The sequence below is a fragment of the Thermodesulfobacteriota bacterium genome (assembly GCA_034189135.1).
Lineage (GTDB): Bacteria > Desulfobacterota > Desulfobacteria > Desulfobacterales > JAUWMJ01 > JAUWMJ01.
The window spans coordinates 1-57,115 of sequence record JAXHVO010000138.1 but is presented as its reverse complement, the minus strand read 5'-3'; the positions used below and the strand labels follow the sequence as shown (position 1 = coordinate 57,115).

At 43.3% G+C, this 57,115-nt stretch carries 51 protein-coding genes and 1 tRNA gene; 12 read left to right on the top strand and 40 right to left on the bottom strand.

From position 1 onward, the window contains the following. Positions 1-560: hypothetical protein (locus tag SWH54_20295; GenBank protein MDY6793612.1), on the top strand; the 560-nt coding region annotated here is incomplete at its 5' end. A gap of 259 nt (positions 561-819) precedes the next feature. Here the strand turns inward: SWH54_20295 and dut are convergent. The 25 genes from dut to SWH54_20170 form a co-directional block, all read right to left on the bottom strand. Then, positions 820-1,275 carry a dUTP diphosphatase gene (gene dut / locus SWH54_20290; GenBank protein ID MDY6793611.1) on the bottom strand — a complete coding sequence of 152 codons (456 nt, stop codon included), beginning with the start codon at positions 1,273-1,275 and terminating at the stop codon, positions 820-822. A 225-nt stretch (positions 1,276-1,500) separates the two neighbouring features. Beyond that, positions 1,501-2,766: a pitrilysin family protein gene (locus SWH54_20285; GenBank protein ID MDY6793610.1), complete on the bottom strand. Its 1,266-nt coding sequence runs from the start codon at positions 2,764-2,766 to the stop codon at positions 1,501-1,503. Between the two features lie 213 nt (positions 2,767-2,979). Beyond that, positions 2,980-5,064, bottom strand: coding sequence for a polyribonucleotide nucleotidyltransferase (gene pnp / locus SWH54_20280; protein ID MDY6793609.1), 2,085 nt, complete (start codon positions 5,062-5,064; stop codon positions 2,980-2,982). 159 nt (positions 5,065-5,223) lie between these two features. Further along, on the bottom strand, positions 5,224-5,493 hold the full coding sequence (gene rpsO / locus SWH54_20275) for a 30S ribosomal protein S15 (GenBank protein MDY6793608.1): 270 nt from the start codon (positions 5,491-5,493) through the stop codon (positions 5,224-5,226). Between the two features lie 38 nt (positions 5,494-5,531). Beyond that, positions 5,532-6,491, bottom strand: a complete 960-nt coding sequence (truB, locus tag SWH54_20270) for a tRNA pseudouridine(55) synthase TruB (protein MDY6793607.1) — start codon at positions 6,489-6,491, stop codon at positions 5,532-5,534. A gap of 85 nt (positions 6,492-6,576) precedes the next feature. Further along, positions 6,577-7,548 carry a bifunctional oligoribonuclease/PAP phosphatase NrnA gene (locus tag SWH54_20265; protein MDY6793606.1) on the bottom strand — a complete coding sequence of 324 codons (972 nt, stop codon included), beginning with the start codon at positions 7,546-7,548 and terminating at the stop codon, positions 6,577-6,579. Continuing rightward, positions 7,514-7,894 carry a 30S ribosome-binding factor RbfA gene (rbfA, locus tag SWH54_20260; GenBank protein ID MDY6793605.1) on the bottom strand — a complete coding sequence of 127 codons (381 nt, stop codon included), beginning with the start codon at positions 7,892-7,894 and terminating at the stop codon, positions 7,514-7,516. Before rbfA ends, SWH54_20265 begins: the two co-directional genes overlap by 35 nt. Positions 7,895-7,896: 2 nt before the next feature. After that, the gene (locus SWH54_20255) at positions 7,897-8,187 is read right to left on the bottom strand and encodes a DUF503 domain-containing protein (protein ID MDY6793604.1); all 291 of its coding nucleotides are present in this window, start codon (positions 8,185-8,187) and stop codon (positions 7,897-7,899) included. An 80-nt stretch (positions 8,188-8,267) separates the two neighbouring features. Next, positions 8,268-10,865 carry a translation initiation factor IF-2 gene (infB, locus tag SWH54_20250; GenBank protein MDY6793603.1) on the bottom strand — a complete coding sequence of 866 codons (2,598 nt, stop codon included), beginning with the start codon at positions 10,863-10,865 and terminating at the stop codon, positions 8,268-8,270. A gap of 279 nt (positions 10,866-11,144) precedes the next feature. After that, the gene (gene nusA, locus SWH54_20245; protein MDY6793602.1) at positions 11,145-12,467 is read right to left on the bottom strand and encodes a transcription termination factor NusA; all 1,323 of its coding nucleotides are present in this window, start codon (positions 12,465-12,467) and stop codon (positions 11,145-11,147) included. After that, complete coding sequence (rimP, locus tag SWH54_20240) at positions 12,458-12,997, bottom strand: ribosome maturation factor RimP (protein ID MDY6793601.1); 540 nt, start codon at positions 12,995-12,997, stop codon at positions 12,458-12,460. Before rimP ends, nusA begins: the two co-directional genes overlap by 10 nt. 237 nt (positions 12,998-13,234) lie before the next feature. Further along, positions 13,235-13,310, bottom strand: a tRNA-Gly gene (locus tag SWH54_20235). Between the two features lie 80 nt (positions 13,311-13,390). Further along, positions 13,391-13,735, bottom strand: a complete 345-nt coding sequence (locus tag SWH54_20230) for a MerR family transcriptional regulator (protein MDY6793600.1) — start codon at positions 13,733-13,735, stop codon at positions 13,391-13,393. Positions 13,736-13,985: 250 nt separating this feature from the next. Beyond that, complete coding sequence (gene pheT, locus SWH54_20225; GenBank protein MDY6793599.1) at positions 13,986-16,400, bottom strand: phenylalanine--tRNA ligase subunit beta; 2,415 nt, start codon at positions 16,398-16,400, stop codon at positions 13,986-13,988. 1 nt (position 16,401) lies between these two features. Further along, the gene (pheS, locus tag SWH54_20220; protein MDY6793598.1) at positions 16,402-17,409 is read right to left on the bottom strand and encodes a phenylalanine--tRNA ligase subunit alpha; all 1,008 of its coding nucleotides are present in this window, start codon (positions 17,407-17,409) and stop codon (positions 16,402-16,404) included. 257 nt (positions 17,410-17,666) lie between these two features. Continuing rightward, positions 17,667-18,020 carry a 50S ribosomal protein L20 gene (rplT, locus tag SWH54_20215; protein MDY6793597.1) on the bottom strand — a complete coding sequence of 118 codons (354 nt, stop codon included), beginning with the start codon at positions 18,018-18,020 and terminating at the stop codon, positions 17,667-17,669. Positions 18,021-18,157: 137 nt separating this feature from the next. Beyond that, positions 18,158-18,355, bottom strand: coding sequence for a 50S ribosomal protein L35 (gene rpmI, locus SWH54_20210; protein ID MDY6793596.1), 198 nt, complete (start codon positions 18,353-18,355; stop codon positions 18,158-18,160). A 121-nt stretch (positions 18,356-18,476) separates the two neighbouring features. Continuing rightward, a complete protein-coding gene (gene infC, locus SWH54_20205; GenBank protein MDY6793595.1) occupies positions 18,477-18,983 on the bottom strand; it encodes a translation initiation factor IF-3 in 507 nt (168 codons plus the stop codon). Positions 18,984-19,162: 179 nt separating this feature from the next. Next, positions 19,163-19,660: a nucleoside deaminase gene (locus SWH54_20200; GenBank protein ID MDY6793594.1), complete on the bottom strand. Its 498-nt coding sequence runs from the start codon at positions 19,658-19,660 to the stop codon at positions 19,163-19,165. Positions 19,661-19,664: 4 nt separating this feature from the next. Continuing rightward, a complete protein-coding gene (locus tag SWH54_20195) occupies positions 19,665-21,008 on the bottom strand; it encodes an ATP-binding protein (GenBank protein ID MDY6793593.1) in 1,344 nt (447 codons plus the stop codon). A gap of 144 nt (positions 21,009-21,152) precedes the next feature. Beyond that, complete coding sequence (locus tag SWH54_20190) at positions 21,153-23,834, bottom strand: phospholipase D-like domain-containing anti-phage protein (protein ID MDY6793592.1); 2,682 nt, start codon at positions 23,832-23,834, stop codon at positions 21,153-21,155. 5 nt (positions 23,835-23,839) lie between these two features. Continuing rightward, positions 23,840-26,845 (bottom strand): anti-phage-associated DUF1156 domain-containing protein, encoded by a 3,006-nt coding sequence (locus tag SWH54_20185; protein MDY6793591.1) that lies wholly within the window; start codon positions 26,843-26,845, stop codon positions 23,840-23,842. After that, positions 26,835-27,470, bottom strand: a complete 636-nt coding sequence (locus tag SWH54_20180; protein ID MDY6793590.1) for a DUF3780 domain-containing protein — start codon at positions 27,468-27,470, stop codon at positions 26,835-26,837. Before SWH54_20180 ends, SWH54_20185 begins: the two co-directional genes overlap by 11 nt. Then, positions 27,439-30,525: a DUF499 domain-containing protein gene (locus tag SWH54_20175; GenBank protein MDY6793589.1), complete on the bottom strand. Its 3,087-nt coding sequence runs from the start codon at positions 30,523-30,525 to the stop codon at positions 27,439-27,441. Before SWH54_20175 ends, SWH54_20180 begins: the two co-directional genes overlap by 32 nt. Before the next feature lie 2 nt (positions 30,526-30,527). After that, a complete protein-coding gene (locus SWH54_20170) occupies positions 30,528-30,803 on the bottom strand; it encodes a hypothetical protein (protein MDY6793588.1) in 276 nt (91 codons plus the stop codon). 342 nt (positions 30,804-31,145) lie between these two features. On the opposite strand from SWH54_20170, the gene SWH54_20165 reads away from it, so the two are divergent. Next, positions 31,146-32,249 (top strand): FecR domain-containing protein, encoded by a 1,104-nt coding sequence (locus SWH54_20165; GenBank protein MDY6793587.1) that lies wholly within the window; start codon positions 31,146-31,148, stop codon positions 32,247-32,249. Positions 32,250-32,471: 222 nt separating this feature from the next. Here SWH54_20165 and SWH54_20160 read toward each other — a convergent pair whose 3' ends face one another. Next, a complete protein-coding gene (locus tag SWH54_20160; GenBank protein MDY6793586.1) occupies positions 32,472-33,002 on the bottom strand; it encodes a type I restriction enzyme HsdR N-terminal domain-containing protein in 531 nt (176 codons plus the stop codon). 52 nt (positions 33,003-33,054) lie between these two features. Here SWH54_20160 and SWH54_20155 point away from each other — a divergent pair, with 52 nt between their 5' ends. After that, complete coding sequence (locus tag SWH54_20155; GenBank protein ID MDY6793585.1) at positions 33,055-34,110, top strand: deoxyguanosinetriphosphate triphosphohydrolase; 1,056 nt, start codon at positions 33,055-33,057, stop codon at positions 34,108-34,110. 33 nt (positions 34,111-34,143) lie between these two features. Beyond that, positions 34,144-34,710 carry a hypothetical protein gene (locus SWH54_20150; GenBank protein MDY6793584.1) on the top strand — a complete coding sequence of 189 codons (567 nt, stop codon included), beginning with the start codon at positions 34,144-34,146 and terminating at the stop codon, positions 34,708-34,710. A 54-nt stretch (positions 34,711-34,764) separates the two neighbouring features. On the opposite strand, the gene SWH54_20145 is transcribed toward SWH54_20150, so the two are convergent. After that, positions 34,765-36,141 carry an NAD(P)H-dependent oxidoreductase gene (locus SWH54_20145; GenBank protein MDY6793583.1) on the bottom strand — a complete coding sequence of 459 codons (1,377 nt, stop codon included), beginning with the start codon at positions 36,139-36,141 and terminating at the stop codon, positions 34,765-34,767. Positions 36,142-36,448: 307 nt separating this feature from the next. Between SWH54_20145 and SWH54_20140 the strand changes: the two genes are divergently transcribed. Beyond that, complete coding sequence (locus tag SWH54_20140; GenBank protein ID MDY6793582.1) at positions 36,449-37,267, top strand: MBL fold metallo-hydrolase; 819 nt, start codon at positions 36,449-36,451, stop codon at positions 37,265-37,267. 417 nt (positions 37,268-37,684) lie between these two features. On the opposite strand, the gene SWH54_20135 is transcribed toward SWH54_20140, so the two are convergent. The 3 genes from SWH54_20135 to SWH54_20125 form a co-directional block, all read right to left on the bottom strand. Beyond that, positions 37,685-38,749, bottom strand: coding sequence for a galactose-1-phosphate uridylyltransferase (locus tag SWH54_20135; protein MDY6793581.1), 1,065 nt, complete (start codon positions 38,747-38,749; stop codon positions 37,685-37,687). 123 nt (positions 38,750-38,872) lie between these two features. Beyond that, the gene (gene dapA / locus SWH54_20130) at positions 38,873-39,907 is read right to left on the bottom strand and encodes a 4-hydroxy-tetrahydrodipicolinate synthase (GenBank protein MDY6793580.1); all 1,035 of its coding nucleotides are present in this window, start codon (positions 39,905-39,907) and stop codon (positions 38,873-38,875) included. Between the two features lie 437 nt (positions 39,908-40,344). Then, the gene (locus tag SWH54_20125) at positions 40,345-40,677 is read right to left on the bottom strand and encodes a hypothetical protein (protein ID MDY6793579.1); all 333 of its coding nucleotides are present in this window, start codon (positions 40,675-40,677) and stop codon (positions 40,345-40,347) included. A gap of 242 nt (positions 40,678-40,919) precedes the next feature. Between SWH54_20125 and SWH54_20120 the strand changes: the two genes are divergently transcribed. Beyond that, positions 40,920-41,546, top strand: coding sequence for a tetratricopeptide repeat protein (locus SWH54_20120; protein ID MDY6793578.1), 627 nt, complete (start codon positions 40,920-40,922; stop codon positions 41,544-41,546). A gap of 365 nt (positions 41,547-41,911) precedes the next feature. Here the strand turns inward: SWH54_20120 and SWH54_20115 are convergent, their stop codons facing one another. Further along, positions 41,912-42,058 carry a hypothetical protein gene (locus SWH54_20115; protein MDY6793577.1) on the bottom strand — a complete coding sequence of 49 codons (147 nt, stop codon included), beginning with the start codon at positions 42,056-42,058 and terminating at the stop codon, positions 41,912-41,914. 71 nt (positions 42,059-42,129) lie between these two features. Here SWH54_20115 and SWH54_20110 point away from each other — a divergent pair, with 71 nt between their 5' ends. Together SWH54_20110 and SWH54_20105 are read left to right on the top strand one after the other, a co-directional pair. Beyond that, entirely contained in the window at positions 42,130-43,233 is a 1,104-nt protein-coding gene (locus SWH54_20110) for a hypothetical protein (protein MDY6793576.1), read from the top strand. A 132-nt stretch (positions 43,234-43,365) separates the two neighbouring features. Next, entirely contained in the window at positions 43,366-43,521 is a 156-nt protein-coding gene (locus tag SWH54_20105; protein ID MDY6793575.1) for a hypothetical protein, read from the top strand. A gap of 31 nt (positions 43,522-43,552) precedes the next feature. On the opposite strand, the gene SWH54_20100 is transcribed toward SWH54_20105, so the two are convergent. Next, complete coding sequence (locus tag SWH54_20100; GenBank protein MDY6793574.1) at positions 43,553-44,248, bottom strand: transglutaminase-like domain-containing protein; 696 nt, start codon at positions 44,246-44,248, stop codon at positions 43,553-43,555. Between the two features lie 260 nt (positions 44,249-44,508). On the opposite strand from SWH54_20100, the gene SWH54_20095 reads away from it, so the two are divergent. Beyond that, entirely contained in the window at positions 44,509-44,922 is a 414-nt protein-coding gene (locus SWH54_20095) for a hypothetical protein (GenBank protein ID MDY6793573.1), read from the top strand. Between the two features lie 146 nt (positions 44,923-45,068). Beyond that, entirely contained in the window at positions 45,069-47,495 is a 2,427-nt protein-coding gene (locus SWH54_20090; protein ID MDY6793572.1) for a penicillin acylase family protein, read from the top strand. A gap of 28 nt (positions 47,496-47,523) precedes the next feature. Here the strand turns inward: SWH54_20090 and SWH54_20085 are convergent, their stop codons facing one another. Next, positions 47,524-48,141 (bottom strand): DUF2284 domain-containing protein, encoded by a 618-nt coding sequence (locus SWH54_20085; protein MDY6793571.1) that lies wholly within the window; start codon positions 48,139-48,141, stop codon positions 47,524-47,526. A gap of 171 nt (positions 48,142-48,312) precedes the next feature. Further along, positions 48,313-48,927, bottom strand: coding sequence for a DUF3786 domain-containing protein (locus SWH54_20080; GenBank protein ID MDY6793570.1), 615 nt, complete (start codon positions 48,925-48,927; stop codon positions 48,313-48,315). Between the two features lie 419 nt (positions 48,928-49,346). On the opposite strand from SWH54_20080, the gene SWH54_20075 reads away from it, so the two are divergent. Beyond that, complete coding sequence (locus SWH54_20075; protein ID MDY6793569.1) at positions 49,347-49,919, top strand: hypothetical protein; 573 nt, start codon at positions 49,347-49,349, stop codon at positions 49,917-49,919. Between the two features lie 36 nt (positions 49,920-49,955). Here the strand turns inward: SWH54_20075 and SWH54_20070 are convergent, their stop codons facing one another. Further along, entirely contained in the window at positions 49,956-50,843 is an 888-nt protein-coding gene (locus tag SWH54_20070; GenBank protein ID MDY6793568.1) for a FlgO family outer membrane protein, read from the bottom strand. Between the two features lie 500 nt (positions 50,844-51,343). Here SWH54_20070 and SWH54_20065 point away from each other — a divergent pair, with 500 nt between their 5' ends. After that, a complete protein-coding gene (locus tag SWH54_20065) occupies positions 51,344-53,680 on the top strand; it encodes an ATP-dependent DNA helicase (protein ID MDY6793567.1) in 2,337 nt (778 codons plus the stop codon). A 302-nt stretch (positions 53,681-53,982) separates the two neighbouring features. Here the strand turns inward: SWH54_20065 and SWH54_20060 are convergent, their stop codons facing one another. From SWH54_20060 to SWH54_20040, 5 genes are all read right to left on the bottom strand, one after another. Next, positions 53,983-54,291: a hypothetical protein gene (locus tag SWH54_20060; protein ID MDY6793566.1), complete on the bottom strand. Its 309-nt coding sequence runs from the start codon at positions 54,289-54,291 to the stop codon at positions 53,983-53,985. Positions 54,292-54,410: 119 nt separating this feature from the next. Further along, the gene (locus SWH54_20055; protein ID MDY6793565.1) at positions 54,411-54,881 is read right to left on the bottom strand and encodes a hypothetical protein; all 471 of its coding nucleotides are present in this window, start codon (positions 54,879-54,881) and stop codon (positions 54,411-54,413) included. A gap of 445 nt (positions 54,882-55,326) precedes the next feature. Further along, positions 55,327-55,476: a hypothetical protein gene (locus SWH54_20050; protein ID MDY6793564.1), complete on the bottom strand. Its 150-nt coding sequence runs from the start codon at positions 55,474-55,476 to the stop codon at positions 55,327-55,329. Between the two features lie 28 nt (positions 55,477-55,504). Then, positions 55,505-56,128: a class II aldolase/adducin family protein gene (locus SWH54_20045; protein ID MDY6793563.1), complete on the bottom strand. Its 624-nt coding sequence runs from the start codon at positions 56,126-56,128 to the stop codon at positions 55,505-55,507. 178 nt (positions 56,129-56,306) lie between these two features. Further along, positions 56,307-56,990: a DNA alkylation repair protein gene (locus SWH54_20040; protein ID MDY6793562.1), complete on the bottom strand. Its 684-nt coding sequence runs from the start codon at positions 56,988-56,990 to the stop codon at positions 56,307-56,309. Between the last annotated feature and the right edge of the window lie 125 nt (positions 56,991-57,115).

Below are 57,115 nucleotides of genomic sequence, written 5' to 3'. Positions count from 1 at the left end.
CTGCCCCTGATTTTAAATTTTCCGGTACGGACATCATTTCTGTAGGGGTACAGGACCAGCGTGAACCTATCATTTCCCAAAGAAACAAACCGCAGTTGTCCGGTATCATTCGTGGCGGCTGGGGAAATCCATTTTATGTGACCACAACCAGCGGTCGTCCTCTGGCTGAAGATATGTGCGAAGCACTCAGCAATGCGTTGAATAAAAAAGGCTATCAAGCTATCCGCGTAAGCCTTGCGCCGAACGATGATTATAATAATGTCTTGAAAAAATTTTCAGAAAAAGGAGCACCCCAAGCGGTTTTTCTTAGTTTTAAAGAATGGAAACCAGATCTGGGCGCAGGGGGAAATCTCGGCTTAAATTACGATTTTAAATTGCAAGTAATGAATCGTTCAGGTAACGTCCGTGCCGAAAAGTATTTATCCGGACATGATCACCTCGGTAAAATCAAAGGAATGGGATTTTTAAAAGTATATGAAAAAAAAGTCTCCGACGCTTTCCGGCAGAAACTAGAAGAAATGTTCAATTCACCCGATATGGTTGAAGCCATGAAAAAATAAGAGACTTTGCTATAGCTATGTTTTTGAGACCTTTGCAAAACGGCACTTTTTATCCGATTTCTGCGTCAGACTTAAATTTTAATCCTCGAAATATTCCATTTATTCCTGTGGTTAATCCGCCTTAGGCGGATCGTCTTCCTTGAACTCGAATAAAAATCACCATTTTTCAAAGGTCTCTTTTTATAATAGGCGGAAGATAAAATTTTTCCGCCCATTTTTATCTATAAGTGATCGGGTAAAAAGCTGTTTCCCCTTGGTTTCATCCGGTGTGCCCGAAACCGCCTGTATTGCGTTCGGTCTCATCAAGCTTTTCCACGACTTTAAGTCCGGCCTGGTATACCTTTTGGATGACCATCTGGGCCACTCTGTCTCCCCGCCTGAACAGGTATGGCTCTTTGCCCAGGTTGATCACCGCTAGTTTCACCTCTCCCCTGTAGTCCGCATCTATAGTCCCTGGTGAATTTATAAGCCCGATACCATGTTTTACGGCCAAACCGCTTCTAGGACGTATCTGGGCTTCAAATCCTTGGGGAATGGCCATGGCAAATCCGGTGGGAAGCAGTGCGATTTCCCCGGCTTCAAGAACCATATCATTTTCTATGGCTACACAGATATCCATTCCAGCTGACTGGGGGGTCATATAACGTGGCAAGGGTATATCTGCATCCTGTTTTGGCCTGAGGAGAAGAAATTTAACTAACGGAGTGGAATCCATGAAATCACATTACAAGGACATTTATCGAAAACCATAATACGTCTTTTTTAACTTGTTTGTTTGCCTATCACTTAAGTGTTCCGAGTTACGAGTTGCGTGTTGCGAGTTGTTAATAGGAAATAATCCTTTTCATAACCCGTATCTCGCAACCCGTAACACGCAACAATATCGCATGGCACAAAATAAAATTGTTGCTAAATAAAGCTGGTAAGTTGCGTTGTAGGATTAAAAGCTTAAAATATCTTCAAAGGACTCTTTATCGACAGTCGGTCCAAGAAGGGTCAAAGACATATGCCCGGGTTGAAACAGCACTTTTGCCAGTTCGAGGACATTATCTGCGGTCACCCGTTCTACTTTCTCCACCATTGTTTCCAGTGGAATATGCCGGTTAAAATTTATTTCACTCAGTGCCAGGCGCACCATCTGGTTGTCAATACTTTCAGCTGCAAGAAAAAGATTTCCTTTAATGTATTGTTTGGCTTCTTCCAGTTCGGATTCACCTATCCGGACTTCCTTGAGCTGAGTCATTATTTTTAAGATCAGCTCGATGGATTCCTTTGCTTTCCCGGGATCTACGCCAACATAGGCACCTGCCATGCCGGTATCTACATAAGACGACATGAAAGAATACACAGAGTAAGCCAGGCCTCTCTGTTCCCGTAAATTCTGGAACAGCCTCGAACTCATATTTCCCCCAAAAACGGCATTTAAAATAGAAAATGCAAACCTGCGGGGATCAGTAATAGATATCCCTTTTGCTCCCAGACAGATATGCCCCTGTTCCGAATCCCTGTGGTTCAGATTGACGGCAGAATGTGCCAAGGGAGTCATCCGTTCAGGGAACGAATCACCCGGTTTGACAGATTCAAAGTTGGGGCCTACCAGGTCAACCGCTTTTTTATGGGAAAGGTTTCCTGCAATGGAAATGACAATTCGGTCCGGTTGATAGAAGCGCTTAAAAAAATGTCTAATATCATCTGCACTGAAACCAAGTATGTTTTCTTTGGTTCCAAGAATAGAGCGTCCCAGGGGATTGTCCCCCCAGAAAGCGGTATTTGAAAGGACATGGACATATTCTTCCGGATTATCCTCAACCATTCCGATTTCCTGTAAAATAACAGGCCGCTCTTTTTCCAGCTCTTTTTCATCAAAAACAGAGTTTAAAAAAATATCGGAAAGAATATCAACAACGGTTTCCAAGTGGCTGTCCATGACTCTTGCATGGTAACAGGTGTTTTCATAACCGGTAAAGGCATTGGTACTGCAACCCAGAGCATCGAACTGCTTGGCAATCTGAAAAGCCGTCCGCTTTTGGGTCCCTTTAAAAATCATGTGTTCGATTAAATGGGAAAGCCCGTTTTCCTTCAGCGATTCATCCCTGGCCCCAACATCTACCCATACGCCCATCGACACGCTGTGGGCATGGGGCATTTTTTTCGTCAGAATGCGGACACCGTTTTTTAAAGTTGTTTTATTTACGGTTTTTTTCATTCTTTTTTATTCAATTTTAAAATCCACACCCTTTGGGTGTGGATTCTTTACTTTTTTCTGCTGACTTTGTGCCTTCTGCCTTTTATCTCTAATCAACTTTGGTCTGGTAAAAAGTAATACCGATGGCTAAGTAAAAAGTTCCATATACCCCCGCTAAAAATCAGGGGGATAAAAAGGCTACAACGCAGTAGATGGAATTTTTTTACGACGCCATCAACTTTCCTCTTCAAGCGCTGCTTTAAGGCTCAGGCGAATCTTTCCATCCCGGTTGACCTCTAGGACTTTAACCTTTATTTTTTCTCCTTCTTTTACAATATCGGTCACTTTTGCCACTCGATGATCGGCAAGCTGGGAGATATGAACCAGCCCGTCCGTGCCGGGCATGATCTGCACAAACGCGCCAAAATCCATGATTTTGACCACCGTCCCTTGATAGATTCGTCCGACTTCGGGTACGGCAATAATTTCGTTTATCATCTCTTTTGCAGCCTCTCCATCCTTTTTTGAAACAGCGGCAATTTTTACCAGACCCGAATCATCTATTTCAACCTGCGTATTTGTTTCACTTTGAATGGAGCGGATGGTTTTCCCCCCTGGGCCGATCACTTCGCGGATTTTGTCGGGAACAACATTAATGGTAATGATGGTGGGTGCGTGAGGTGAAATTTTGTTACGAGGCTCTTTCAAAGCCTCAAGCATCCTGTCGAGAATGAACAGTCTGCCGACGCGAGCCTGTTCCAAGGCTTTTTCCATTATTTCTCGTGACAGTTCTAGGATTTTTATATCCATCTGAAGCGCAGTGATACCGTCTTTTGTCCCGGCAACCTTAAAATCCATATCCCCGGTATGATCTTCATCTCCAAGAATATCGGAGAGAATCACCACCTGGTCTTCCTCTTTAACGAGGCCCATGGCAATGCCTGCAACAGGGGCTTTGATAGGAACCCCTCCATCCATAAGTGCCAGTATTCCTGAGCACACAGTGCCCATGGATGAAGAACCATTGGATTCTAAAACCTCGGAGACAATACGGATGGTATAGTCAAATTCTTCTTTGGAAGGTAGTACTTTTTCAATGGCTCTTGTTGACAGCCCGCCATGGCCGATATCCCTGCGGCTGGGACCGCCGATTCTTTTAACCTCTCCAACCGAAAAAGGCGGAAAATTGTAATGCAGCATAAATGGCCTTAATTCTTCCCCGCTCAACGTTTCCACTCGCTGCTCATCCCGGCCTGATCCAAGAGTAAGCACACCCAGCACCTGGGTTTCTCCCCGGGTAAAAAGTGCACTGCCATGAGGTCGGGGCAAAACGCCAGCTTCACATGTAATCGGTCTTATTTCATCGAACTTTCTGTTATCGATACGACGTCCTTCTTTTAAGATAAGTATGCGGCAAATATTCTTCTGGATGTCATTAAGGATTTCGTATACCTCCGTTCTCCTATCTGCATAGTCTTCACCAAGATTTTCAAAAATTTTCGCTTTAACTGCACGAAGAGAAGCCGAACGCTGGATTTTTTCCGGAATCAGAACAGCTTCACGCATAGAAGACATCGCTTTGGTTTCAATCATGTCTACCAGGGCTGGATCTTTTTCCGGGAGGGCAAAAGGACGTTTTGCTTTTCCGGCAGCGTCTTTTAATTTTTGCTGAAGCTCAATAACAGGCTGCATGGCGCGGTGACCGAATAAAACAGCTTCAAGCATGTCGGATTCACTGACAACATCTCCGCCACCTTCAACCATGACCACCCCTGTTTTGGAACCGGCAACAATGATGTTAATATCGGAACTTTCATAATCACTGATCGCCGGATTGACCACAAGGTTACCATTGATACGACCCACACGGGCGCAGGCGATGGGGCCTGCGAATGGAATATCTGATATTTCCAAAGCTGCGGATGCCCCGATCATAGCAAGTATATCCGGATCATTTTCCTGATCCATTGAAAGAACAGTTGCAATGACTTGAGTTTCATAGCGATATCCTTTGGGAAACAGGGGACGGATCGGCCGGTCGATCAAACGGGAGGTAAGTGTTTCCTTTTCACTGGGTCGTCCTATTTCACGCCTGAAATAATTACCGGGTATCCTGCCGGCAGCATAAATCTTTTCTACGTATTCAACGGTAAGGGGAAGAAAATCGGTCGACCGTTCCTCATGGGCGGATACGACTGAAACCAGCACCATTGTTTCTCCATATTGAACCATCACCGAACCGGAAGCCTGTTTTGCAACCTTTCCTGTTTGGATAGTAAGGGATTTCCCTCCGAAATCCGTTTTAAATAAATTTTCCATGTTTTCTCCTAAAAATAAAGTGACTTTAAAAGGATCACTGTGTAAAAAGCCACTTAATTTTACGCCAGCTGTTTTGTAATCTCCCGGTTATTGAAATCAGAACTACTCTAAAAATAACATCCAAACCATCAGATCCGAAGAGATAAAGGGTGGTCAGATCTATCGCTTAAGACCCAGGGTTTCGATGATAGCTCGGTACCGGTTCACATCCTTGAATTTCACATAATTTAATAGTCTGCGGCGTCTGCCTACCAGCATCAGCAAACCTCTTCTGGAATGATGGTCTTTTTTATGAATCTTCAGATGCTCGGTAAGATAGGAGATACGGTTGGTCAAAAGTCCAATCTGGACTTCCGGTGAACCTGTATCCTCTTCGTGCAGCCTAAATTTTTCAATCAGCTTTTTTTTACTTTCTGTTGTAAATACCACTTTTTGTTTGCCTCCTGTTATTGGGATGAATTTATATGCTATGTATGAAAAACACAGTTATATTTAAAGCTGTTTTTTCCTTTATCAAGGGTTAATACAGCAATAAGTTTATTTTCGCGGTTAACAATCTTGAACAAACCCTCCTGGCCGGTCTGATTTTTCTTTAAATCAGGGAAAACATCCTTTCTAGTGATGATACTGCCATGAAAAATTTTTTGGGTCAAATTATCATTTGCCATAAAACCGGTCATATCCTTCAATGCGTCCGTCATGGTTATCAGACGCCGGGAAAGTTTCCCGCATTTTGCCAGTTTTTTCAACTCAGGTATGGTTACCGCATCGCTGATTGAAAATTGACTGCTTTCGGTTCGCCGCAGTTCTTTCAGATGAGCCCCACAACCAAGAGATGTTCCTATGTCCGCGCAAAGGGTCCTGACATAGGTTCCTGAAGAGCAGAGAACCTCAAATCTCACAAACGGCAAGTTAATGTCAAGGATGTCTATGTATGAAATAAAGACACTTCTTGACGGTTTTTGCACGGGTCTTCCCTTTCTGGCCAATTTGTAAAGGGGCACACCCTTGTGTTTCAATGCCGAAAAAACCGGCGGAAGCTGTTCAATTTTTCCCTCAAACCGTTTAAATACCGACCGAATCAAATTTTCGGAAAAATCAACCTTATTGCATGTTGCTATAATGTTCCCGGTCGAATCCTGTGTATCAGTTTCAACGCCCAGATGAACCAGGGCGGTGTATTTCTTGTTGCCTGGCAAAAAAAACGTTGCCAGTTTGGTCGCATGATTGATACAGCATGCCAATACACCTGTGGCAAAAGGATCCAGCGTCCCCGTGTGCCCAACTTTATTGGCCGACAAAGCTTTTTTTACAATAGCAACTACTTTTGCCGATGAAATACCGGCGGGCTTATCAACAACCAATACGCCGTTTAATTCCTTCCGGTTTTTTGAAGCTGGATCTCTGATGCCGGATAACCTGCTCATAAATCATTTGCCAAGTAAAACCTGATCCCCTTGAGTGCGCTGTCGGGTCTGTTTTTGAAAGAAAACCACTATAAGCAATTTAGGCTTAATTTTTTTCTGACAAGTTTGCAATATCAGATTTTATTTTATCCAGGCCTGCTTGTACGTCGAATCCTGCTGCAGTTGCATGCCCGCCTCCACCAAAAGAAGCGGCAATGGCGGAAACGTCCACAGTTCCATCAGATCTGAGGCTGATGTGAAATTGGCCGGAACCTTTTAAATGGTGTCCGCCGTTTTGTTTCTCATGAATAAGTGCTGCTATTTTTACATCTTCTATTCGTCTGGCGTAATTGATAAGACCATCAATATCTTCAGCGCTTGTACGCGTTTTGCTTAGCATTTCCTGGGTAACGGTCATTATCGACAGTTTCCCATTATGCAGAATTTCAATTGAATCTAGCGCAAGATTCAAAAGTTTAATTCGGCCAAGAGAGTACCTGCCATACACATGCTGGGCAACATCAGAAGGGTCAACTCCTTTTTCAACCATTTCCCGACATATGGCAAAAGCCGCCTGGGTTGTATTGGAAAAACGAAATGAACCTGTGTCGGTTAATATCCCTGTGTATATCGAGGTAGCCATGCTCTTATCAATGGCAACATCCATCTTTTTTATCAGCTGGTAAATTATTTCCGCAGTTGAACTGGCAGATGGATCAATGAAGTGGAAATGACCAAAATGGCTATTGGAAATATGGTGGTCCATATTGATAATTGCCGGTATATTCTTTACCATGGAAGCGGCTGTGCCGATACGTGCTAAATCACTGCAATCAAGGATAACGGCGGTATCAAATTCATTGGCCGAATTAAGCTGATTTCCAATCATTTCAACACGGGGCAGGAAACGATATACGGCAGGAATCGAACTTTCGTTGTACAAAGTTATTTTCTTATCTGCTGCGTTTAGCAAAAGCCCCATAGCGATGGTGGAACCGACCGCATCACCGTCAGGGTTTGCATGAGATGCCAGCAAAACATGATTACTGCTTTGCAGTTGATTGATTATCCGATCCATTTTCCTTTTGTATTGACTTTAGAATTTTGTTTATATGATCTCCGTAATCGAAAGAGTCGTCATAAAAAAATTCAAGTTCAGGCATATAACGCAGCCCGAGCTTACCGGCAAGAGATCTTTTCACAAATCCCCTGGCACTTTTAAATCCCTGGGCAACTTCTTCGACACTTTTTTCTCCACCGGATATGGCATAGTAGATCCGCGCAACTCTTAAATCCCGCGACATTTTGACATTGGTAATGGTGGTCATTTTAAGACGGGGATCTTTTATCCCTTTTTGGAGTATCTCCGACAGAACTTGCTGTATCAGGCCGCTTACCCTGTCAGAACGCTCATAATTTATCATGGTTAACTTTTAAAATTGTTTATACTGATGATTTCCATTTCAGTATCAATGATTTCGCCAAGTCCAAATTCTTCCGCCATATTAAAAACCTTGTCTATCTTTGAGTTTACCACTTTTCGGTTGTTTCCCACCAGGGAAAAACCTATTTGAGATCTTTGATAAATATCATTGAAACCGACCTCAGCCACGGAAGCGTTAAACTTATTTTGCAACCGGCGGATAATCGATTTAATAATTTTTCTTTTGCCTTTCAAGGAGTGACATTCATGTAACCTGAATGTAATAATTCCCATTCCCACTACCATTGAACACGCACCATATTTTTAGCTACACAGCTATTTGGGTTGAAGACTGAGCAGTGATCCATTTTTTGCTATAATTCGGGTTTAATTTCTTCCAAATAATAGCATTCTATGACGTCACCCACCTTGATGTCGTTGTAGTTTTCAATTCCTATGCCACATTCATACCCACTCTGAACTTCTTTCACATCATCTTTAAAACGCCTAAGTGAAGAATTCTTGCCTTCAAACAAGACAACGCCGTCCCGGACAAGGCGCAACAGTTGCCCGCGTTCGATTTTTCCGTCGGTCACATGACAGCCGGCAATGGAACCAACTTTGGGAACATGGAATACTTCACGAACCTCGGCCAGGCCAAGAACCTTTTCTTCAAAAGTCGAAGACATCATCCCCACAATGGCACTTTTAATATCGTTAATCACATCATAAATAATATTATAAAAACGTATATCGACATTTTCTTCGCCGGCAAAGGCTTGAACCTTGGGACTTGGCCGAACGTTAAATCCGATAATTATCGCATCCGAAACCGCCGCCAGAGAAATATCCGATTCCGTAATGGTGCCTGTAGCGGAATGAATGACACTAATTTTTACTTCTTCATTGGAAAGTTTGGTCAAAGAATCCGAGATCGCTTCAATGGAACCATGGACATCCGCTTTGATTATTATATTCAAGTCTTTCAGTTCACCTTCCTGAATCTTTTCATATAGCTTTTCAAGACTTAATCGACTTGTTTTGGCAAGTTCTTTAGAGCGCTGTCGCTGTACCCGATGAATACTGACCTGTTTGGCACTTTTTTCATCTGAAAGGGCAATCAATTCATCTCCGGCCATCGGCACGCCGGTAAGACCGATCACTTCAACAGGTATGGACGGACCGGCCGATTCCACTTGACGTCCTCTGTCATTCAACAGGGCACGAACTTTTCCATAATGAATTCCACACACAACAGGATCTCCGGCATGAAGGGTCCCGTCCTGTATAAGCACTGTCGCAACTGCGCCCCTGCCGGGATCTATCTTTGACTCAACAACATACCCTTTAGCCGGCTTTTCCGGATTGGCTTTTAATTCAAGCACTTCGGATTGCAAAAGTATCATCTCCAGCAGTTCATCAATGCCGGTGTTTTGCTTTGCAGAAACCCTGGCAAAAATGGTGTCTCCTCCCCAATCTTCGGCAGTAAGCCCTTCTTCTGAAAGCTCGCGATAGACTTTCTCAGTATCCGCATTTGCCTTATCGATTTTATTCACTGCCACAATAATTGGTACCCCTGCAGCTTTGGAGTGATTAATCGCTTCAATGGTTTGCGGCATAACCCCGTCATCTGCAGCAACAACCAGAACGACGATATCCGTCATTTTAGCGCCTCTTCCCCGCATGGCAGTAAAAGCTTCATGTCCCGGAGTATCCAGAAAGACGATTCGGCCGTTATCAGTCATAACGTTATAGGCACCGATATGTTGCGTAATCCCCCCTGCTTCAGCAGCCGTAACTCTGGTTTTTCGTATCACGTCCAGAAGAGATGTTTTACCATGATCAACATGGCCCATAATGGTTACTACCGGCGCCCTTTCGACCATTTTATCAGGATCATCTTTTTCCACCTTTAACACAATTTCTTCTTCAAAAGCGGCACGTTCGACTTCATAATCAAACTCTGAGGCAACCAGAACGGCCGTATCAAAATCAATGGTTTGATTGACAGTTGCCATAACGCCCATGGTCATCAAGGCTTTAATCATTTCACCGGCCTTAATTCCCATACGTTTGGCCAAATCGGAAAGAATAATGGTTTCATCGATTTTTATTCTTCGTTTAATGGCTTTGGCGGTCGTAATCTGCGTTTTCTGTCCGGTTCCAACCGCTTTTCCTTTAGCTGTTTTTCGGTCTTTTCGACCACGACGTTTCTTGGAATACAGATCTTTGGCTTCAACAACCGCTTTTTTTCTAAAAGAGATCTTTTTTTCAAAAAATTTTCGATCTCCATCTTTTTCGCCGGTCTTTTTCTTTCGTTTCTTTCCCTTTACTTCCTTGGGAGGCAAATCCGTTTTCAAGGGCATTACTTTTGGCACAGCCTTGACGGATGGAGTGGATGTTTTAACTTTTGGTTCCGGTTTTTTATCTTTGGCTTTTATCTTTCGAGGCGTTTTTTCAACAGGGGTTGTTGGCAATTTAATGATTTTTGCCGCAACTTCCTTCTTAACCTTTTTCTTTTTGGGAGTAACTTTTTTTATAGTAGACGGTTTTTCAACCTTTTCTTTGACATCTTTTTTCGGCACAGCCTTATCGGCAGCCTTTTTCTCAACCTTTTTAATCTTAGCACTTGCCTTTGAAGTTTTGCTTTCTTCGACTGTTTTATCTGAAGCAGGCTTGTCTTCAGGTTTTTTTTCGGTCAACACTTCTTCCGCCTGAACCTTGGGTTCGGGAACCGCTTTCTTGGAAACAGATCTTTTGCGCCGCCTGATCACAGTTGGTTTAATGCGTACTTCTTCGATCGCATCCGGCTTTTTACTGAAAAGCTCAGATTGAATCATGCCTACAGTTTCATCATCCAGAACACTCATATGGCTCTTCACACTGATACCTATCTCCTTTATCTTTTCCAGGAGAACAGTGTTTGTCATGTTGAATTCTCTGGCAAGTTCATATATTCTGGTTTTTGCCATCTATCCCCCTATTGGCTTAGGACTCATTTATAAATAACTTTAAGCCAGGTATAGTTACCCCCATAAATATGTTCCGTTTTGAATGAGGAAATTGTTGGAGCGTATTGGTCGTCCTGTTCTTTCTTTACCATCGCTTATATACGAGTTTTTCATCGTTTAAAACGGAATATATTTATTAGAAACAAACAGTCGTTTTTCCATTTTAGCCCGGTTTGACCGGGGAATCGCCTATGGGACTGTTACCATACTTAACAAATAAGATATGATGTCGCTCAGTTCCTAGGTTTCCTTATCATTGGGTTTGTTTTCGGTTATATCTTCCGATTTATCTTCGGATACATCTTCTGTTTCATCTTTTTCTGCAGCCATTTTAACCAGCTCCGTTGCTGCGGATATTAATTTTTCGGCTTTCCCCTCACCAATACCCCTGATTTGGGTCAAATCTTCTACACTGGCATTGCTGATTTCTTCAGCAGAAAACAGTCCTTTTTCATACAGGGCATCAGCCATGCTAACGCCTATTCCGGGCAAAGCCACCAGAGACTCATATCCACTTTTCATGGCTTCGCTGTATAGTGTCTCGCTCTTAACGTCAAGGTGCCACCCTGACAGCTTGGAAGCCAGTCGCACATTCTGTCCTTTCTTTCCGATGGCGATTGACAGGAATTCATCCGGAACAATGACTTCCATGGAGCGATTATCTTCATCAATAATCACTCTCGATATTTCAGCAGGCGCCAAAGCATTACATACAAATTTCGCCGGATCAACATGCCAGGATATGATATCTATCTTTTCACCTCTGAGCTCTTGAACCACGTTTTGGACACGGCTGCCCTTCATGCCGACACAAGCTCCTACAGGATCGATGTCCGAGCTGGTTGAGGCGACCGCAAATTTTGCCCGAACACCCGGTTCGCGCGCTGCTCCCATGATGTTGACAATACCTTCGTTGATTTCAGGAACTTCTGTTTTGAACAGATTAATGAGAAAGTTCGGGTGAGTTCTTGACAGGACAATCTGTGGACCACGCGTATCCTCCAAAACGTCCAGTATATATGCCCTTATGCGATCACCTCGTCTGTAGCTTTCTCTTGGCACCTGTTCCCGCGCCGGAAGAATACCCTCTGTTTGGCCAATATTAACAATAATGTCACCACGATCAATGCGCTGGACAATTCCGTTTATAATTTCACCCTTTCGAGTGACAAAGCTTGAATAGATGGCAACTTTTTCCGCATCCTTAATTTTCTGGATAATCACCTGTTTGGCTGACTGGGCAGCGATTCGACCAAAAGTGCTGGTGTCCATTTTTGTTCCGAGACTGTCGCCAATCTCACACTCCGCATCAAGTTTACGTCCCTCTTCAAGGCCAATCTGGAGGTCAGGTTCAGTTATTTCCTCTACGACTTCTTTAAACTGGAAAACCTCTATTTCACCAACCTCTTCATTATACTGTACTTCAATATCAATTTGATTTCCGTATTTTTTCCTGGCCGCAGATTTTAAGGCTTCTTCAAGTGCCTGGATCAGGATATCACGGTCGATACCTTTATCTCGACTTACCTGGTCAACGACATGTTTTATATCTGTTATAAACATCGATTTTCTCCGTAATTCACCAGCCGCGCTCTTGCAATTTCCCCCAATGGAATGGCGACATTTTTGTTATCAACCATCAGTTTTACTTTTTCATCTGATATACCAAGCAGAATTCCTTTAAAATTTTTTTGCCCGTCAAAAGGGTGAGATGTCTTTATCCTGGCAAGGTTTCCCTTGAATCTGTCGAAGTCATTTTTTTTCCACAGCGGGCGGTCAGGCCCGGGGGATGAAACTTCCAACCTGTATGCCCCGGCGCCTTCAAGATTTACATCCAGGATATCGCCTAGCTGACGACTGATGTAAGTGCAATCATCTATCGTCACCCCTTGTGGTTTGTCTATATAAAGCCTGAGTATCATCCCTGCTGCCTCCGGCTGATACTCAACATAAACAAGTTCGATTCCCTCACTTTCGCATAATGGTTCAGCCAGATCTTTTACAGTGGCTGCTATTTTTATCCTGTTTTCCACAGGAAACGCATTTCCCCTGGAGCCAAGCTTTTTATTTTTGCTTTTTTTATATTTTTTCACCGGGCTTTTCTCTTGCCCCTAAAAATAAAAAAACGGGCTGTCGCCCGTTCTTTTCATTCAGATATATCCTTTGCAGTAGAGCTATAAGATTTAACTGTTCATGTAATTACCCATAGGAAAAAGTTAACTCCAAACCAAACATACATAAAAGCTCTACCCATATACTGGCCCGTGTAAATGAAAAGGCGGACTTCGAAACACTTTTGAAAAAATGTCCCCTTCAACGGTCTCTGCTTATGGAGCGGGCAACGAGATTCGAACTCGCGACACCAAGCTTGGGAAGCTTGTACTCTACCAACTGAGCTATGCCCGCTTACCAAAGCTGAATAACTATGACAAAAAATACACCTTGTCAATATTTTTCAGAAATAAATCCGAATATTACTTATTTTTTCATTTACCCAGCATGCGACGGAGGCTTTCAAGCTCCAAACGTATTTCTTTTAATGTATCAGAGAGCGACGATTTGTCTTTGGCCGTGGGATCGATCTTTAAATGCTGTACCGCCCCTTTAATGGTAAATTTTTTTTCGTGCAAAAGGCTTTTAATGGTTAAAACCGTCTTGACATCATTTTTCCGGTATAATCTTTGACCTGATGAGGTACGCTTGGGTTTGATCTTGGTGAATTGAGTTTCCCAGAATCTCAGTACGTATGTCGGAAGCCCGGTGATGGCGCTCACTTCTCCGATTTTGAAGTATAATTTATCGGGTATTTGGGGCCTGGGTTGATTTTCCATCTGCATGCTCACATCGAGTCGGCAACTGGATTATTTGTTTTATCAAGCAAATACCCGAACCCAAAGGATCGGGTCAGAGGCAAACGGCTAGGCCGGATTGATTGGCCCATGTTGCGGGTTACGGGTCGCGAGTTGCTAATGGGAAATAATTCCTGTTTTATAACCCGTAACTCGCATCCCGAAACTTATGGTGTTTACGATATAAACCCTTTCAGGGATAATCCAAGACAAGCCCTTTGGACTCTGATATTTATTCAGGCAGACCCGCATCAAATTCTTTAATAAGTCTGTCTGTCATTGCTTTATGTATATGGCCGACATCCTCATCTTCAAGTGTTTTTTTATTGGATCTGTAAGTCACTCTAATAGAAACGCTTTTTTTTCCCGGCGGAATCGGATCGCCGGCAAAAACATCAAAAAGATGCATGCTTTCAACCAGTTGTTCTTGAATGTTTTGAATACATTCGAGTATGGCCCCTGATTCCGTATTTTGGTTAACGATAACGGTGATATCCCGGGAAACAGCCGGAAATTTTGGAATCGGTTTTGACTGTCGGGTGTCAGGCAAAAGCGCATTGAGGCGGTCGAGGCTAAGTTCAAAAATATATACTGCCTGCTTCAGGTTAAAATTACCAAGAACGAGAGGGTGAATCTCTCCCACCAATCCCAAATGTTCCTTGGCGGAGAAAATTTCTGCGGTATATCCCGGTTTTGTATAAACGCATAAATCGTTCGCCAAACCGGAGAATCGGATGGAATCGATACTCAGGCCTTTTAGCAGCCCTTCAACTGCCCCTTTTAGGTCAAAAAAATCACAGGGGGTTTCTTTTGCATACCACGAATCATCCAGCCGTACACCCGTCCAGAGGCCTGCCAGCATTTCTGTTTCTTCCGGTAGGCTGTCCTCGTCTTTTTTAATATATATTTTCCCCATTTCAAACAGCTTGAGATTCTTTTGCTGTTTTGAAATGTTGCGATATGCGGTTTCAAGAAGACCTGGAACCAAGGATGTCCTCATTACCGTCTGATCTTCAGTAAGGGGGTTTATAATATCAACCGTGTTTCTTCTATAATCGTCGGTTGGTAGATTAAGACGGTCACAGGACAGGCTGTTTATAAAACTATAGTTGATTGTTTCGCAAAAACCGAAACCGGTCATCAGTTGCAGGATACGTCTTCGGGTATCGAGCTGTTTCATCGGTTTTCGCGCCTTGGCAGGTATACTCGGAAAGGTGGTCGGTATATTGTTATACCCTGAAAGACGTGCCACCTCTTCCATAAGGTCTTCCGGCCGTTCAATGTCCACCCGGAAAGAAGGCGGAACCACCGTCAAGGTGTCTGCGTCATTTTTTTTAACTGAAAGCCCAATGGATTCCAGCAGTTCCTTGATATCATCCCTGCTCAGTTGGGTGCCGAGGAGCCGGTTGGTTTTGCTTATTTTTAAGCGAATTGTCTTTGGCGGAATTTTTTTTGGATATTCATCAATGATTCCTTTAACTAATTTGCCGCCGCCGATTTCTACCATTAGCCGGGCAGCCCTGTTCAACGCTGGAACAGTCCCCTCCGGGTCCACCCCACGTTCAAAACGATGGGAAGCTTCCGTGTTAAGCCCCAGCTTTTTTGAAGTTTTCCTAATACTGATAGGATCAAAATACGCACTTTCAATAAGGACTTTGGTGGTTGTCTCTTCAATTTCTGAATTGAGTCCGCCCATGACACCGCCGACAGCAACCGGTTTCTCGCCATCACAGATCATCAGCATGTCTGCGGTCAGCTTCCGTTCATTCATATCAAGGGTGGTAAACAATTCACCTTCATTTGCCCGGCGCACCACGATTCTGTTTTCAGCCAGACGATCATAGTCAAAAGCATGAAGGGGCTGGCCGGTCTCCATTAAGACAAAATTGGTAATATCTACAATGTTGTTTATCGGTTTCAAACCAACAGACAGCAGGCGGTCGGCAAGCCAGAAAGGAGAGGGACCAACAGTAATATCGGTTAGCAGCCGGGCGGCATATCGCGGACAGTGATCCGGATCTTTAATGGTAACGGAGGCCAACCCGGAAATATCATCTGTCGGGTCATCAAGGCTCATATCCGGGTATTTAATCTTTGTTTTTTGAATCCCGCAAATTTCCCGTGCGATTCCGATCATACTGAGACAATCGGGCCTGTTCGGAGTCAGATCCACTTCAATCACCGCGTCCGAAAGTTTAAGCGCCTTTGACAATTTTTCTCCGACAGGTAAAGAGGGGCTTAAGATCATTATCCCGCTTTTGTCTTTTCCCAGTTCCAACTCGGCTTCACTGCAAATCATACCTTCGGATTCCACCTTACGGATGATGCTTTTTTCAAGGGTAAATCCGTTGGGAAAGACGGTGCCCGGCAGAGCCACAGGCGCGAGTATATCATGGGAAACATTGGGAGCACCGCATACCACAGCAAGTGTTTGACGGCCCACGTCCACCTTAACAAGTTTCAATTTATCCGCATTCGGGTGAGGTTCGATTTCAACAATCCGGCCGACAACCACTTTGTCCAGGTAGCCAAACCGGTCGGTCACCGCCTCAACTTCCAGCCCGGCCATGGTAAGGGCATTGGCAAGGGAATGCACATCCATGTTAATGGGGGTATAATCGTTCAACCAGCCTATACTTGCTTTCATACTAAAACTGCCTTAAGAACCTTAAATCATTGTCAAAGTATTTTCTGATGTCGTCAATACCGTATTTCAGCATGGCAATACGATCAATACCCATGCCAAAGGCAAACCCGGTAAACCGGGAGGGGTCGTATCCGACATTTTCAAAAAGCGCAGGGTGAACCATGCCGGCGCCAAGCACTTCGAGCCACCCTGTTTGGGAACAAACCCTGCACCCTTTCCCTCTGCACATGACACATAAAATATCTACTTCAGCACTCGGTTCCGTAAAAGGGAAAAAACTGGGACGGAATCTGAGGCTGATCCGATCGTCAAACATCCGGTGCACAAAGGTGGTAAGTGTTCCTTTTAAATCTCCGAAAGAAACGTTTTGATCTACCAGCAGACCTTCAACCTGGTGAAACATGGGGGTATGCGTCAGATCGGAATCGCACCGGTAAACCTTACCCGGTGCGATAATTCTCACCGGAGGAGTCCGGTTTTCCATTGTTCTGATTTGCACAGGGGAGGTATGCGTTCTAAGAACGACATCATCCGAAATGTAGAACGTATCCTGCATATCCCTTGCCGGATGATTCTTTGGAATATTCAAGGCTTCAAAATTATAATAATCTGCTTCAACTTCCGGCCCTTCAACAATATCAAATCCCAAATTGGTAAAAATATCACATATCAGCCGGGTGATCTGCGTGATGGGATGCATAGAGCCCGCAAACGGTGTCCTCCCGGGAAGGGAGACATCAATATAGTCGTCGGTATCAACAGCACGCTTGTCCAAGCGTTTTAAGGCCTGTTTGAATAGTTTATCCAGCGTTTTTTTTGTCTCATTGGCCTTTTTTCCAGCTTCAGGCCTCTTTTCGGGTGGTAACTTGGATATATTCCTTAGAAAGGAAGTAATCGCCCCCTTTCGGCCCAGATATCGGACCGAAAGCGCACGAACAACTTCAGCCTCCGCAGCGGCTTCAAGCTCATGTATGGCTTCCTGATGAATTTGTTCTATTGTTTTTTGCACTTTTTTTCTACCCGATCACCCCAATCAAAATCAAAAATATTTTTTGTCACCTACACCGGATATATTGGTACTTTCCTGGCAACCCGGTACCTCAGTGGCAGAAATAAGCCACCCGAAGACCAGATGCCATAAAAACACCCAAAACCGGTCACGAACGTTGAAATTAGAAATTGGGAATTTGCCTTCATGCTTTGTAGCCGTGAAGTGTATCACCGCCAACTATGAACGGTTACAAAATAACATCCCAAGTTGAAGTGCTACACCTGCTGTGATGCCAGGCTGGCTATTTTTGAAAACCCGGAAGGGTCGGACACGGCCAGTTCGGCAAGAACTTTTCGGTCAAGCCTGACGTTAGCAAGCTTTAACCCGTGTATAAATTTGCTGTAAGACAAATTATTCATACGCGCGGCAGCATTAATTCGAGCGATCCAGAGTCTTCGGAAATCCCGCTTACGCGTTCTGCGGTCTCGATATGCATACATAAGTGCCTTATCTACTGCATCTGCGGCGGTACGAAATAATTTACTGCGTCCCCCGCGAAATCCTTTGGCCAATTTTAAAACCTTTTTTCGGCGTTTTCTTGCTTTAAAACCTCTTTTCACACGCATTATATTTCTCCTTATCCCGTTTAAAACGGATAATATACTTACCATTGGTAAAAAGTATTCATCGTGCCTTGAATAATGACGAAATGATACTCAGCTTCCCGCTGAAATGGATCAGGAACCTTTGTATAAGGCCGTCAAGGCTAACCATTTGGGAGCAACAGCTTCAGTTCTTTTTGATTGGATTTATCTATAATCTGACCTTGCCGCAAAGAACGTTTCCGTTTGGTCGTCTTTTTGGTTAATATATGGCTCCCATGGGATTTTGAAAAAACGAACTTACCGGTCCCGGTTTTTTTAAAACGCTTTGCCGCTGCTCGATTTGTTTTAATTTTCGGCATGTTATCTCCTTTGTAAAAAAATAGATGGCGTGAGCAAACTTAATCTACGCCCACGCCACTTTTTATTTATTCTTTTGAAAAAATATGAAGATGGCTCAAATATCGACTCTTATAATCAGCACTATTTGGGTGCTAAAACCATAATTAAAGTCCGCCCCTCAAATTTTGGGCTTTGCTCAACTACAGCGATATCATCTGTTTTTTCCACGATCTGATCAAGGACCTTCCTGCCCAGCTCGGAAAGCGTGATTTCTCGGCCTCTGAAAATGACAGTGACCTTTACCTTGTCTTTTTTTTCGATAAATTTTTTTATGTGCCCAATTTTAACCATTAAATCATGTTCGCCGGTCTTTGGGCGTACTTTTATTTCTTTGAGTTGAAATGTGGTCTGTTTCTTTTTTGCTTCCTGTTTCTTTTTAGTCTGTTCATACTTGTAGCGGCCATAATCCATTATCTTGCAAACAGGTGGATCTGCATTGGGTGAGATTTCAACCAGGTCAAGACCATGGTCAGCAGCGGCTGCAAGCGCCCTGTATGTCGGGATAACCCCGACTTGATTGCCTTCGGGATCAATGACTCTTACCTCTTTTGCTCTGATGTTTTGATTTACTTTTATCCTGTTTGAAATGGCCGCTCTATTTGTTCTTCTGTGTATAGCTATACTTTTACCCCCTTTTGTATATAGGTTCGCTGGTTTTGCAACAACAGGTTTTAACCAATTCCCTACCTAATTTGGATAGTGGCATATATATAACAAGAATATGAAAAGCAAGAAAAAAAAGCAAGAAAAAAATTGTATGAACACAATTACTGGCCGAGGGTAAATGTCTCTAAAAGGCTGCCTTGCCAATAATGAGTTTCAGGGTTTGAGAAATAAATCTTAAAAAGTTGTAAGCTCTCGTTTCGTAATATGTGCGGGATTATTGATATACGGGTATTTTTATACAATGGGGGAAGTACCGACAGGTCACAGTTTGTCCCGCCCCCCATTACATCTTCATAGGCATAAACGATTTCACCAATGCCGCTTAAGATAAGGGCGCCATAGCACATCAGACATGGCTCCAGGTTGCAAAAAACCGACACTTTGCTTTTTTCAATATTTTTTTTATCGGCAAGTTGCTGCAATGCAATTATTTCAGCATGATCTGTTTCGTTAATATCCCTTCCTTTCGAATGAATTCGTGAACCTGAAGCCAACACCTTGTTTTGATACACCATCACACATCCCACCGGAAATTCGCCCTTTAATAACGCTTTTTCCGCCAGGATCAGCGCTTTTTTCATGAAATATTCATAATTCATGAAATTACAGCACCTCCCAGTAACCGCCTTTATCCGGGCCAACACGCATAATTTTACCATTCGCTTTAAGTTTTGATATCTGTTTTTTTACCCCCCGTTCTGTAATTCCAATTTGTTTAGCAATTTCAGGGATGGTTATGTTTTTATCCTCTTGCATGCACAGTACTATTTTCAGTGAACTTTTCAGTGAACTTTTCAGTGAACTTTTCTGGCTGGTTTCCGATGAGAACTTATCCTGCGAATCGGGAATGGTTCCCTTAAACAACAGCATAAGTCCGGATGGCTCATAATTGAAAATCGGGGGATGGGCGTTATGTTGTTTACACTCATTAAGTATTTTTTCTATTCCGCGTCCCCAGGCTTCAATCAGACCGGTTCGAAAAAATGCATTGGCAATCAATGGATTATAAGGCTGAGACGGGTGTTTTTCCAGCAATCGCTCAACTGTCCAGTTCTCGGGAAGACGTCCATTGTTCCAAAAATAGATTTTATCTTCATAAACACTGATTTGAATAGGAACACCACTGCTGTAATCTTTGTGGATAATCGCATTAAGGAGTGCTTCTCGCAGTGCATTTCTTGGGAAGAGATATTTCTCCACCCTTTGAATCCCCTCATAACTGATATACGCTTTCAAGTATTTTGTTAGCAGCAAATCTAACGTCTTTTCCGCCTGTATAAAAAGATTTCCATGAATCTCATCCTGGTAGAGCAAATCATCATCAGTTCTAAAAAATCCGATTTTAACATAAGCGCCTGTCACAAAGCGCTCCGGTGTTTTATGAAACAGTAAAGCTGCTGCGCGTTTTATATGCTCCCCCTCTTTGAGCATCAGGTTCTCAATGATGTTTTCTTCCGTGTCTTTCATTACGGATTCTTCCATCCGTCCGCTTTTCATCGCCATTGAACGAAAGCGGTTAAAAGCGTTACTGTCAAAATCACCAGGATCGATATTCGGCAACGGCACACCGTCCCAATTGAGTCCCTGCTTGCTCAGAAGGAACCGGTCAAGCGCCGCGCCTTTCAATTCCTGCTTGGTGCTGCCGCTGCGAAAATGGTACTGCCCTTTATGGTTGACAGGCGTTGGATAGGCGTCCACCTTGATTTCAAGAAATTCTTTTTCATTTTGTATGTGCAAATTTACTTCGGTAATAATCCCCAAAATATCACGTACTTTATTAGGTATGTCTTCAAGAAGCTTTTTAGTATTTTTAACACCGACCACATTACCGGAGTCATCTTTTCCAATAAAAAGAGTACCTCCCCGGGCATTGGCAAAACCGCAGATCCATTTGAGGTATTCGTCTCTCCAGGTTTTTTTGTATTCTATGTTTTGACTTTCTGCCATTGTTAATATTATTCTCTCTTTCTAAGATATTCTCCCTGTCCTTTTTGTATTTGACTCAGGATTTCATAAAATTGGTTTTGCAGTTCTTTAGCCATAATTAATTCCCGCTGCTCTTTTTACTCAAAGTGCATACTATATAGGCATTCACCATGCTTTATACAAAACATCATCAATGTCATGCTGATTTACAACTTTTTTGCAGGTTTCAAAATCAAAGTCCTGAATTTGATCGTATTTAATTTCAAAAGAACTGCGCGTTTCTACTTTATTTATTCTTCGTTTGGCTTCTTCCAGATCGTTCACTGCAACATCAACCCAGACATCTTCCAGAATATCGGGTATTTGACCAAATATGTCATATAATCCTTGAAGACGTTCACTTAATATTTCATGTACCCGATCTTCTACTGAATCTTTATAGCGCATATTATATACCTTTACTGAATCCAGAACCTGGCCGATTCTTTGTATTCGGCCTTTTCTTTGTTCCAGTTTTGTTGGATTCCATGGTAAGTCAAGGTTGATTAAGGTTCCCAACCTTTGGAGATTCAGGCCTTCGCTTGCACTATCCGTTCCAAAAAGAAGTTTTATTTCGCCTGATGTTACAGCCCCTTTCAAATATTCCTTTTTGCATCGGGCAAAGTGCTTATTCAGCCAATATCCTGATTTGTCAGCACCGGCATACAAACCGATTTTCAATTCCCGGTGTTTTGACGCTGTCAGCTCTGCAAAATACGCCGCAGTATCAAAATACTGTGAAAAAATAATACAACCCTGAGTGTGCCACTGCTTTTGAAATAATAAATCAGAAAGGACTTCAAATTTGGGGTCATTTAATTTATCTCGCTCCAGAAAATGAACAAGTTTTTCAAGAATATCCCGTTCATTTTTTCCAATTTTAGTTGCTATACCGGAGAGTTGTTCAATACCATCATCATCTTCATGCTCGTCAAAGTGAAATGATTCCCCTCTCATTTTCAGGGCTGTATTTTTGCCGGCAATGATACTGCTGCCCATTCTTCGAAGCAGCAAGGTTTTTATAAATCCTGAACCGGGCATAATTTTGTTTAGAGCTGTACAAAACTCTGTGGCAGCATCGTAGGCATCTTTTAAATATCCTGGCAGTAATATCGCTTCATCATTACTTTCTCCAAACAACTGAACTCGAACTTTTTTTAAATATGGCTCACCGGTTTCCGGATTATTTGTCTCCTCCAGAAAGGTCCTTGTCCGCCTGATGATGCTTCTGATAAAAGGATTATGTTTTTGAAAAAGATTGTTTTCCTCAAACAAACGCTCTTTTGGACGATGTCCGAGCTGATTTAACCGGCTTCCTTTTATTGTTGATTTATTGGAAGCCATTCTCAGTTCATCCCTTATGGTTCCAAATAGTAATTCATTTTCTCTGGCAGGTGGAAAGGGGTTTCGAATATAGTCCCATAATTGCTCATAGTTTATGATTTCTTCTTCACCGGATACAAGCCTGAAAATAAATTCATTTGCACGCTGCCACTTGCTCAATTCGTTACCCAGCACATGGCTCGAACCTGCGCTTAGAACAGTTAACAAATCATGAAGCTCAATCGGATATAACTGCATAGGCGTTGCTGTCCCCAATATCATATTATTACACCTGGAAGAAAGTTTAAGCAGATATTTCATCAGGTTATTGGGGTCCGGCTTTTCATAACTGTCTTTTTTTAAATTTGATCTTCGGCAGCGGTGCGCTTCATCAACAATCACACACTCAAATTGTATGTCCAAAAGCTTTTGGACTGCTTCATTTTCATGGGTAATCAATCCCTGGCTGATAATACCAAAAAGGCGAGGGCAATTTTTAATAGCTCTGATCGGATCGGAATCAGGGTATTTGATTTGGTTCTCGTCTACCCAGTGCCGGCCTGTCCATATAGCAGAGGGCAGATGCAGCAGTTTCATCAATTCGTCCTGCCATTGGTAAATCAAGGTTTTGGGCGCAATGATCAAACCAGATCTGCCGGTAGATAAAGACATTAACATGGCTGCCGCAGCCATCTGTACTGTCTTCCCCAATCCGACTTGGTCTGCCAGTATCATGCGGGTACCCCGACCTGATTTAAATTCCTGGAATGCCTTATGTACAAAGTATTTTTGATGAGGCCACAGCCCATTATAATGCCTGAAAACAGGAGATTCCACAAGAGCAGGCCTTAAATCCTTTTCATTCCGCCACTGCTTGAAACTTACCTCTTTTCTACCTGATAGTCGATCGATGTCATTTATGATGGCTTCACTTAAAGGCCTGGCCAGTTTATGATGCCAGAGCGCGTTAAACTCATCCTGCACCCAACTCACAGATTCTTCATCGTTATCCTCCCAGACCAGCTCATAATTTAATTGCCAGCCGGCTTTGGTCTCATTGGCACTGCCCAGAAATGATGTTCTTTCTCCACTTTCCATCGTAATAACACCCGCCTTGCCATGCATCAGGCCAAATGATTCATTAGGGAGAACTTTGACCTCTAATTTACCGGTCCGGAGCAGTTCATACAACAGACTTAAGCGTGATTTGAGCTGTTCATCATATAGTTTATCAATCTGGGTTTTCCACTCCCTGGTCATGGTGAGCACCGCGGCATTTGCTGTCTTTACATCTAATGCTTCGAGATGTGAGTTGCAAACAACCCTGATTTTTCCGCTGATACTCTTTAAAGATTCGCCGGCTATCTCCAGGATAGAAGATGAAAAATAGCCTGCAATCCGGTCATAGCTCTGTGCATTCTCAAGTTTTTTGAGCAATATAGTTTGCCGGTAGCGTTTTGTTCTTGAAGAATATCTTTTTAACATATATTTTATGAGGTTGTGTCTGTTTCTAAGTAACCGATCAAAAGCCTTGCCGCTTCCCTGTCTTTTCCCCAATGCAAAATGGCTTCTGTATTATCGATAATAAACCTTAAAATAGAGATAATCATTTTACGGTCTTCCCAGTAATTATCTTTTCTTTCAGTATAAAGAAAATCTCTTCCTGATTTGGGTTGCTCATTTTTACCTGCTGCAAAAACCGCATACAAGGTATGGCGCAGCAAACTGGAGCCAAAGCCCTCGCCATACAAATCCCTGGATTTAAATTCTGACGGAGTTTTAAGCCGTGTCTGATTGGCTTTGCTTGTTTTTAACATGTATTTGTATTCATGCAGACCAAAACCTCTGGCCATTTCAGTATAAACGCCTGAGCGGTACTCTTTGCCGGCCTCCACCTGCAGGCCTTTCAGGTAAAACCGTTCTTCTGATGACAGTTTATACCAGTCTTTTTTACTGTACCCTTTTGGTACCATATACTCCATGGCGGTTTTAAGCGCGTCCTGTATAATTTTGTTTACAGGATTTTCTTCCCTTTTGGCACGGTCTTTTTTCAGCTCCCGCTGGATGTTGATGCCTTCAATGGTTTCGTACTGGGTAAGAACCCTGAGCGCTGCCGCATAAGCAGCCAACTGGTAATCAGGGTCACTGAAATTGGTGCTATCACCGGCATCAAGGGCGGTCATAAAATCCAACTGCTCTTTTACTTCAAATTCTATATCGGAATAAATATCAGAGAGAAAACCAATCTCCTGCTCCAAACGCTTGCGCAAAATCATTACCACAGTTCCCTGCACATAACTGCCTTTTTTGATACCCCCGGCATCGGTTTCAGTCTGGATGGTCCAGGCAGCGGTTACTTTCAGGCCGCTTGCCCAGACAATTAAAGCCAGATCAGCCCATACACGGGAATCCTGGTGGGTAAACATAATGATCTGCGCCCCGTTATCAGGCATATTGTCTTTCAGGTTGCGGTACACCTCCACCATGCTCTGGTTAAAATCTTTCCCGCTGCCTTTTACCGCCAGGCTGGCACGGCTGTCGTTGTGCCATTTAGGAAAAAGCTTTGTCAGATGTTGTTCGTACCAGGCTAAAAAATAGTCTCCCAATTCATGGTAATTTACTGCATCTGCATAGGGTGGGTCTGTTATCCAGAAATGACTTTGTTCCTTAACTTTTCTTGCATCAGTAGTGCATACATCAGAATTATTTGTATTGTAATATTCAAAATTGGATATAATTAATTCGTGAAGATTAATAAAGCCCCTGCAACCATATCTAAATAAAGTATTTAAAGCCTGATTATAAAACACATTAACCGAATTACCGGGGCCTTTTGAAATATGAGTATCCCATCCTGATAATCGAGAATATCTATCTATTGTCAGGAATGTACTAACGATACTTGCAACATATTGTAATTTTTTATTGTTCTGGGAATCTATTTTTTTTTGAAAAGCACCACAAGTCAACAACTGCCTCGGATTAAACAAATGATGCCAGTGGGTCCAGCCTCGTTCTCTAATAGGCTGTTCAGTATTATATCCTCTGGCTATTTTTGATGATGGAATAAATCCATTTTCCTGCCACTCATCAAACCGTTCATTTAACAGATCCAACACCTTTTGTTCACGCTTCAGATCGTTTTTATCCGGCGCCACATAGTGCCTTCTGAAATCGCACTTTAGCTTCTTCTCTATGAGTTTTTCAAAATCCGGCAAGGCTTCGGCATTCTCTTTGGTCAGTTCTTCGCCTTTTTCCCAAAATTTGCCGTTATACTCAATTTCTTTTTGGGCCACATAAAACGTTTCCACATACCGGATGCAGTACAACCGTTCCTGGAAGGTATCTTCCGGCCGGGGTACTATATCCTCGTTTTCCCATAAACGCAGGCCATATTGGGTTTTTCCATTTACTTTTTTATCACCCCGGATGGTGGAGACAGGATATTTGTTCCCGGTTTCAGGGCATACCATACTGCCGCTTTGCACAGTGCCCTGTTTTGCCTTTTCAAAAGTTGCATTGTCCGCGTTTGTAACAATATCAAAATTGTATCGTTTATTGGCTGGATCTGATTTTAAAACAGCGCAGACCCTGTATTTTTCAGATATCACCCATGATGGGGCAAGCGGCACCCGGAATCCGGTGGCAGGGCTTTTAACTTCCACGCAATAGAGATAAGCATCAGCTCGCCAGCCTTTTTCATTGTGCTCGATTCCCCAATCTGTGATTTGCTTGTCAACTTTTTCAAAAACATCCCTTTGAGCTTGTTCCACCTGTTGTTTTACTTCTTTTCCTCCGCCGATAATGTTGAGCGATGCCCAGGTGAGCAGGACTGCCACAGGGTTCAGGTCGCTTCCAAAAGCCTCAAATCCAAGCCTTGCCGCTTCAAATGGAATAGAACCGCCCCCGCAAAATGCATCGCCTACTTTGGGCCTTTCGCCAAATTGTTCTTCCCCCATCTGCTGTACCCATTCCTGTAAGCTGTTGGCCTGGGTATTGCAATGCGCATTAATTATTTCCCAGGCTTTTTCAGAAGGTCCTTCAATTTGTTCAGGACGTGCGCAATATTTAAGCTTTTCATCATAACTCAACTGATAAAAGGCTTTTTTTTGAAGTCCGGCTTTTTGTTCCCTGTGCACCCCTATTTTCCATCGGATTTTGCCGTTGTTATCGGTTAAACAGGTTTCTTTTTCCTTTTGTGTTAGATAAGGAATGAGTTCTTTAATGGGAATGCTTTTGTTTTTCCGTTGCCACAAGGCATTTTTGTCCATGGTCATAAGCTTTAGAAATACCTCAAGGTCTTTTTCAGGTTTATCACCGGCTGGAAGTAAAAGACCTATCATGGCAGCCCTTGCCATAACAAGCGGCTTTCTGCCCCACCATTTGCCAAGTCCTGTCAATGTCTGTCCTGCGCCTGCCTTTCGTTCTTTATAACTCTCTTTTGATATTCTGTTTACCGGAAACTGTGTTTCAATAAACGCTCTATTATTCATCATTAGCTTCGTAATCGCTTTCTTCTTCAAATAGTGTCAGTTTTTCTTCATCAAGAAGGCTTTGGGTGTACCGGCCTTCAGGTACTGGATTTTCCGTCAGAGCAAAACGCAGTGCTTTGCGCCATCCATGGCCTCTGCCCTGCAAAGGATGTCCCGTGGCCGCGTTGGTGACTGTGTACAGCCACCATCTTTCTTCGGGCTTCAGCCCCAGCCAGTTTTCAAGAGCTGTTCCAATTTTATTAAATTCTGCATCTTCAACAGCCCAGGTCAGCACCATGAGTTCTTTCCCAAACAGGCGATGGACATAATTCATGCCCATTTTCCATTTTACGCTTTTGTGTTTGCGGTTTCTCTGCCTGAGCCTCTGATTGAATTCAATTTTCAGAAAATTATCAATTTCCTTCCATTTAAATCTATCCAGTCGAACTTTTCCGGTTGAATGTGAGCCCGCGAAATTCATATGCAGGGCTTCAACTTTCAAGTCCTCATCATAACTGTGACGTTCATGCACCATTACTTCACCTTTTGGGCTGTTGGGAATGATTACCACAAAATGGTGCTGGTTTTGCTCCGGGTCAAAACCAAACCCTAAGCTTTTATATGCTTTGTTTGATGTCTGTTTGTTCATATTCTATATTGGTATCTTCAATAAAGTTTAAAAAGTCCTGTCCATGTGAAAATTTCAGCCGGTGAAAGCTCAACTCGATTTCTCCTTTACTTAGCAGGTTGTCTTTTACAAAATTAAGGATGCTCTCTAATTCATCGGCCTTAAACTGTAAATCTGAGGTTGCAAGTTCAATCCATTGGTGTCCATGATTTGCTTTAACGGTAATTTTCTGGACTGTTGCATTGTGATTTTTTATCGCGCCCAGTATTTGATAACTATCTGCTGTGGAGGAAAAGTTTTGTTTTCTTTTAAAAGTCAAAGGATTGTTTTTATCAACTTTAAGTCCGGTTTGATGTGCTTCAGGCAGTTTAAACTGAACGATTTCAGATTTGACTTCATTTTTTTCACCATATGCCTGGATAACGGAAAGTGGGTCCGCAATAAATCCATCTTCGTAAGAAGCGCCGTTTGTCAGTGGATCCGAGCCATCACTTGTATAGAATAGTTTTATGTTATGGGGGTGGGCTTGAAGTTCAACTTTAAATTTGTCTCCTTGTTGTTTCCAGTCTCGCCTTATCTCAATATCCTGTTCCCATGTTAGAGAATTTCCGGTGTGATGCACTCCTTTGCTGTCAACACATAAAAATGAGATAACCATTTCATCTGTTATCAATTTCTCATCTTTTAATTCAGGGCTGTTCTCAGAAACAGAATCACTGTAAGCATAATAAATGGTATCCCCTCTGACAGCTTCCACGTTGATTTTTGTTTTGCCGGTTTTCCAATCTCTTTCAATAACATCAACCCTCACGTCTGTAGATGGCTTTTCAAACGGCCCCTGTTTAATCCAGTTACCTTCCATTCTCCAGGCGTCTTTTTTAATCTGACTGTCTTTTATTTGCTCTAAAGCATCGGGTTTATGCAATACCCAGCTTGGTTCAGTGGCTGCATTGTTCAGCACATCATTCCAGGGCAGTTCTTTTTGATTTTTAAAAAGTTTGACAATAATTTGCTGAATAAAGGCATCTGAGCTAAGCTCTTTCGTGAATTTTTGTTTTGCGTCCAGGGTTTTTGTGATCTGCTCTTCCCCGTTATATTCATTTTTATCAAACTTTAATTCTATATTTGCTTCACTTAAGCCTCTTTTGCTGGGGTAGTATAATTTTGTAAAAACACTGGTAACAGCAGACCTGAACCTGAATTGATAAGTATTCTTAAGCTCGACAGCCTGTTGGAATTGCGGGTCAGAGGCTGTAAAATTTTCCTTTTGGAATTCACTTATTACCGCTTCGGCTGCTTTTATGTTTTTAGCGTTTTCATAAACCGCATCCATTGATTGATTATCGCTTGTAAGGAAAATCAATCTGTTCTTAAATTGAGTATCATCATATTTTCTTTGCAAATCAGGATGAATCCCGGCGCCGCTGTATGGTTCATAAACAACCAAAGTAACCTTATTCTTCTCTTCATTAATTTCATCAACAGCAGGAAGCACATTTACATTTTGATAAAGGTCTTTCAACTTTGGTTCAAACATCTCTTTGAGGATATCTCTGATCACTTTTCTTGCTTGAGTGCTGTCGTATGTTTTGGTGAAGCTGTTTATTTTTGAGGTCACATTTTCTACGTTTTTAAAAAGAAGTCTGCCGGCATTGTCCGGGTGAAGATACCAGGCCCTGGTACGGAGTTCATCGAGTATTTTAGCTTTAATTTGAGCTAAAGTATCTTTGTTGCCAGGTTCGGCAGTGTAAGTGATAATCTCATTGATATTTAAACCTTTGGTGGCACCCTGAACTGTGGCAAGTGAGGACATATAAATTAGTTTTGCTGTTTTGCCTGCCAACTGATTTTGCTGTTCCTGATCAATCTGTTCCGCCACAGCATTGCCATTTGCAGCTATGTCTTTGGAAACAGCATTATTCAGCGTGCTGTTAATGGTGTTTAACTCTGAATTAGTGTCAGAATCATTGGGATCGATATCAAAAGGATGTATTAAATAGGATTTATCTGCCCAGCCATTTTTATCATCCCACATTCTGGCAACAATTGTCCTCATAAACCGAATAAGCCCGCGGGTCTGCATAAAACCGGGGTTTTCCTTGAATCTGGCATAGAGGTCTTTTAAAGAAGGGTGAAAGGGATAGCTTTCTCTTATCGCACCTTCCCAATGGGCTCTTGTTTCATTGATAAGGTCCTGGTTGGCGGCAAATTCAATAACTTTACCATAGGCTTTTGCAATTTCGTTTATTTCAGAGTCAGGAGCCTGATCTTTAAAAATCTTTTTATGTAGAATTTGATAAATTTCAAGAGTATTTTGTTGTACAGGTATTAGATTTCTTGCTGTACGTCTGGTTTCATTCTCAAAATCGTTCAATATTGATTTTATAGCATCTGTGCCTTCACCATAGGCCGCTTCAAGGTCGGAAAAAATAATACATACATTATTAAGCTCATCTTTTGTTGTTGCATTAAATAATGTTGTAAGCGCCCTGGTGGTAAGGTCTGCAAGATTTCCGGCTCCCATTTGTTTTTTAAGAGCATATTTAAAATACTCAGGCAGCTCATCAAATAAGATCAATACAGGTTTGTTGCTTTGAAGAAGTTTAATCCAGTCTGACTGTCCTGGAGCATCCAATGGATTATAAAGGTGATCGAAAGTCTCTTTTTTGCCTAATTCTTTTGCAATATAACCCCAAAAGCCATGTGTAGGATTATTTCTTCCGGAAAAAGCAATGACCTTGATTGGGTCTTTTATTTTTGGTTTATATACGCTTTTTAATATCTGATTTCTCAACTCCGGTTTTTGTGACAATAAACCGGCAGCAATCATATTGTGCGTTTTACCACCACCCATTGCCTGGGTTAATTTGAACAAACCGTCTTTGTTTGGATTATCAAAACGCTCAAAAACACCTTTAAGAAGTGTTTTCATCCCTTCAGTTATGAAGTTTTCTGAAAAAAACGTTTCAGGATCAATTTTATTTTCAATCAAATCAGTAATTTCCAACACAGTATCCCGATACTTTTTTTCAAAAACAGAATCGCGTATTTCCAATAGTTCATTTAAGTATTTCATATTTAAGTAACCGTCCTTCCATCTGTACTAAAATTGTCTTCAAGAATCTGAATCGGTTGTCTCTGCATTCCAATAAGAACACGGCAATGATATTTAGTATCATCTTCACATTCTTCCGACAGATAATCGCCGGACAGATTCTCAACCTGCTGATAAATCTGCTTCCAGCCGCGCAGATTGAAATATCCAATACAAAAATCAGCTCTTTTGGCTTTTTCAAGAGTCTTGTTAAGACCTTTTTTTAATTTGTTTTCAATGTTATCATAAATTTTTGGCATTGTTATTCCTTATTCATGACCAACAAGGATGTTGGGTATTTAAGACGAACAAGTTTTGATACACATAGCAGTTTTTTTACTGCATAGCAATTCCAGCTTGACACATAATGTATATTCCGCCTATAATTTTTTGAATTTATTAATGGTTTGAAATTTTCAGTCATTTTTTTATACAAATTCAGCAATAAATTTTCGTAAGCGTTCACAGGTGCTGCAGATGTGCGTACTCAGGGCGACCAGCTATAGTTAGGCTATGCTGGTTGCTCTGAGCGCGTGCAGATGCGGTGCCTGTGAACGCTTACAAATTTTCGACACTTCATTGAGACGCAAAGGAGGACTCAAATGAACATTCGGATAATCGTTTTCCTTATGGCCGTACTATTATTTACCGCACCGGCCATGGCAGATGGAACGGGCGGACGCCTTGTAGAAGTAAACGGGAAAGTGTGGATACAGACCCCGGGAACCGATAAAACTATAGCCAGAGCAGGAATTACACTGGCACCCGGGACAAAAATACTTACCGGTCCCGATGGGAAGGCGGAAATATTATTAGACGATGGTTCTATCATAGTGGTTCAGCAAAATTCCTCCATGGTGCTTTCAGGCATCAAACGTCAAAAGCAAAAGAAGACATCCATCCTGATTTTTTTTGGTAGGATCTGGAATAAGGTCTCCCGCGCAGTCGGCGGTAGGGCCGGATACGAAGTCAATACGCCTATTGTGGTGTGCGGGGTTCGTGGAACTGAATTTGAAACTGCGGTGGCTGATGATGGTTCCGTACGCGTCAGAGTGGACGAAGGTACGGTCAGTGTCGCAGGAGATGGAAAAGATAAGACCATCACTCAAAATCAGGAAATTGACGCCGATACAGACGGGGTGGGCAAAATTCGCAGTGCCGAAGAAAAGGCAGATTGGGAGAAGTGGCATAATGAAAAACGCGAGCGACTAAAGACCAATGGTCGAAGTATTATGGATGATGTTAAAAGTCGCATAATGGTTCGCAAGGAAAAGCTTGAATCTCTCAGAGCCAGACAAAAAGATATTGAAAAAAAACGTCAGCTTGCCTTGAAACGTGTACAGGAGGGTGATCAGGGTGCCATTGAGGAAATTAGACGATTTAACCAAGAATTGGCGGCAATTGCAGATGAAATTGCCGACCTGGGCGATGCGGCCGGTTGCCAATTTGGCCTGGTGGACCACTTTGGGAATCTGGCGACCGATCCACGTTTCCAAATGATCGATGGAAAGTATGTTGAAGCTGAAGCAGCCAGCATGCGGCGTATCAAGGCTATGTTCGACCAAATGGTTAAAGAAGGCACTGATATCTCCCTGGAAGCAATGGAGAAGATGCTTGATGAAATGAGCGACGGCCAGAGAGGCAGCCTGAAATTTAAAAAGGGTTCGTCCAAAGACGATCTTTTTGGAGACCAGAAAAAAGAATAGTTGTAACCCTACAACGAAATTTATCGATAGCAATAATGCGCCTTTTTTAGCTTGTTTGGCTATCACGTGAGTGTTGCGGGTTACGAGTTGTGGGTTGCGTGTTGTTAATCAGAAATAATCCTTTTTTTTAACCCGTACCTCGCAACTCGTAACCCGCAGCAATATCGCATGACACAAAAATAAGCTGCTGTTATAAGCTGGTAATTTGCGTTGTCGGGGTAATTACAAAGAACAACTCCCGTCGATTTCAAAAGCATACATGATTCTTGACTCCATTTCAGCCCGTCTGGAGGGAATGGGCTCAAGGTGAATATCCGCAACCCGATGGGTAAGTTGCTGTCTGTCAGGTATTGATTCAAAGCCGATAGAAATAACCTCATTGGTATAGCCGTCAAGGACATCTGCATCTTCGCCGTTGGTTATAACAGCAATAGGCACCTGGTAGGGGGCCACAAGTCTTGATGCCGCCAGTACAGGCCGATGCCTGGTTACCATCGAGCCGGGACTGTATTTTATTATCATGCAGATCTTATCTGACAAGGTGATCATAAAATCAATCTTCACCACAGCCTGGTTTATCCCTGCCCTCACAGGAAGATCCCAGCGTGATTTGATCTGTTTTTTGCTGTAGTCTTTCTGTTCTACAAGCAACCGCGCCAGTTTTTGCCTGTACCGCTCATCATGGGTATCCTCGATGGTTTGGCCGGTGATAAAATCGACCAGCTCGCCAAGTATTAAATGACCCGAGTTCATTTCAAGAAATTCCTCTTTACATATAAAATTGTCTTTGAAATAATAAAAAATTATGTCAATTCGAGAAGAATTCGAAAAACGTGAAAAAAATTTTATGTCGCCTTTTGGATGTCCAAGCGCAAACACAAAAGGCCGTGTAAAAGAAGAGGAGCCCTGTCCGGTTCGAACCGCCTTCCAAATGGACAGAGACCGAATCGTTTATTCAAATGCCTTCAGACGGTTAAAGCATAAAACCCAGGTTTTCCTATCTCCTCTGGGTGACGAATACAGAACACGCCTGACACATACCTTGGAAGTCGCGCAAATTGCAAGAACAATCGCGCGTGCCATGTTTCTGAATGAAGACCTTACTGAAGCCATTGCCGTGGGGCATGATCTGGGGCATACGCCATTCGGTCATAGCGGTGAAACCGCACTTCAGGAAATATTTTCCCATGGGTTTTCTCACAATCAACAAAGCCTCAGGGTGGTAGAAGTGCTGGAAAACAAAGGGGTGGGGCTTAATCTAACCTATGAGGTTCGGGATGGTATTTTAAAACACTCCAAAGGATATGGCAAGATTATCCCGGATGATCCCAGTGAGCAGGCTTGCACCATTGAAGGCAGGGTTGTAAGGGTGGCGGATATCATGGCTTATTTGAATCATGATCTGGATGATGCCGTACGAAGCGGTGTGATCACCGAAGAGCAAGTCCCTGATTCATGTGTAAAAAATATCGGTCGGACTCATTCAGAGCGCGCCACAACCATGATCAGAGATCTGATTTTTTCCAGTGGAGAGCAAGACGGAGAACTTCAATTGCGCATGAGCGATAAGGTATATTCCGCCATGACTACTTTAAGGCAATTCCTCTATGATAACGTTTACCGCTCTGCCCGTGTCCACAACGAGTTTGTAAAGGCGAAAAAGATCTTATCCGAGCTATACTCCTATTTTCTAGATAACGAAATGATGCTTAAAAAAGAACTTAAGGGGATGGAACTGGCTGATTTCATTTATAAAAATCAACCATACGAACTGTCGGTGTGCGATATTATTGCCAGTATGACAGACCGATATGCCATGAACCTTTATTCCAAGCTCTTTTTCCCTTCTCCCCTTGTTTGACGGTAGCCAATGCACCTGTGTTACGAAAAAGTAATGGCTCAAATGGATATGGATGGCTTTTTAAATCAACTTAGAGCTATCTATGCATTAATGGATCTTAAATACAAAGAAGCCGCCGCTTACTACGGATTCGACTGCACCGGATGCGAAGACAACTGCTGCATGACTCGTTTCTACCACCACACCGTTTTGGAATACCTGTATATTCTAAAAGCGTTTCATCAACTCGATCCCGAAAAACAGAACGAAATTAGAGTAAACGCAGTGGAAGTGAGACGAAAATCGCTGGAAGCCGACAGAAAAGGAACACGCCTTCGCCGCATGTGCCCGCTTAATGATAATGGCAAGTGTATCCTCTATTCCAGTCGCCCCATGATATGCAGGTTGCATGGGATCCCACACGAACTTCATCGTCCCGGTCGAGATATAACATACGGATCGGGATGCGAAGCTTTTTCAAAGTATTGTGGCGAAAAAGATTACTTCAGGTTTGACCGGACTCCATTTTACCTAAAGATGGCCTCTTTGGAAAAAGAGTTGAAACAGGCGATCGGTATCACCACCAAAGTAAAAATGGCCATAGCGGATATGTTGGTATAACTGATATTTTCATTAGAAGCAAACAGTCGTTTTTCAATCTTAGTTCGGTTCGACTTACCTTTCAAGCACCTGTTGAAGTGGTTTGATCATTTCTTTTTCCATTCTTTTGTTCACTTCTTTTCTGAATACCGGTGATTTTGACAGCAGCAGCATGATTGCATTTTGAAGTCGCATTTTATATCTTTTTTGCGGAAAATCAAATATTCCCATTTTTTTGTAAGCCACGTAATCCGCTCTGAATGGAAAGCGAAGCCTTCCCCAAATTTCATCTCTGAAAATTTTAGTTCCGCCCACACCGAGAAAGGTGGGCGGTTTGAAATAATTGCGATCAGCAAACTGAACAAGACGATGGGCAAGACATTGTAATAAACGATCAATCTCAGCCGAATCCCCATATTCATCGGTGACGAAACCGGCGGAATTTGCATGTTGAATTTCAACGTACGCCTCTAGGACCTGCCGAAGGTTGGGGATCTGATTTAACGGGCCGGAAATGATAAACCCGACATGTTTTCCAGCCAAGGATGGCTTGTGACCATTAAAAAAAGATCTGTCAAAAAACAATTTACATCTGGCAGACAAATACCTGTCTTTTATGGTTCCCGCCCAAACAATAATATCTGCAGCCTTTACCTTTGTATTGTAGAAATCGATATAGTCATCCTTACCATCATAGACGCATTGATTATCGTACCCGCAATGAATGCATCCCAGGCACGATCCTTTGATATGTAAATCGTGTAAATTGATTGTTTCAATTTTTGCGGAAAAGGCTCCCTTAAATCTTTCAATCATCCCTGCCAGGTTATTATGGTGGCTTTCAACATCCGTCACTATTAGGATTTTCTTGTTGCCCAATTCTGTTTTATTCTTTACATCACCTGGATGATAGTCAAAATTTCGCCAGGTGAGCGGCATATAATTTTTTAGAGTGAATGTATGGTTTGCAATGGTGTTAAAAAAATTCTCAGCAAACAGATGCAGTCTTTGTCTTTCTTTGGTTTTCATTAGATCATACATATCCGCAGAAAACGACCCGACATATCTCATTTTGAAATCGTCACAGACCGCATGCATATAATTATGAGCCGTATGATCAAAAAAATGAATCGATGTGGATAAAAAAGCGGTGTACTTATTTTGCAAAGTCTTTTGTGCATCTTTTTCTATAATCAGTTCAACAAATCTTTTATAGTTCGCCGGCACGAGGAAAAAATAAACCGGTGACGCCCATAATACGCCATCTGAAACACTGATCTCATCAATAATATGCTGAAAAGCCTGTGGCTCTTTTTCTATCTTTCTAATTTTTTGAGAAATGTTAATCATTTTCAGTTCGTGCTGGGGGAATTCTTTTTGGATGAAATGCACATACTGCATTGTAACGCTGGTTTTGCCTTTGGGACTTCCATTCAAGACACTGATTTTCATTGCCACCACTCCTTATATCTGATATTTCGATTGTTGAGGGCTGAACCGAATGAGTTGGGATGTTCCAGATTATAGTAGTTGCAGATTGACATAAAAGAAATAATAATAAAACCTTCGGCATAACATGCATTTTTTTCTTCAGCTGGGTTTAGAGATCATCAGTACAATACATCCTGACGGCCTCGGCAAGGTTTAAAAGTTGTAAAAAGAGAAATAAATACTGAGGAGCTAATTTGAAACAATTAATAGGCCATTCGAGCTTTGACACTATTTTCACTTGCATGAACGAAAGCCGCCAGAGTATCCAATGACTTCTGACAAGGATGCACCAGAACTCTCACCGCCGTGTCCGGATTTCACGCTTTCGGTTTGCATGCTTGCAAGCGGAAGCAAGGGAAATGCCACCTATGTTACCGATGGTTCAACTTCAATACTGATTGACGCAGGCTTGTCAGGTATTGAGATCCAGCGCAGGTTGGATACAAAAGGTCTTTGCCCGGAAAATCTGAACGCCATTATTGTATCCCACGAGCATTCAGACCATATTCAGGGCGTGGGGGTTCTTTCCCGCCGTTTTAATATACCGGTGTATATCAGTCATAAAACAAAAAAAGCCTCACCCCAACTGGGAAGTATCGCTGATCTGAGATATTTTGAGTGTGGCACGGCCTTTAATATCAACCATTTGTTTCTACATCCTTTTTCCATATCTCATGACGCCATAGACCCGGCGGGTTTTACCGTAGAAAAAAACGAAACAAAAATAGGGATTGCAACAGACCTGGGTGTTTCAACTTTAATGGTTAAACAACATTTAAAAGAATGCACCCTGCTAATCCTTGAGGCCAACCATGACCCGGACATGCTGATAAACGGCCCCTATCCCTGGCCTTTGAAACAGCGCATCAAGAGCAGAACCGGACACCTTTCCAACCATGACTCGGCAACCCTTCTCAAAGAGCTTCTCCATGACCGCCTCCGTCATGTTGTCCTGGCCCACCTGAGTGAAATCAATAATACCCCTGAAAAAGCCTTAAGCACGGTGGGAAGTGCATTAAACAACTGTAAAACCAGGCTCGATGTGGCCACCCAGGATAAATGCACCAAACTATTATATCTTAAGTGAGGGGTCGGGGAGTTTCCTATCAATGGCCTTTTTTATGAACCGTTTGAGCTATAACGATTGTTAGCGGTTCGTCCGGTGGAGCGCCCATTTGCCCGTATCAGCCTTAACAATCATTTCGAGAAACCGGCGTTCGGTCCGCCTGCGGCGGACTGAGATTAGATTTGAACCAGCCCCAAGGGACAGAACCCCACGGCAACGTTTGTCGTCTCTGCCTGTATGGATTTAACTGAGAAGATAGGGGGCGTGTACAGAGTGCCGGACTTATTTGTTAAGGCTGATACGGGCAAATGGGCGCTCCACCGGACGAACTGAGTAGAGATTGAAAAACTCCCCAACCTCTCATCATAAATAAAACTTAATAATGGGCTATCCGGTCTCGGGTTTAAAGGCTTCGGGTTCCGACCCTCTCTGGGTGAATCAGGGAATCGGCTGTTCTCTTCTCCAAAAAGGTCTAGCCTTTTCCGCGGTCTCCTCGGGTGCAGTGAATGTGGTCATATCTCCCAGCATGACTTCAAAGCCTGTGTGGTCATTTCTAACCCACGGTGCGTAATTGGAGCGCGCAAGGATCACCATGCGCAGCTCGAGGGGTATCTTTTCATCTTCTATAAACAAAACTCCTAAGTTGTATCCATTCCTGCAAAAACTTCGGTAAAACCTCTGGGTGTTTAAAACTCCTTTTGCCAGGTCTTGCCAATCTGAATCAGCCAGTTGGCGAAAAGATGTTTTTTGGGGAAATATTCCCCAGATTTCAAAAAATCCTTCCGGGGCAAAGGAAGCCACCCACTGCCATGCACCGGTATTTCCTATATACCGGCTGCCATCTTTTTTTTCATGTGCCAAGTAATCGGAAAAAAGGCATGCCCCTGTTTGATTATAATAGCTCAGGGCTCTTTTTCCTATAAAGCGGTGGTGGTTTGGAGCAAGCCTGTCTGCGTTTATCTGCAGGTGGGGATGCAACAGCGAACCACCGGCTGAAGGAAGGTGGTTCTGGGTGATTGCCATGTAGATCGCATCGGGATCGTTGGACAGGACACGATCGAAATATTTGCTGCAGTTTAGAAAACTACCGGTATACGATGACAAAGAGGCCTGGCCTATCTCTACGAAATGCTGGTTGTCAAAAAGACTCACCGCTGAATAGCTCCCATAGGGAAACAGGTTGGGGAACAGGATTGATTCATCATGCACCAGGCGACGTTCGGGTGAGATTTCAGGCAAAAGCTGCGGGGTTTTCGAGTTCACTCCGGGTCTGCAAAACGGGCATTCGGAAGTGTTATTCGCGTCAGGTGGCGGCTGGGGAAGCCTATCCGTACCCGCCTCCTTTTCATCAATTCGGCTGTATGCAATTCGACATGTACGCCGGGTAATGGGATTGGTGCGAATCTCAATTAATTTTTCAACCACCTCTCCGGAAGGCGCGATGAACCTGGCTGACACAGATTCCTTGTCAAAATTAAGGCTTTCAAAATGATCTTCGGGCATGGGTGTTTGATATGTTCTAATCAGGTTGCGAGGTATGTGTATCGAGTTGCGGGTGCTTAATCGGAAATATTCCTTTTTTATAACCCGTACCCCGAAACTCGCAACCTGCAACTCGTATCCCGGTTAATATTCCTCGTAATACAGCCCTTGCAGAACAGATGGGTCATTTAAACGATTCTCCACATCAACACCGAAAAAGTCAGCCAGCGGTTTGAATATTTCAGGATTGCTGTTTTGTACTTTGTTCGCAGCATCTATCACGGTGTTTAATCCTTTTTTAGTCATTTTCCCCAAGGGTTGCCTGCATCCTCCTGAGGGCATACCGAGAATAGACATCAATGTTTTTATTGCAAGAGGATTTCTGGCCCGGCAAACCGCTTCGCCATATGGTGTGCTTTCCATGGTACTCACAGTAACGAGGCCAAAAAGAGGTTTGAGCCCGGACAGCAGGTTTTCAGCTTCATCCGCACGGCCATCCTCAAGGAGCTGAACCATACGCGTAATGGCCCCTGGAGTCACATTTGAAGCTACAGATATGACACCGGCTGCAGCAATCTGTTGATTGGTCATCATTTCATAAGTCATACCGTCATCGCCGGATAAAATAGTAAAATTCGGCCCACAACATTCTCGGGTATGCTTCATGTTCTGTATATTGCCGGTGGCTTCTTTTACCGTGCTTACGTTTGGAAATTCTTTATTCAACAGGGCAAGATCTTCCGGTAAAAGTTGCGCACCTGTCCTTCCGGGAATGACATAGGGAATCACCTCCACATCAGGAAAGGCTTTTGCCACCGGGCCGACATATTCTTTGCGGATTTCAAGGGAGCTTGGTCCATTATAGTACGGATCAACCAGCAAGGCTGCATCTGCACCTGATTTGACCGCGTGTTCGGTGGCCGCAATGGCTTCCTTGGTGTTATTGCTTCCGGTGCCCGCAATACACAGGCATTTGTTTTTTGTTTTGCTTGCCACCACCTCAATCACTTTATTATGTTCTTCCCATGATAAAACAGGGCTTTCTCCGGTAGTGCCGACAGCCAGAATACCGGTTATGCCGTTTTCTATCTGAAAATCTATCAGCATGTTGAGTCCTTCCTCATCGACTGCATCTCCTTTAAACGGAGTAACGAGTGCTGTGTAACATCCTGTTTTCATGTGCCCTCCCTTTTAACTTCTCAATAAATATAAATGGTTTTTTAAAATAATCTTGGAACAGTCTGAAAAGCAAGCTTTAATAACCGCTGGATTCGAAAATATTCTTAGGATCCTGCAAACAGGGGATGAAGGAAGAAAGTTGGAATGCAGCATACATGAGCCTGGGAAAAAATGCCCCCTTTTTTATTAAAAGAAACGTTTTCCCTGAGTCTCAATGGGGGCGCAATGGGTCTGGAAATCAACCACTCATTGGAATTGGCACACCGATTCAACCCAGATTCGAAGTCCGGGTTTACCTGGTCAATCCGATTGAGCAAAACCGAAAAGGTCAACCTATGTCGAGGATTTTGCCATAGAGGATCCACCAAATATGGTCCGAAGCAACATTGCAAAAACAATCAGTGGTTTATTTCCAGGCCCTAAACCCAATAGCAATACTAACGCCCGCCGGTACCTCTTCCGGATATACCCCTTCCTGCAAGTGGATTATAAAGCTTGGTGATTGCAAACTTCATACAATCAAGGGACTTAACTTCGGATATGACTGACATAAGCGTATTCTCACCATCTTCCGGGAGGATACATGTATTCGAATCGTCGAAGGTACAACCATCAAAACCCTTAAGAAGTTTCTTTTTGTCCTTTTTTGTCATACCCACCTGAATAGCCTTTTTACCGTCTATTTCGGTAACCTGATCGGCCAAACCGGCATCTTCAATCTGCTTGAGTTTTGCATCATCCAAAAAAACATTAATGTAATAATCCGCCATGAGAACCTCCTCCTTTTCAGATTTCAAATAAAAAAGTCCCTTTTCTCTCTAACCTTGATATCCGGTTTTTATATTATCAATACTTTTCCCTGTCAAGTAACTATTGTTGCGTTTTTTATAAAGCCAAATCACGGTCATTCGTTTTTTCTTGACAATCAACAGTTGCTGCCATACTTAGCCTGCTGAGCATTCAATTTCCCAAAGACTTTTGAAAAATAACCATTATTTATAAGGACAAAATCATGCCTAAAGCAAAAAATGCGGAAGAATATATTGCCATGCAGCGGGCTGCCCTTGCCGGCAACCCGGAATGCGGAACATCTCATTATAACCTTGCTGTTGCTCTCCTGGGACTGAAAAAATACGATGAAGCCCAAAATGAACTTTTTGCTGCGCTTGACTGCAGCCCGAATCTTGCCGAGGCTTATGTACAGCTGGGAGGAATCTGTCTGCAAAAGGGAGACCTGGAGGGTTGCCTTGAATATAATAAGCGAGCGGTAAAGTCCAGGGCCGGATTTTCCGAGGGCTGGGCAAACATAGGCTTTGCACAGCTTCAGCTGGGAAATATTGAAGAAGCAATTACCGCTCTTGAAAAGGCGACCAGATGGAACCCAAAATTTCTTCAGGCTTACACCACTTTAGGAAATGCTTATTTGATGAAAGGGATGGTGGATGAAAGCATAGAGGCCAATATGAAGGCGCTTAAACTTGAAGAAGGCTTTGCCGTTGCCCATAATAATCTTACGGTGGCATACCTTGAAAAGGAGCATTATGCAATGGCCGTGCAGCACTGCGACAAAGCAGTTGAACTCGGCTACGAAGTTGCACCGGAAATACTCAAAGAGATCGAAAAGTACAGGAAAAAGTAGAGGCTGCGAGTTCGAAGAACGTTGCCTGGATCTTTCCCTTTAACCGCTCGCAACCGATGACTCGTCATCTGGATCAATCAATTCGGCCTAGCGCTTTGTCTCTGATCGGACCCAAAGACCCAGGTTTATTTAATAACTCAAGTTTCGCACCCCGGTTTGGCGGAAAGAAATGCCCTGACGGCACGTAACATATAAAATCAGATGTGAATCGAAACGGTTATATTTTTTTCTGTAAGGGGATATGTGGGTCATCTATTACCCCTTTTCGCAGTGTCCGGATAGTTGGGATAGACCGTCCCTTTTATATTGTTTAGCAACGGATAGACTGTATCCCAAATATCCGGACGCGCTGCAACTGATTCAATTCATATCCCCTGGAAGAAAATAATATAACTGTCTCGATTCACACCCTTAACATCAATCGGCGCTTTAACAATTCCGGCTCCACCGTTGTTAAGGGGTGCAAAACTTGAGTTAATAAAATAATAATGCCATGCCGAACCAGCCGCCATTTAATTATTTCCTCTCCAACATAAAAAATCAGGTTCAAAAAAACAGCAATCTCTGGAAATCATCAATACCTGTGAGCCGGAAACAGCCCAAAGGGTCTTCCGGCATTCATTTTTGCCATGGGGATTATTTTACAGCAGCCCAATCTTTCCTTTCGGCAAACGATTGTCATATAATCTTAAGCGCTGTATCGCAAATCAGCAATCAATCCCTAAAACTTTCAGATATTAGCAGGGTGAATATCTTTCAGGAAAAGCACGGAGAATTTTATCATCCTGCACGGATCGAAACGATTGTGGGAAGAAATAAGTTTTCCTTTGTATTGAATGTGGCTGTTTCTGCAACAGGAAGAAGATGTATTGCCAGAGAATATGAACTATTGCGAAAATTGGGCCGCAAATTTCAGCATTCATACATCCCCGATGTTTACGGCAAAGATGAAATCTGCCTGGACAACAATCTTAACGTAAGTATGTTTTTAGGGCAATGGTTTGAAGGATACAACGAATTTCACCTCTCGCCTGGACCGACTGGTTCAGGCAAAAGAATACGGGTATGGGACCCTGCAAACAGCGGCATTTTTCTTTCAAAAAATCAGACAAGAACCCTTTACCGGCGGGCTGCCATGATTCTGACTTTATATTACGACCTGGAGACCTTCAATCAAATATTTCCCTGGCACCATGCCGCAGGAGATTTTGTTATAAAAATTAAACCAGACGGGATGGACCTGAAACTCATTACTGTCCGTCAATATGCGCCATTATTTGACACTCACCATATCACTGATGGAAAATACAAAGATTTAAAGTTCATCATTGATGGTATGCTGGTATTTTTTTTAAATCTGTCCATCAGGATGCGCCTTGACAGATTAGACGGAGTCGGAGATATTGTATGGTCTGATGATTGCGCGGTTGAAGAAACCCTTAAGGGGTTTTATCAGGCACTGACATTAAAACCACAAAGTCGTTTAATTCCTTCGCCCCAGGCTGATTTTTTCCTAGATTACCTGTCAGCTTTACCGGAGTCACAGCTATACGACCTGTCTTTATCCATTGCAAATGCATATAATCCAGCAGCCCCGGAAGTCACAGTCATTAAAGATCGCCTTAAACCGCATGTGGCAAATCTTTATCACTCAATTAAAGTGAGGGATCGGGGAGTTTCTTATTAATGGCCTTTTTTGTAAACCCATTGGGCTTTAATAATTGTTATCAGCTCACCCGGGGAAGCGCCCCTTTTGGCCGTACAAGCATTAACAATAATATCGAGGAACAGACGTACGGTCCGATTAGGCGGACTGAGATTGGATTTGAACCAGCCCCATAAACAGATTCCCACGGCGGCAATGATCGTAGCTGCCTGCATTGATTTAACGCAAAAGATAGGGGGCGTGTACAGAGTGCTGTACTCATTTGTTAAGGCTTGTACGGCCAAAGGGGCGCTTCCCCGGGCGAGTTGAGTAGAGATAGAAAAGCTCCCCGATCCCTCAATTAAAGCACATCCTCCCGGCTAAAATCGCGGGGCGATATTCCTCCTGACTGTTCGAAAGCCTCGATCCACTTCCTGACCCTTTCTTCTCCATAGGTCCCTTTCCATGCAGACAAAATATCATCAAGCGGAATATCTGCGTAACTACCGTGATTCTCCAGGTATTCCATAAACTGTTTTTTCTCCAGGCTGAATGGCTGGAAAATAGAGTCCTCCCGGCCGTTAAATTCAAGGGGGACAACCTTATGCCTTCGGCAGAGTTCGATATTAAAGGCAGGTGTGGCTTTAACCCATGTTCCGTCCAGATAAAATTCGGTGAATCCGTGATAGACAAACAGATCCGTACCTAAAAACTCTATCAGTTGCCTGGTGGCCAGGTGATTTCTCACGGTGGCAAAGCCGATGCGTGACGGAACTCCGCACGCTCTTCCCAAAGCACAGAGAAGGGATGCCTTGCTCACACAATACCCCCTTCCGCTTTTTAACACATTACTTGCCCGGTAGTGCTCGGGACGGTAAAACGGATAATAGGGATCATACCAGATCCCGTCTCTGACCGCATAGTAGAGTTTTACCGCCTTTTCAACCGCCGGGCTTGCTGCAGTATCAATTATTTTTTCAGCATGTTCAATAATAAGCGGGCTATCGCTGTCGATCATAGCGGTCGGCAAAAGATATTTATCATCAATCTTGCCCATTTTTCCTCTCTTTCCTCAAATGTAGTGTGATTGAATATCGCAATCTTTCGTTTCGTCTTTGTCAGGCAGTTTGACCCTATATCCGATTTACCCCGGGGTTGTCAAAACAATCATTTCATCAGAGGCAGACATTTAAAGGAATGGCCATGGTTTAAAGCGCAAATTCTGAACCGGCAAGACCGGTTTCCCGCTTGACACTCCGTGCCCGATTAACTATATGCTGATGTATTAAACGATCTTAAACAACAAACTGAGACCTGATGACAAAAACAATAGGCAGCATAACCTTTATCTATCTCATAATCTTAGTAACCGGATGCCATTTTGCCGGTGTTTCTGAGCATTCACCCATTAACGCCCAAACACTTGCCGGCAACTGGCGCAGCACCATCATCACATATCCCAATGACCCTATTTTCAAGAACCACCCGCCGATTACCAAGCCTGGAAGCGTGGTACTCCTCTTTCAGCATAACGGTCATTTTATTTTCAGCTGGGAGGATACACATGTTTCCGGCACTTATCATGTGAACGGGCAACACCTGGTTTTCACCAGCCCGAAGGAAAAAGAGGCCATCCAATGCCTGGTCGAATTTAAAGAAAGCTGTTTAACCATTAAAATGCCGGATGGATTCAAATTTAGCTTTGTTAAAACCAATTCAGCGCCTGATTAATCTGCAGGTAAACGAGTTGGTTAACATTTTAAACGACGGGTAAAAGGTAAGTGAGTTATATTCGAATTGAATTCGAAGATGCCGGACTTTAAACGGCAAAGCAATCTGTGTCAGTCGAATTAACCTGACCCCAAAGGAGAATAGACATGAAGTGGTTAAAAAGATTTTTCGCCCTGGTTATCATTCTATTTATGGTGATCATTGGTGCCGTTGTTATCATCATCAACCCATTCGGTGCTTCTCCGTTGAACAGATATACCAGAAACGGAGACCTGACCCTTTCGGGATTGTCGGCTCCTGTAAAGGTGAAACGCGATGAAAAAGGCATGGCCTATATTTATGCCCGGAATACGGAAGATCTTTTTCTGGCTCAGGGGTTTGTTACCGCACAGGACCGGCTGTTTCAAATGGAACTGACCCGGCTTTTTTCCTCCGGCCGAATATCGGAGTTGGCCGGAGAGAACGCCAAGAGTCTGGATATCAGGATGAGGACACTCGGTTTTTATCGCAATGCGAAAAAACACACCAAAGTCCTCAATGATAAAACGCGAACATATCTGCAAAAATACGTGGACGGCATCAACGAGTTCATCAAAACCCGACCCAAAAACATTCACCTGGAATTCAAACTTGCCGGCATAAAGCCGGAACCGTGGAACATCGCCGATCCACTGACTATTTTGTACTACATGGGCTGGGGTAGCGCTGCCAATATCGATACTGAAATCATTGCCCAAATGCTGGTCGAAAAGCTGGGAGCGGCCAGAGCAGCTCAAATTTTTCCCATCACCATAAACCCTGATGATGAACTCCCGGCAACTGCGAATATCACCCGTCCATCTTTTCAGGCCGCTCAGCTGGATATGGCGTTTAAGCAAAATCTTCTTTCTTTTTTAGCCGATGGCCCATTGGAAATCGGCAGCAACAACTGGGCAACCGGCGGCGATATGTCACCCGCTGGTAAACCCATTGTGGCAAACGACCCTCACCTGAACGCCAACATTCTGCCGGGCCCGTGGTATCCCTGCGGATTGATTACCCCTGATATGCGCGCCGTGGGGGCAACCATTGCCGGCATTGGCGGGATGGTAATCGGCCGAACCGATCATGTGGCCGTGGGAGTGACCAATGCCTACGGCGACACGCAGGATCTTTATGTTGAAACAGTGGACCCGAATAATCAAAACAACTACCTCGAAGGAAACCGATCCATACCGTTTGAGGTGATTGAAGAGACACTGAAAATCAAAGACAAAGCTACACCTGACGGTTTCCGGGAAGAAAAGATCAAAATACGCCTCACCCATCGGGGCCCGATTATTTCAGGAGTAATGCCGGGTTTGAAAACCGACAAGGTGATATCTCTGCGGTGGTCCAGTGTTGAATCCATGGGGCGCTCCATTGGGTTTGAGCAATTTTTGCAATGCCGGACAGTTAGGGAACTTCGCCAAGTCCTTAAAGATGTTAACCAGATCGCCTTGAACTTTGTTTTTGCTGATTCTAGTGGTAACTTCGGCTGGCAAACCACAGGCAGGCTGCCCATTCGCACTCAGGGTGAAAGCCTAGTCCCCTATGTGGTTAAAGATGATAAAGACAACTGGACCGGTTGGATACCCTTCAACGATATGCCCCACGCCCTTAACCCGTCACGCGGCTGGGTCGGCACCTGCAACCACATGACGGTTAAACGGAACTTTCCCTATTACTATACCACCCATGCTTCACCTTCCTATCGGTATCGACGCTTGATCGAACTGATGGATGCGCCGGGCAAAAAATCGGCGGATGATCACTGGAGGTTCCAGCGGGATGCGGTCAATCTCATGGCCGGGAAAATTGCTCCGGTAATGGCCAAGGCTCTTTTAACTCATGAGGATACAAAGAATATGGGAAGTATCCTGTCTGCCTGGGATTTTATCGACCATCCGGAAAAAGCCGCGCCAACCGTATTCCAATCGGTGTACCGAGAGTTTGCCTTGCTTGTTTTTTCCGACGAACTGGGTGAAAAACTTGCTCAAACCATGCTGAATAACTGGTACTTTTGGGAGGAACGGCTTCAGAAAATGGTGCTTGAAGGAAAGTCTTCATGGTTTGACATGGTAAACACAAAAGATAAAAAGGAAACCTCTGATGACATTTTTTATCAGGCAGCAGTAAATGCGGCTAAGAAATTAAGCCCTATTTTGGGGGAAGATCCTGCCAAATGGATATGGGGAAAGGTGCATATACATGAACTTGTAAGCCCTATCCGCAGGTCAGGCGCCGGTAAGCAATGGCTGGGTGGTGGTTCCCATCCGTCGTTCGGATCAGGAGAAACCCTCTACCGCGGGCTCTACCATTTCAACCAGCCCTTTAAAATTACCGTTTCCGCTTCTCTCAGGATGGTCGCTGATTTGGCTGATACTGATAAAATCCTGGCTGCTTTACCCGGGGGCGTCACCGGGCGACAGTTCGATCCTCATACCACAGACCAGGTCGAATCTTTCATGAACGGCAACAAGGTTTACTGGTGGTTCAGTGACAAAGCCATAACAGAACATACAAAGGATACCCTGACCCTTAGACCGCTTTAAAATTTGTTTGGCATCGTTGAAAAATAGTTTAGCCAATCAGAATCAGTCCGCAAATCGGTGCGGTTGAGCCTGTATCGGAGTGAGTTGAATCATTATACCTGCTCATCGTCCAACCGGCCGACTGCATCAGCTTGGACACGTTGATACCGAAACCGGACATGGATGGGCGGGCATGCCGGGGGTTCCGGCACTCGCCGTTTCCCATCAGCACACTGCAGCCTTCATAGTCATGACAAAAGATTTTTTTACAGGAACCGCCGGCAAATGCTTTTGAACCGGGGTACCCTGTGTGAACGGCTTTCTGTTCGATATCGGCAACCATTTCATGAAGCAGTTTCATGATATCGTGCCGTTCACCGGAAAGCAGGATCTCCAGGGGGACATCGATCTTAACCACGATCGCATATTCATAACTTTTCAGCAATTTCCGGAACCCGGATGGGCCTGAAACGTAAGGTGGGCAGCTGGTTGACAATCCGTAACCTTCACATCGGCCTTCCCGGCACAGATTCGCCAAACCATCCTCAACCACAATGTCAGCTGGGGAAATAACCGCAGCACCGCTTGCACCTGATCGGTAGGCCAACCGAACCAACTCCTTTAACCTACGGCTGATGGTATCATGGTGCGATAATGAGTTTTTCAATTCAAACGCCCTCCATTACCGTCGCTGTCCGGAGTGTAAAGGTCACCATTAACGCTATATCAGCCTTTACCGCCCAATTTGATAGTAATTCTAAAAAATATGTTTCGTTTTAAATGAGGAAACTGCCTGAGTATATAACAAGAAACCGTGGGCGGAATTATCCCCTGACCGTTACTGTGTCGCATCGTTCAGATAAGTAAAAAGACACCTCCCGACCATTGCCAGGCATTCCGGATCCAAATAATTTTCTGTCCGCCTTTCAAAAAGTACAGAGCATGTTGCGGGAAACTCATCGTCGGCATCGTAAAAAAGCATCACCACCGGAATCTTCGGGAGGGCATAAAATTGCATACCCAGATCGCAGGAAACATCAATATCCGGTGCGTATCCTTTCAGTGCCCTGCCGGCATTTTTCAGATCAGGTATTCTTCCACTAAAATTATCAGCGATTGCCCGCTCTACATCATTGGCAAAATAACTGGTTAACGGACCTGAATCTTTAAGATCTCTGAATGATACCCAATCGCTACTTTTAGGATCAATCCGCGGGCAAAGAAGAATATATTTGCAGAGTATCACACACATATCGAGCGTTGGCTGTTTTCCACCTGAATCGAAAATACCGGCTGCAGAAACTTTATGGGGTTGGCCGAATAACGGGATGGCCATCTCATTATTTTCCACTTCTACCCCCAGCTTTTGTTTTACGGAATTAAAATCTATTCCGCCAACCTGTGCCAAATAATTTTCATAGGTTTGTTTAAATACATTTTCATTTTCCATCATCTGTCCCCTGTGGTTTCTTACCAATTCGGTATGTCACGCACCGCCTTTTATTCATCGCCCCATGGGGCTAACAAGATTGGTTTATTTGCCCCGCATATCAATAAGTTATAATAAATCAGGTTGTTAAGTTAACTGGGTGAGACCTTTTTGTTGACATTAAAAACATAATCTGAATATACTTCAACGGCGTCGTAAAAAGCCTTATCTGCTGCGTGGGTAAGGTTCCCGGAAACTCATCATGCCATATGCATAATCTTTCGTCCCTGAAAAATCAATACGCCTGGTACATGACTCTTGAAACGATGCCTTCCGGTGATTACTCCGCGACTTTTTACCAATTCACTTTCTTTTGGACTCATGCAAGTAGGTTCAGACGCAAAAATAATTTCATCTTTTAATAGTTGATTGAAGGAGAAATCATGAATTTTAAATATCATCTTGAAACGGCATGGGATCTGACGCTGAAGTTCATTGCACCCCTTATTTTTATGACGCTGGTCATGTTTCTTTTATGGTTTTTTACTATCGGCATTCTGGCACCGGTGACGTTGGCCGGCTATATGCATTCTATGCTCTTAACAGTCAGAGATGGCCGTGAGCCGAAGATACAGGATTTATTTTCTCACATGAAGCTCTTTTTGCCCTTGTTAGGATTTTCAGCTCTGGTTTTTATTGCCACCATGATCGGATTCATGCTGCTGGTTCTGCCGGGAATAGTTATCTCACTGGCCGTATCATTCTGCTGTCTTTACATGCTGCCCCTGATGACAGACAAGGAGCTGGGGCTATTCGAAGCAATACAGGAAAGCTATAAAATGATTACCCATGGTGTATTCATTGATCAGATCGTGGTTCTAATCTTGTTTCTAGGTATTTCTGCTGCCGGAAGTGCTGTTTTTATTGGATCGCTTTTTACTCAGCCTTTGGCCACCATTTTTCTGCTCTCGGTTTATGAAGAGAAAATAAAACAGTCCGCTCCAATACAAACTTAAATAAAGAATCAATAAAAGAACCGCTCATCTTTACAGCTAATATTTTCTCGGGACCGGGCGTCTCCGGGGCCGGCGCGGGTCATGTTGTTCTTCAAAAGCCAACAGCACTCTGAGTTCTTGTTGTAATTTTCTTCTTAATGCCGGTCGGTCTCGCAAAAGTCTGCCCACAATTTTTTTCTGCTCGCGTGCATTTTTTATCCGGCCGGTCTTATAATAAGCGATTCCAAGATGAATACGCGCCCTGGCATCACGGGGATTTTTTTTAAGTGCAACTATAGATCGTTGAATCACTTTATTCCAGTTTTGCTTCTCGGGGAATTTTTTTGGTGCTTTCGCCGTCGTTTTTTCCGGTCCAACCGCTTTGGATGCTAACATCGAAGCGGACGTATCAACGGATATCGGGGCAGATGCGGTTGCAGTCGATAGAGCCACCCCGTCTTTTACCTGGACCAGGCGAACTGAAAGTTTTTCTTTTCCCTTATCCACACAGTAGGTGCCAATCAGTAAAAGTTCAACATTGGAGATGCTGCCGAATTTTTGTGCCGCATCATCTGATAAAACGCCGGTGGCCGACAATTTTATTTCATTTAGAACGTTTCCCAATTGACTGCGTTCCACCACGGTAAAGACTTTTTCATTGATCATGGCGTTGGTCAGTTCTTCCACCATCAGTTCGGCATCATCTTTTGATGCCTGCCCCAGATTTTTTAGAGGAACCACCGCCACTTTCCTGCTAATTCCAAGATTTCCCTTTTCCGCAAGGTCTCTCACCACCTGCCCGGCAAGGGTGAGATCCTGTTTTTCTTCCGGGACCTGAGGTTTATCCGCCTCTCCGGCATCCTTTTTTTCACCTGTTGCTGCACAGCACATAATCAGCGCAAGCACTATCCATAAACCAATGATTGCTAAAATATGCTTTTTCATGTTAAGCCTCTAATCAAATGAACTTGTTTTTATTTCAGCCAATTATGGCAAAGAGGGCCTGGCGTGTCAAGCCTGCTTAAGGATTTTGCTGGAAGCCGGGATATGTAAATCGCGAGACCTTTGAAAAATGGTAATTTTCGAAGTCTACGCTTATCTGTTCGAGTTCAAGAAAGGCGAAAATTTCAACCACATGAATATATTGAATATTTCAAGGATTGAAATTTGAGCCTGTCGAAGCGAAGCGTAGATCCCGCTCATCGGGGATGCAGAAATCGGACAAAAAGTGCCGTTTTGCAAAGGTCTCATCGCTGAAATTACCAGCAGTAACCGGAAAAGGTGTGGACTCAGTTTGACATTTCCTCTTTCTTTCCGGCAGCTGTCAAACCGGTTTTGTTAAAAATAACTCGGTTTAAAATCGCATACGAACACAATAAATCATTCATCTCGGTGAATATGAACAACACGTCACTGATTTTTTATACGCCCAATTATCACTTGATTTGAAAAAAACACTCAAAATAGCGGTTCGGGATCTGGTGACTCATGTGCTGCGCTCGGGAGACTTATCATTTGAATTTTTATCCTCCACCCGACCGCTGGATGCCATTCGAATCCATCAGAAAATCCAGCAATCGCGTCCGGAAAACTATCGTTGCGAGGTGGCGGTCTCCCATCAAATCGAAACCGATTTATTCAAGTTAACCATCGGCGGCAGAATCGACGGGATCTATCAAGAATCCGATGGTGCGTTGATTGAAGAAATAAAAACCACCACCCGAACCCTGGATTATGTTAAAAGCCATGAGAATCCCATTCACTGGGGTCAGCTAAAAACCTATGCCTATTTTTATGCGCTGGACCATGACCTGAATGAAATCGACACGCAGCTGACCTATTTCCAGGTGGATACCGGCGAAATCCACCATGTCAAAAAACACTTTACACTGGCGGAACTTGAGGTCTTTTTCCGGCACCTGGTGACCGTTTACCTGCAATGGGCGGAAACCCTTGTTCGCTGGGAGACTTTGCGTGATAAATCTATTGGCGAGCTTCAATTTCCCTTTGCCCACTATCGCCCGGGCCAGCGTAAAATGGCGGTGGATGTTTATCGAACCATTAAACATAATGGTCAGGAGTTGATTCAGGCCGCCACCGGCATCGGCAAAACCATGGCGGCCATTTTCCCCGCAGTTAAAGCCATGGGTGAGGGCCTGACCGCAAAAATATTTTACCTGACGGCCAGAACCACCGGTCGCTTTACAGCGGAACATGCCATAGATGAGCTGCGCCATGCCCGCATTAGGCTTAAGTCTCTGACCCTCACTGCCAAGGATAAAATCTGTTTTAAACCGGACAGCGCCTGCAGTCCGGAGGAATGTGAATTTGCCCGGGGACATTTTGACCGGGTCAATGAAGCTATTAATGCCATGTTCCACCAGGATGCTTTCACCCGCATTGCCATAGAGCAGGTGGCCCGTGACCACCGGGTGTGCCCCTTTGAATTTTCCCTTGAACTGTCGCTGTGGGCCGATTGCATTATCTGCGACTATAATTATGCATTTGATCCGCGGGTTTATTTGCGCCGCTTTTTCCTGGAACAAAGTGGTGAATACACCTTTTTAATAGATGAGGCGCATAATCTGGTGGACCGCTCGCGGGAAATGTTTTCAGCCGAGATCTTTAAACAGCCGTGTCTGGATGTCAAGCGTGCCATACGCAAAGAGCTCCCTCCCATTTACAAAAGCCTGGGAAAAATCAATTCCTGGATGATCAAGGCCAGGAAAAAATGTGACCAATCCGCACCGGCATACCACCAAAAAGAGGCCCCGGAAGATCTGTTTCCCCTGCTGCGCGGTTTTTTGAAAATGACTGAGCGGTGGCTGTCGCTCAATATAAAAACACCCTTTCGCGAAGAATTGCTGGATCTGTTTTTTACCGTATCCGGTTTTATGAGGGTGGCGGAACATTACGGCGACAGCTATGTCACCTGTTTGGAAAAAATAAAAAAAGATGTCAAACTCAAATTGTTTTGTATCGATCCATCTGTCCAATTGGGCAACGCCTTGACGCGCTGCAAGGCAGCCATCTTTTTCTCGGCCACCATGACCCCCATGGATTATTTCAAAAAGATCCTGGGCTGTGATGCAGGTGCCACCGGCTTAATTTTGCCTTCGCCATTTCCCGGGGAAAATCTCAACGCTTTGGTTTGCGACAGGATATCCACTCTCTATCGAGATCGGGATACCACCAAGAAACAGGTGTCGCAGGTCATCCGCACCCTTGTCAGTCAAAAAACAGGCAACTACCTGGTTTTCTTTCCGTCATATGACTATATGATGATGGTATTGGAAGCTTTTCAATCCGATTGCCCGGAGGTTGAGGTGATCATTCAGGTTCCTGGTATGAGTGAAAACCAAAGAGAAGCATTTATTAACCGCTTTAGCAGGGAAAACCGTCAAACCCTGGTCGGTTTTGCCGTCATGGGCGGCATATTTGGTGAAGGCATTGATCTGGTGGGCGAAAGACTGTCCGGGGCCGTGGTGGTTGGTGTCGGCCTTCCCGGGATCTCACCGGAAAATGAATTGATTCGCAACTATTTTGCCGATCATCATAATGCCGGCTTCGAGTATGCCTACCAGTATCCGGGCATCAACCGGGTGCTGCAAGCCGCAGGCCGCGTGATTCGTACAGAAACCGATCGGGGAGTCGTTCTGTTAATTGATCAGCGCTATGGAACTCACCGCTATCGATCTCACCTCCCCGGGGAATGGGATCTCGTTAAAGTGCAGAGTCGGGAAAAGTTGGCCCTGGCTTTGCAAAAGTTTTGGAGAAAGTAGCCATTATTTCGCAAAAAAACACCGAGCAGTCCAGGGCCAGGCGCATCCTGGCCAAGATGACCTTTCAGGTGTTTTTTCTTTTTTCTCCCGGCCGCCGCCGTAGTTTATCGGTTCGATGCGGAATGTGCCGGATTTTTACTGGCCCTGGCCGGCAAGATCATGTTTTTGGTATCCACCATCGGCGCGATCTATTTCGGACCTCATCAGCTGCAGAAGATTGTGAAAAAATAACGTCGCTTTTCATCCTCAGCGAATAGCCGTCTTCTGCGAAGGGCTGTTTATTTGGCTGGTTACATAATCATTCAAATCCCAAGCCAAACCTTAGCTTCTTCCTGGCTGCGAAAAACCATCACATTGTATTTATCCTCACCGAGTAAGGCCCCATACATTCTTCCCAGGCCAAACACATAATTTTCCTTGCAATAAATGGCTATCCTGATTCTTTCATTTGTATCCAGAAGCAACTTTCGTCGTTGTACCATCTCATAAATATCGTCATTGCTTAGCTCAATAGTAACATCAGAATAGTCGGCAAAAACGCGGTATCTTTTTTTTAAATTAAAGGCGGCAGCAGCCGAAAAGTACGAAATGATATCATCAAGTTTAATCACACCTTTGGCTTTTGAAAAAATAACGTTACGTTTACTGTCATAATCTATGGAGATTGGAATGCTTACCTCCTTTCAGCCGAGCATTAGATGTGGTTTCGCTAACCCACTGCAACTTGTTGTTATGCAGCCATAGCGCCAATGCCAATTTGTGAAAGAAATGAGACAACCTTTGATTTTATTTTATCTCTAATTTTCCTGGCACCTACCTTTCTTTTTTCTTCCGGACCACTGAGCTTTGTAGAATCCGGAATTGACCAGATGACCGTTTTAGCCTTTCTCGCGAAAAGTATGTCAATAGTTCTTTTGAATAGAGGGCACTGCTCCTTTGAGACATTATAGCAAAGAAAAATAACGTAGTCGAAAATATCTCTTTCTTTGTATCGTTTATAGATAGGCTTCGGTGATTCTGCAGGAAGTTCAATGCCCATTTCCCGCATTACATCTATCGTCAGCTGACTGATTTTCCATGGGTCGAAGCAGGAACTGTAAGCTTCAATTCTTCCAAAAGCGATCTTTTTGACAATCGCTTCTGCCATTCGGCTCCGTGCCCCATGACGTGCACAGACAAAAAGAACCTTCTTTCTTTCCATTTCACCTTCCTTTTAAACAATAACGTACTTTTCAGCTTTCTAAAAACAAGTGTGATTCAAATTGTTGTGCCGGTAAGGCTCTTGGCACTACCGGCACAAACACATTAAACGATGTAGGTTAAATATAAAAATATTGAGAAAAAGGGAATACCAAAAATAAACCATTTAATTGCCGGGTTTAAACTGGCATTAATTCATGGACATAAGGTAGGTTTTGAGGCTGGTCAGGTTAAGTTTTTTCTGAGGGTCATCTCCCGATTAGTTGTAGTTAATTCAGACAAGGCAGGTGAATCATCTTCAAATTAGTCGGTGTGGTTCCAGAGGGCTCCCTCCAAAGGCGGATTTACGCTACGCTCCAACAAGGGGCCAAGGATTCAAGGGTTCGAGTGAAATACTAAAGAATTACAGGGTGTTGAATGTCTGGTGAGCGTCATACGAATTCTGTTTACAGATGTATCAAATAACAGCAAAATTCCCCAATGAAGTAAGATACGGTGCCAAAAATCCTGGGTTCTTTTTGACGACCTTCATCAGCGATGGCAATGGTGATTGTTTTTTTGTGGACATCCATACCAATAAATTTCACAGTGTTCATGGCCTGCCTCCTTGGTTGTGGCTCTGTGTTAGCGGTTCTTTTGCTTACCAAGTAGATGCAAGTGGGTATCAATAACTATATCACAGGCAGAATGGATATCCGGTCCTATTGCCACATATCCGTGATTTTTCAAAACAATTATTCGTTTTGCTTTTTTAAACGTGCAGATAGCCATGTTAGCAAGTTCAACAGTGCCATACGGTTCTTCATGTTCTGATTCTTCAATCTCTCCTGACAGTAATTCCGTTCGGGTGGCAAATTCATCGTGGGCATGAATAATGGCTTTGGTTTCCATATAATTTTTATAAATAAGCCAATGCATGATTGACTCGGAAGAGGGTTTGATTTCCCCATGATAGACGACAAACTCATCTCCAACATCACATTGTTCAACAAAAATCAGCTCTTCTTTTTCTATGATCCCTAAGTTAGCACCTGAAGCTGATATAATAAAACCATTTTCATGTCGTATACTTACGTTACCACCATTTTCAGGTGTCATGTTATAATTTTTAAGGCGATCACAGTTTTGTTTGAACTGAATATAATAATCATTCACGTTAATTGGAAGCTCTTTTGAACGTTGAAGTGATTTAAATTTTACCCCAACATAACCATCCATCAGCTTTTTTACTTTTTTTTCATAATTCATGATCTGAATTCCCATAATTACATGAAAAGCGATTTTAAAAATCCTAAAAGGAGGTACCGTGATTTTCCATAAACAATTATATCAAAATATGATTTGGACTCTTTATCGGGGCTAACTATCATTCGTCTTCACCGGCCAAGCCGTGGGTTTGGTCCGGTGGAAGGAGTTATTATACTTTTTAATTCCTAGGATATCCCAAAATATTTATTTTTTCTTTCGTTAATTCGTTTAATGCATTATTAGCGATCCATTGAGCACTTTTTGAGTTTAGTCGTTTGATTTCCTCTGCTGTTGCTATCGCTTTTTTGTTTAGATTGATATTCCTTTTGCCTATTTGACGTAATGCCCAATTTACGGCTTTTTTAACAAAATTCCTTTCATCAGTCGATTCTTGTTTGATGATAGGGAAAAATCTTTCAAATTTGTTATCACTGCTTATTTTATCATGAAAAACAAGGTGTGCCATTAAAGAGAAGGCTGCTCTTTTTTCGTATTCTCTTTTGCGGTTACACCATTCAAAGATTTTTTTGCATGCAAAAGGTGTTTTTACAAATAAAGAACTACAACAGCAATCGCAAATGTCCCAAGAATCAAATTTTTTCACCCATGCCTCCATTTGGAATTCCGTTACTTTTGCCGGTTCGTCGATCATGCTGGCAAGTTTTTTTGCTTCATGGATGCCTGATTTAAATAGATTTAGTGCAAGGAAGTGATTTGTGCCAATCCCCTTTGCCAATATTTTTAAATCTTTTACCATTATCCCGTAGGCATTTTTTGCTAAACTACCACGGTTACGTTTTGCCTTGGCGATTTCAGGATTAGATAATTTTTTTAGTTGCTTTAGTACTTCTGAATAATTCATTTTTAGTATAACCCCAATTGAGCGAAAACTTATGCTGCTTTTTTAAATTCATTTTCGTTTAGAGTAGTACAAATGTTACGATAAAGTAATTCAGTTTCATTGTTCTTTGTCAATTCGATGACTTT

Excerpts from the sequence above, each read along its gene's own strand:
- SWH54_20100 (MDY6793574.1), bottom strand. The coding sequence starts at position 44,248 with ATGGGCAAGATTGATGATAAATATCTTTTGCCGACCGCTATGATCGAC.
- SWH54_20095 (MDY6793573.1), top strand. The coding sequence starts at position 44,509 with ATGACAAAAACAATAGGCAGCATAACCTTTATCTATCTCATAATCTTA.
- dapA (MDY6793580.1), bottom strand. The coding sequence starts at position 39,907 with ATGAAAACAGGATGTTACACAGCACTCGTTACTCCGTTTAAAGGAGAT.
- SWH54_20090 (MDY6793572.1), top strand. The coding sequence starts at position 45,069 with ATGAAGTGGTTAAAAAGATTTTTCGCCCTGGTTATCATTCTATTTATG.
- dut (MDY6793611.1), bottom strand. The coding sequence starts at position 1,275 with ATGGATTCCACTCCGTTAGTTAAATTTCTTCTCCTCAGGCCAAAACAG.
- SWH54_20185 (MDY6793591.1), bottom strand. The coding sequence starts at position 26,845 with ATGATGAATAATAGAGCGTTTATTGAAACACAGTTTCCGGTAAACAGA.
- nusA (MDY6793602.1), bottom strand. The coding sequence starts at position 12,467 with ATGTTTATAACAGATATAAAACATGTCGTTGACCAGGTAAGTCGAGAT.
- SWH54_20170 (MDY6793588.1), bottom strand. The coding sequence starts at position 30,803 with ATGCCAAAAATTTATGATAACATTGAAAACAAATTAAAAAAAGGTCTT.
- SWH54_20160 (MDY6793586.1), bottom strand. The coding sequence starts at position 33,002 with ATGAACTCGGGTCATTTAATACTTGGCGAGCTGGTCGATTTTATCACC.
- SWH54_20155 (MDY6793585.1), top strand. The coding sequence starts at position 33,055 with ATGTCAATTCGAGAAGAATTCGAAAAACGTGAAAAAAATTTTATGTCG.
- pheT (MDY6793599.1), bottom strand. The coding sequence starts at position 16,400 with ATGAAAGCAAGTATAGGCTGGTTGAACGATTATACCCCCATTAACATG.
- SWH54_20230 (MDY6793600.1), bottom strand. The coding sequence starts at position 13,735 with ATGGAAAATCAACCCAGGCCCCAAATACCCGATAAATTATACTTCAAA.
- SWH54_20255 (MDY6793604.1), bottom strand. The coding sequence starts at position 8,187 with ATGGGAATTATTACATTCAGGTTACATGAATGTCACTCCTTGAAAGGC.
- SWH54_20125 (MDY6793579.1), bottom strand. The coding sequence starts at position 40,677 with ATGGCGGATTATTACATTAATGTTTTTTTGGATGATGCAAAACTCAAG.
- SWH54_20285 (MDY6793610.1), bottom strand. The coding sequence starts at position 2,766 with ATGAAAAAAACCGTAAATAAAACAACTTTAAAAAACGGTGTCCGCATT.
- SWH54_20180 (MDY6793590.1), bottom strand. The coding sequence starts at position 27,470 with ATGAACAAACAGACATCAAACAAAGCATATAAAAGCTTAGGGTTTGGT.
- SWH54_20040 (MDY6793562.1), bottom strand. The coding sequence starts at position 56,990 with ATGAATTATTCAGAAGTACTAAAGCAACTAAAAAAATTATCTAATCCT.
- SWH54_20055 (MDY6793565.1), bottom strand. The coding sequence starts at position 54,881 with ATGGAAAGAAAGAAGGTTCTTTTTGTCTGTGCACGTCATGGGGCACGG.
- SWH54_20050 (MDY6793564.1), bottom strand. The coding sequence starts at position 55,476 with ATGAACACTGTGAAATTTATTGGTATGGATGTCCACAAAAAAACAATC.
- SWH54_20120 (MDY6793578.1), top strand. The coding sequence starts at position 40,920 with ATGCCTAAAGCAAAAAATGCGGAAGAATATATTGCCATGCAGCGGGCT.
- SWH54_20265 (MDY6793606.1), bottom strand. The coding sequence starts at position 7,548 with ATGGATCGGATAATCAATCAACTGCAAAGCAGTAATCATGTTTTGCTG.
- SWH54_20045 (MDY6793563.1), bottom strand. The coding sequence starts at position 56,128 with ATGAATTATGAAAAAAAAGTAAAAAAGCTGATGGATGGTTATGTTGGG.
- truB (MDY6793607.1), bottom strand. The coding sequence starts at position 6,491 with ATGAGCAGGTTATCCGGCATCAGAGATCCAGCTTCAAAAAACCGGAAG.
- pnp (MDY6793609.1), bottom strand. The coding sequence starts at position 5,064 with ATGGAAAATTTATTTAAAACGGATTTCGGAGGGAAATCCCTTACTATC.
- rbfA (MDY6793605.1), bottom strand. The coding sequence starts at position 7,894 with ATGATAAATTATGAGCGTTCTGACAGGGTAAGCGGCCTGATACAGCAA.
- SWH54_20145 (MDY6793583.1), bottom strand. The coding sequence starts at position 36,141 with ATGAAAATCAGTGTCTTGAATGGAAGTCCCAAAGGCAAAACCAGCGTT.
- SWH54_20150 (MDY6793584.1), top strand. The coding sequence starts at position 34,144 with ATGGCTCAAATGGATATGGATGGCTTTTTAAATCAACTTAGAGCTATC.
- SWH54_20175 (MDY6793589.1), bottom strand. The coding sequence starts at position 30,525 with ATGAAATACTTAAATGAACTATTGGAAATACGCGATTCTGTTTTTGAA.
- infB (MDY6793603.1), bottom strand. The coding sequence starts at position 10,865 with ATGGCAAAAACCAGAATATATGAACTTGCCAGAGAATTCAACATGACA.
- SWH54_20165 (MDY6793587.1), top strand. The coding sequence starts at position 31,146 with ATGAACATTCGGATAATCGTTTTCCTTATGGCCGTACTATTATTTACC.
- SWH54_20200 (MDY6793594.1), bottom strand. The coding sequence starts at position 19,660 with ATGAATTATGAATATTTCATGAAAAAAGCGCTGATCCTGGCGGAAAAA.
- SWH54_20070 (MDY6793568.1), bottom strand. The coding sequence starts at position 50,843 with ATGAAAAAGCATATTTTAGCAATCATTGGTTTATGGATAGTGCTTGCG.
- SWH54_20195 (MDY6793593.1), bottom strand. The coding sequence starts at position 21,008 with ATGGCAGAAAGTCAAAACATAGAATACAAAAAAACCTGGAGAGACGAA.
- SWH54_20115 (MDY6793577.1), bottom strand. The coding sequence starts at position 42,058 with ATGGCGGCTGGTTCGGCATGGCATTATTATTTTATTAACTCAAGTTTT.
- SWH54_20135 (MDY6793581.1), bottom strand. The coding sequence starts at position 38,749 with ATGCCCGAAGATCATTTTGAAAGCCTTAATTTTGACAAGGAATCTGTG.
- SWH54_20075 (MDY6793569.1), top strand. The coding sequence starts at position 49,347 with ATGAATTTTAAATATCATCTTGAAACGGCATGGGATCTGACGCTGAAG.
- SWH54_20190 (MDY6793592.1), bottom strand. The coding sequence starts at position 23,834 with ATGTTAAAAAGATATTCTTCAAGAACAAAACGCTACCGGCAAACTATA.
- SWH54_20140 (MDY6793582.1), top strand. The coding sequence starts at position 36,449 with ATGACTTCTGACAAGGATGCACCAGAACTCTCACCGCCGTGTCCGGAT.
- SWH54_20080 (MDY6793570.1), bottom strand. The coding sequence starts at position 48,927 with ATGATGGAAAATGAAAATGTATTTAAACAAACCTATGAAAATTATTTG.
- rpmI (MDY6793596.1), bottom strand. The coding sequence starts at position 18,355 with ATGCCGAAAATTAAAACAAATCGAGCAGCGGCAAAGCGTTTTAAAAAA.